Genomic DNA, 57,671 nt, shown 5'->3' on the forward strand with positions numbered 1-57,671 from the left:
AGAAGGACAAATGTATTATATTGGAGAAGATGATTTGTACTTGATTCCTACTGCGGAAGTTCCTGTGACGAATATTTACCGTGATACAATTGTAAAAGCAGAAGATTTACCAATTACGTTGACTGCATATTCACCATGTTTCCGTCGTGAAGCGGGTTCTTATGGAAAAGATGTTAGAGGATTAAATCGTTTACACCAATTTGAGAAAGTTGAGATTGTACGTATCGAAAAACCAGAAAATTCTTACGCTGCTTTAGACGGAATGATTGAGCACGTAAAAGGAATTTTAGAAGATTTAGAATTACCATACCGTATTTTAAGACTTTGTGGTGGTGATACAGGATTTACATCTGCAATTACATACGATTTTGAAGTTTTCTCTGAAGCGCAAGAAAAATGGTTAGAAGTTTCATCTGTATCTAATTTTGAGACTTTCCAAGCGAATCGTTTGAAATTACGTTACAAAGATGAAAACGGAACTCAATTAGCACATAGTTTAAATGGTTCTGCTTTGGCTTTACCACGTATTTTAGCCTCAATTTTAGAGAATCACCAACAAGCTGATGGAACAGTAAAAATTCCGAAAGCGTTGCAACCTTATACTCGTTTTGAGATTTTAGATTAATCAATAATCTGTCAGATAAATAAAAGCTCGAGAATTTCTCGAGCTTTTTTATGTTATTAAAATTGAAACTAAATCAGGTGTTTCAATTCTTTTTTCAAACTATCTTCCCAAGTCGGAATATCAAATTGATAAACTTCTTTTATTTTCGATTTATCCAATAAACTATACGCAGGACGTTTCGCTTTTGTCGGATAAGCTGAAGTTGGAACAGGATTAATTTCGATTGTTGAATTAGACAATTCTTTAATTTTTTGCGCAAATTCAAACCAAGAACATTTTCCTTCATTCGAATAATTAAAAATTCCATAGGTTAAATCATCTTTCAAAATAATCGTTAAGATTACATCAGCCAAATCAATTGCATTTGTTGGCGAACCAATTTGATCTGCTACAACAGAGATCGAATCTTTGTCATTAAACAACCTAAGCATCGTTTTAACGAAATTATTTCCAAATCGAGAATAAACCCAAGCTGTGCGTAAAATAATCGTTTTAGAATTGTTTTCTAATGCTAAATTTTCGCCATCTAATTTTGTTTGACCATACACCCCTATAGGATTTGTTTGATCTGTTTCTAGACGAGGTTGAGCTTCAGTTCCATCAAATACATAATCTGTCGAAACGTGAATAAAAGGAATTCCTTTTTGATTCGTGATTTTTGCTAAAAATTCTGTTGCTTTTGCGTTTACTAAATAAGCATTCTCTTGATCATCTTCAGCTTTATCAACCGCTGTATAAGCTGCACAATTGACAACAAAATCGAATGATTTATCTTCGAAATAATGATTAATTAATTCTTCATTCGTAATATCTAATTCATTTCGAGTGACAAAAAAACATTCAATTTCCTTGTAGTTTTTTGATTGCTCTAAAATCGATTGACCTAACTGACCATTCGCTCCGGTAACTAAAATTCTTTTCATATATAAAAAAAGCCACTAAAATAGTGGCTTGAAGGTATTATTAATATCTTAAAATTATAATCCTAATTCTTTTTTAACGTCATTTAATAAGTCGTATCCTCCAGCTTTGTAAACTAAAACACCTGCAGGTAAAACATATTTAACTCCTTTTTTTGCAGCAGCAGCATTAATTGCATCCATTACTCTTTTCTCGATTGGATCCATTAAAGCTTTCTCTTTTGCTTGCATTTCATCTTGAGCAGCTTTTGCATACGTTTCGTATTTCTTTTGCATTTCTTGCTCTTTCTCTTGGTATTTGTTCGCTGCAATTAATTTTTGAGCCTCTTCTTGAGATTTACCAGCTAAATCTTTTTGAGCAGTTTCCATAAAAGTTTTATAGTCTGCTTGTAATTTTGCGATAGCATCTTCGTGTTTTTTACCTAATGCTTGTAAATCAGCCTCTGCTTTTTTGTAAGCTGGCATTGATTCAATTACTGCTTGCGTATCAATATGTGCAATTTCTTGAGCGAAAGATAAAACGCTTCCGAAAACCATCATTGTAAATACTGCTATCAATCTAATTTGTTTCATTTCTAGTCTAATTTGTTTTTTAAAATTTATTTTCTTGTTTTATTGCTACTATTACTAGTTTTATTATTTCCAGAAGTTGATGTTTTTGAATTATTTGGTTTCAACTCTGGTCTTAAAGTCATTAATACTTCTCTACTTATGTCAAACTTTGGATCTGTATAAATCATGATTAAATCACTTCCTTTATCAAATACAAAACCATATCCTCTTTTATCTGCAACTTCTTTTGTCGCATTATAAATTTGATCTTGTAAAGGCTTTACCATTGATCTTCTCAGATTAACTAAATCACCATTTGGTCCATAACGTTTATCTTGCAAAATTCTTACAGCCGCTACTTCATCAGCTAGCTTTTTCTCTTGCTCTTTCACCTGTTCTGCCGTTAATAAAATCTTTTCGGCTTCGAATTCGGCTTGTAATTTAGCTAAATTTTCTTGTTTTTGCTCAATTTCTTTTTGCCAAGACTCTGTTTGAGATTTTAATTTGTTTTGAGACGATGTATATTCTGGTAAATTTTCTAAAATATACTGACTGTCTACATAACAAAATCTTTGCGCAAAAGAGAAACTTGCTAATCCAAAGAACAACGCTATAAAACTAATCCATTTTTTCATATTTGTGGTGTGTTAATTCTAAAATTATGCCAAAATGTTCTAAGCAAATTTATTCAATTTATTAGAATTGTTGTCCAATAATAAAGTGAGTTTGCCATCCTGAGCGTTCTGTTTGTCCAAATCCTTTATCAAATCCATATCCGAAATCGAATCCTAATAAACCAAATGCTGGCATGTAAATACGAACACCTGCCCCTGCAGAACGTTTTAATTCAAACGGTTTAAATTCACTTGTATTGTTCCAAACGTTACCTCCTTCCGCAAAAGTTAATGCATAAATTTTAGCTGTTTGGCTCATTGTGATTGGATAACGCAATTCTAATGAATATTTATTATAAATCGTACCACCTCCTTCTGGCGTAATATCTCCTGTTTGTCCACCAGAATTTGTTGCATCTTCGTAACCTCTTAATGAAATAATCTCACGTCCATCGAAACGATTTTGTGTAAGACCTGTTCCTCCTAAGTAAAAACGTTCGAAAGGAATTGTTCCAATTTTACGGTTATATGTTCCTAAAACTCCAAACTCTCCACCGGCTTTTAAAACTAATTTACCAGTTAATTCTTTGTAGAAATATGCTTTAGCTTTGAATTTATAATATTCTAACCATTTGAATTTTTCTACATCAGACATGTTTGTATAGTCTTTGTTATTAAAAGCTGAATAAGGAAATGTTGTCGTAAACGATAAACTAATTTCTGATCCTGATTGTGGGAAAATAGGATCTGGCCCAGCTGAATTACGTGTTAAACCTAATGTATAGTTCAAGTTGTTTGACGAACCATTCTCATAGTTCAAATTACCAACAGTCATCGCATAATTATCGAAGTTATATAACTGATAAGAAATTGAGTTTGATAAACGGAAATAATCATCTGGCCAAGTTAATAACTTTGTTAAACCAACTGATGCTCCTAAGATATCCAATTTCGATTTTATTCCATAATTATCGCGGTAATCGTATTGTGAATAATAAAAAGATGTTGATAAAGCTGTAGGGCGTTTTCCTCCAATCCAAGGTTCAACAAATGATAAACTATAATTTTTATATCCGTTACCAGCTTGTGCTCTTAATGATAATTGTTGTCCATCTCCCATTGGAATCGGTTTCCAAGCTTTTTTATTGAAAAAATTCTTCAATGAGAAATTCCCGAAAGTTAATCCTAATGTACCAATGAAAGTACCTGCACCATATCCTCCTTGTAATTCTACTTGAGAAGATGATTTTGGCGCAACTTTCCACTCTACATCAACTGTATTATTATCTTGATTTGGTTGAATGTCTGGAACAATTTGCGTTGGCTCTAAATATCCTAAAGAAGCTAACTCCATCATCGTACGTTTAATGTCCGATTTAGAGAATAAATCTCCTGGTTTAGTTCTTAACTCACGGTATAAAATATGATCGTGTGCTTCTGTATTACCGTTAATCGTTACTTTATTAAGTGTAGCTTGAGTTCCTTCAAAAATTTTGATTTCCAGGTCAATCGTATCATTTTTCACACTTTTTTCAACAGGAATAGCACGTGCAAATAAATACCCTCTGTCCATGTATAACGTTGAAATATCATCATCTTTTTCTGATCCCGAAATCTTTTTATTGATTCCGACAGCATCATAACGATCTCCGGTTTTATATCCAAAAATTCGTTGCAACTGCTCAGAAGTATAAATTGAGTTTCCAGAAAACGTTACATCTCCTAAGAAATATGGTTTTCCTTCGTTAACCTTAATTTTTACCAATAAGTTTTTATCATCAACTTTTTCGATATTGTATGACTCAACTTTAGCATCTCTAAAACCAACAGATTTGTATTCTTCAACCAATGTTTTTAAATCTTCCTGGAATTTTTCAGGAATCATTTTAGATGACTTGAAGATATTGATAGATTTCTGTTTGGTATTTTTCATCCCTTTTTTACGTAAACGAGCAGCAGTTAAGTTTTCATTTCCTTCGAAAATGATTTTCTTAATCTTTACACGCTCTCCACGATTCACATTTAATGTAATGTTTTCTTCGTCTTCTTTACCAACAATTGGCTGACGTTCTACATTAATTGTTGTGTTAGGATAACCTTTTCCAGTATAATAATCTTTAATTTTATTATTTGTCGTATTGATTAAACTTTGTGTAATCTTAACACCTGGATTTAATTTATTTTGTTTGATTAAATCTTCGCGTTGCGATTTTTTCACGCCGTTAATCTTAATTTCTCCTAAACTAGGAACTGAAACCAAGGCAAGCTCTAATGTTACTTCGTTACCTTCTATTTTATCTACATACAAGTCGATGTCAGAGAAAATATTAGATCTCCATAATTTTTTTACAGCATTATTTACCTTCGTACCTGGTAATTCTATCTCTTCACCGATAGCAAAACCTGCATAACGGATAATTTGATTCTTAGAATATTTAGAGTCACCTGTTACAACGATATCTTTCAATTTGAAAGTTCGTGCATTGGTATAATCTAAGACAAAATTATCTTGTTGTGTTGAATCAATGGTTTTCGTAGAATCTACGACTTGCGCTTGTGCCATGTAAGCTCCAAGCATACACATTGTCCAAAAAATTTTCTTCATAATCCTCTATTTCAGTTCGATTAGTTCGTTAGTTGCTCGCTTATCTTACCAAATCTACGTTCTCGATTTTGGTAATTTAAAATTGCTTTATAAAATTCTTCCTCGTTAAAATCAGGCCACAAAACCTCTGTAAAATATAATTCTGCGTAAGCAATTTGCCACAACAAGAAATTACTAATTCTGGTTTCGCCACTTGTTCTAATCATAAGATCTACCATAGGTAAATCGTGTGTATATAAGTTTTGATGAACTAATTCTTCATTAAAATCATTGTCGGATATTTCTCCGTCTTTGTATTTTTGGGCAATAGATTTCATCGCGTGTAATAGTTCTTCTTTCGAACCATAACTTAATGCTAATGTCAAAACACAATCTGTGTTGTCTTTCGTTTTTTCCATTGCTTGAGTCAAATCTTTGAATGCTTTTTTTGGTAATTTTGATAAATCTCCAATCACATTCAAGCGAACTCCATTTTTGTGTAATTCATTTATTTCGTCCTTAATTGCAGAACTTAATAAAGTCATTAAAACATTGACTTCTAATTTTGGACGATTCCAGTTTTCTGTAGAAAATGCGTAAAGTGTAAGATGTTTTATTCCTAATCTACGACATGTCTCTATAGAAGATCGAACAGCTCCTAAAGCACTTTTATGTCCAAAAGTTCTTTCTTTACCGTTCTTCTTGGCCCATCTTCCGTTACCATCCATAATGATTGCAACGTGATTAGGTATATTATTTTTATCTATTTGTTCTACTAAACTAGTTTCCATTCTTTTTTTAATCACAATAACAAGCAGGTCGACCAAAACTATATGTCAACGAAATTCCTGTTATAACATACCAATCTTTGTTAGATAGATTTCCGTAAACTACTTCATTATCATAAGGAAAATTTGGGAAAATATTTTTATATTCCTCACTAAATTTGCCTGTATTATAATCGATATAATCCACATTTGTATATCGAACACCTGTCTCAAAAGATAAAATCCAATTGTAATTGAATCTTACTTTATATCCAACTCCAAAAGGAATTGTTAAATCGGTATTATATTTTGTTTTTTCGATAATTACGTTGTTTGTTCCATCGTAATCATATTCTTTTCCTTTTGCAGAAAAAGCTCCAACTCCTACAAAAATATAAGGTGATTGCGCTTTTTCTTGATCATCATTGATGTTAAAGAAATTATACTCAAACATCAAAGATCCTTCTACAATATTATTTCGAAAATTTTTATTTCTTTCTAATTTGTAATACTCTTTCGAGCGGTGATCACTTGCTCCAACTTTTGAATAAGATATATTTGCTCTAAAACCCATTTGCGGATTTATATTAAAACGATACAACCCTCCAATCGAAACAGGCAGGAAAATTTTTCCATCAGGTTCAGTTTTAGTAGGAAATGGATTGATATAACTGGCTTTACCAATATCTCCAATCACATTTGCTCCACCAGCAAAAATTCCGAGTTCATGTCTTTGCGCAAAAGTTAATTGCGAAATACATAGTATAAAAACAAACAAAAATAATCTCCTCATAAGTTGTGTTATTTTTTCGGCTTTTGCTTTTTATCTTCTTTTAAATTCGAACAAATATAAACAAAAGTCAATTCAACGTAACTGATTTAACAAAAATTAAGAAGTTTTATTGTAAATTTTAATTCCTTTTATCTGAACCCCAAAGCATTTTTTCTCTCAAAGTTGTGAAATAAGTCGCGTCAATAGCTTCAACGATTAAGATTTTGAAGTCAGCTTTTTGTATCGTCAATTCGACGTCAGTTGTTAAAGGAAAGTTACGAGAATCTAACGAAAGGAAGTATTCATTAGCTCTACTACGTATTTTCAAGTCAATTTTTTCGTTTTCTGATACAATTAATGGACGCACATTAAGATTATGTGGCGCAACAGGTGTAATAACAAAATTTTGATTGGACGGATGAACAATTGGTCCACCACAACTCAACGAATATCCTGTAGAGCCTGTTGGCGTAGAAATAATCAATCCATCAGACCAAAAAGAATTTAGAAATTCATTGTTCAAATAAGCATCAACTGTAATCATACTAGTTGTTTCACGGCGAACTACAGTTACTTCGTTTATCGCAAAATTATTTTCAATTTCTACACCATCACTTCTTTTCACTGTTAATAAAGTTCGTGGAATAATGTTATAATCATCATTGAAAAAACTATCCATTTGCTCCAACAATACACTTTTATTAATTGTTGCTAAAAAGCCTAAACGTCCCGTATTTACGCCAATAATTGGAATATTAGAATCCTTAACAATTGTAGTTGCCGATAAGATTGTTCCGTCTCCACCAAAACTGAATAAAAACTTGACCGATTTGTCTAAATCATCATGAGAAGTATAGGTTTCTACATTATCAGTATCAAAATCAGTTGTTTCTTTTAAGATTTGAAGAAAATTTTGCTCAACACAAAAAGCAATTTCGTTCTGAACTAAATAATTAATAAATGGTGGAATAATATCCGTTAAAGACGTACTTGTTTTTTGTCCAAAAAGTGCAACTTTTATCATTAGGTATTCATGTATTTTAACAATTGTGCATAACGACTTTGCAGAAGTTCTTGTTTTTCGTCATTATAAAATTTTTGAATCACTTGATATCCATAACGTTCAAATGTCTCACCAATTGTCAACAAGTTCGATGAACTAAATTTCAGCAAAACATAAACGCTATCCTCCTTATTCCCAACAATCATCATTCCCAAAATTTTTCCGTTATTCACTTCAATAATATTAGAAATCGCGGTCATCGACAAATCTTTTTCCGCAATCGAAACTAACATCGAAACGCCTTGTGCAGCGACAAAAGGGAAATTTGCAAACGTGTTGATAATATCCGTTTCCGTAATAAAACCAACATAACGCGATTGTTCATTAATAATCGGTAAGATATTCGCCTGATTCGTATACATCATCTGAATTGCATCTAAAAGCGTACTCGATTCAGAAAGATAAAAACTCTCCAAATACGAAGTATAATCTACTTTTTCATCATCAATTGATAATTCAATCAAATCTTCTTCCGAGATATTTCCAACAAAATCCAACCCTTTAAACAAAGGTAAATGCGTCAATTTATTCTCTTGCACAACTTCTAAAAGCTGACTTGGAGAAGAATTAACTTTCCCTGGTTTTATCTCATTCGATAGATATTCGGTGATATACATGGCACAAATTTATATATTTTAATACATTAATTCTCTATTTTTAATGCTAATTCGGTTAAAATCATTGATTATTAATTGAAATTTAACCAATTTATTCTAAATTATTTAGTCAAAATATATTCCAAAAACTACTATTAATCAAAAAATAATGTGATTTACAATTTTTTAAAACAAAACTCTTCCTCAAATTAAAAAAAGAATGGCTTAAATTTTGTAACTTTGCAGTACCAATTTTAGCATTGAATGAAGAACCCATTATTTTATGCCAAAATCTTACTTTTTGGCGAATATGGAATTATTGAAAACTCGAAAGGATTAACAATTCCTTATAATTTTTACCAAGGTGCATTAAAATTTGAGCCTTCTGAAATTGCAGAAGAGTCAAATGCTCACTTGAAAAATTATGCGAAATTTTTAGAAGAGAATTTTGCAGATACTTTTGATACAAAATCTTTTTCGGAAGATGTTGCAAACGGAATGTACTTCGATTCTAACATTCCTCAAGGATATGGTGTAGGTAGTTCTGGCGCTTTGGTTGCAGCTATTTATGACAAATATGCCTTGAATAAAATTGATATCAATCAAAATCTAAACAAAGAAAAAATTAGCAAATTAAAAGCTCTTTTCGGAAATTTAGAATCTCATTTTCATGGAAAAAGTTCTGGAATTGATCCTTTGATTTGTTACATGAATATTCCTTTATTAATTCAATCAAAAGATGATATCTCGACAATTGGTTTACCTTCTGCAAACGTAGACGGAAAAGGAGCTGTTTTCTTAATCAATTCGGGTACACCAGGAGAAACGGCGCCAATGATTCATATTTTCTTCGAAAAAATGAAAAAAGAGGGTTTTCGTAAAACATTGAAAGAAGAATTTATTAAATACAACAACGCATGTATCGAAAACTTTGTGAAAGGTGAATACAATCCACTTTTTTCAAATCTTCAAAAATTGTCAGCTTGGGGTTATGAGCATTTCAGACCAATGATTCCTCAAAAACTGGTGAATGCATGGAAAACTGGAATTGATACAGATACGTATTACCTAAAACTTTGTGGTTCTGGCGGAGGCGGTTATGTTCTTGGTTTTACACAAGATTATGACAAAGCGAAAAGCTACTTAAAAGACTTCCAGACCGAAGTTATTTACAAATTCTAAAAAATAATTTATAAAAATATAATCAATGAACGTTCAGAAAATAATCTTAAAAGTTTTTGCATTATTTTCTGTTGTTCGTGGCTATAATTTAATTGTGTTAATATTGGCACAATACCTTGCTGCACTTTTTATTTTTGCGCCAGAAGTTGGTCATCGTCAATTGTTGACAAATCCAAAGTTGGACGGGCTTATTCTTTGTTCGATACTTTGTGTGGCCGCGGGATATATCATCAATAATTTTTACGATTTAGAAAAAGACGAACTCAAACGTCCTTTACAAGTTTATCTTCAGAAACAAGTTTCGCAAGGTTTCAAACTAACTGTTTACATTGTTCTGAATGCTTTAGCATTGATTATTGCAGCCTTAATTTCGTGGAAGGTTTTCATTTTCTTTTTGATTTATCAATTTCTAGTTTGGTTTTATAGCCACAAAATCAATCGATTTGCATTGATCAAAAACTTTTATTTGGTTATTATTCGTGTCATGCCATTTTTCGCCTTATTGGTTTATTTTGATCATTTCACGTTCAATTTGGCTTTACATGCTACTTTTTTGAGTATTTTATTATTGATTACTGATATTGTAAAAGATTTGAGTTCTCAAAAAGCAGATTTGATTTATAATTATGATTCAATTCCAATCAAATATGGAATAGATTTTACAAAAGTTTTGATTTCATGTTTAATTATTACAGAATTAATCATTGGAATTATTATCATTATGAAAAATGATGTTGGCGCGATGAAGTACTTTTTTATTGCTGCGAATATCGCTTTCACAGTGATTTTATTTATCATTTGGAGAATAAAATCGACACAAGCATATAAGATTTTACATTATTTTTTTAAGGGAATGATTGTTGCGGGTGTATTTAGTATCGTATTAATCGAAATAAATCCCTTAACTTTGCAAACTATTGCGCAAAATTTTAATCAGCGCATAAATTAATCAAATTCAGATGAATAACAGACGAAATCAATCCAACGACAGAAATTCCCAAGGCGGGAACAATCGTGGAAAAGGTGGAGCAAGAGGAAATTCTTCTTCTAAACCATCTTCAGGGAAAGGAAAACCAACTTTTGGTGGAAAACCATCAGAAGAAGGAAAGAAAAGTTTTGGACCAAAGAAACCGTTTAACAAACCAGGTGAAAAACCATTTGTTAAAAGACTGAAAAAAGCACCAGTTGATGACGGGACTATTCGTTTAAATAAATATGTAGCGAATGCAGGGATTGCATCCAGAAGAGAGGCCGACGAGTTGATCAAAACTGGAATCGTTACAGTGAATGGTCAAGTGATTACTGAAATGGGTTATAAAGTACAACCCGATGATGAAGTTCGTTTCGATGGTCGTAAAATCTCTTCAGAGAAAAATGTATATTTTGTGTTGAATAAACCAAAAGGTTTTATTTCAACATCAAATGATGAAAAAGGACGTAAAACTGTGATGGACTTAATGTCTACAGCAACTACAGCGAGAATTTTCCCAGTAGGACGCTTGGATAGACAAACAACAGGAGTTTTATTGTTTACAAATGATGGTTATTTAACTAAGAAATTAACACATCCAAGTCATGATATCAAAAAAATATATCACGTTACATTGGACAAAAAGTTAACAGCAAATGATTTGGCTGACATCAAAAAAGGTGTTCGTTTAATTCCTGAAGGAATTGCAGTTGTTGACGAAATTTCTTTTATTGAAGGTAGACCGAAAAATGAAGTTGGTGTAGAATTACATATTGGTTGGAACCGCGTTGTACGTCGTATTTTCGAAACAAAAGGATACGAAGTAGAAGCGTTAGACCGCGTTTCTTTTGCAGGACTTACAAAGAAAACTTTACAAAGAGGTGATTTTAGAAGATTAACGGAATTAGAAGTTAACTTCTTGAAAATGTTATAATACCTCAGCTATAAAATTTAAAAACCACTTCTAAAGAAGTGGTTTTTTTATGTTTTAATCTTTCGAAACCTTGTTATTATAAGCTTCCATCATCTTTTTATTTGCTTCTTTCACAAAATCATCTTTCTCAATTTGTGTCATTTTCTGACCTTTTGATGGAATTTTAATCACTTCGTTTTTAGATGCTTCTTTTATATTAATTGCTCTGAAAATCGTTTCATAACTTTCGTCTTTCATTGTTGTTACAGCTTTCAATTCTAAAATTAAACCTGGTAACCCATTGAAAAATATTGGTCCTCCTTTTGGTTGTAAAGTTGGCGCAAACCAAACTTCTATCTTAGAATCTTTGTATTCGGTTATTGCTTTTTTTACTTTAATTCCCAAAATTTCTTTTGATTCTCTACTAATTGTCCAAGTGTATTTAGGCAAATTATCTATTATTAAAATATTCTTGTTCACATAATTTCCTTCAATCTTATATTGTGAAGTTTTATAATCGATGTAAATATTATCATCAATTGTACTCATCGACATAGATGATTGATTTTGACTATTATCAATTCTTACAATTTCAGAAAAAAACGACTGATTTTCATTAAAAAGTAATTGATAGTATTTTGGTGTAGAATTGTTTTTATCTAATTCTGCCTTAAAAACAGGATCTTTTTCGTCAAAAAACATTTTATCATAGGTTTCATATTCTACTTTCCACAAATTTTGAGCAAATAGAAATGGAGAAAAAATCATTAGAAAGAAGAGTAAAGCTTTTAATTTCATAGTTGATTAATTATGAACTAAATATAATAATTATTTACAATAAAAAAGCGATTCAAAATTGAATCGCTTTTCTTATATTGAGAATTATTTCTTTTCAGAATTTTTTCCTTTGTTTTTCACATATTTCTCTAACCATTGATCTTGTTCCCACAACATGTGAAGAATATTTTCTCTGGCTGCATATCCGTGAGATTCTTTTGGTAATAAAACCAAACGAGTTGTCGCTCCCAAACCTTTCAATGCATTGAAATAGCGCTCAGATTGCATCGGGAAAGTTCCTGTATTATTATCTGCTTCACCATGAATTAACAACAATGGTGTTTTCATTTTATCTGCATTTTGGAAAGGCGCCATTGTGTTGTAAACATCTGGAGCTTCCCAATAATTACGTTGTTCAGATTGAAATCCAAAAGGCGTCAATGTACGGTTATAAGCACCTGAACGTGCGATACCTGCCGCAAATAAATTAGAATGTGTTAATAAATTCGCTGTCATAAACGCACCATAAGAATGTCCACCAACCGCAACTCTTTCACGATCAATATAACCTAATTTATCTACCGCATCAATCGCTGCTTTTGCATTGGCAACCAATTGAGGAACGAAGGTATCATTTGGCTCTTCTTTTCCTTCTCCAATAATCGGGAAAGCCGCATCATCTAAAACCGCATATCCTCTCAATGCCCAATAAATAGGACCTCCGTAAGAAGGAGAAGTAAATTTATTTTCAGAAGTTGTTACCTGACCAGCCGTAGATGCATCTTTGAACTCGCGAGGATAAGCCCACATTAACATTGGTAACTTTTCCTTTTTCGTTTTATCATAATTTGGTGGCAAGTATAAAGTTCCTGATAATTCTACACCATCAGCTCGTTTGTACGTAATTAACTCTTTCGAAACTTTGTTCATTGCTTCAAAAGGATTTTTTGTAAACGTTACTTGTTTTGGCTTTCCTCCTTTCTGAAAAATATTACGAACATATAAATTTGGATAATCTGATTTCGATTGAATTTGTTCTAAAATGATCCCTTTCTTCGGATCGATAACACGAGCAATCGCTTCTAATTTATCTGATTTCTGCGCTCTCCATAAACGAGAAGTTTTTTGCGTTTTGATATCAAAATCATCAACAAAAGGTAAAATTCCTTCCGCAGAAACTCCTTCTCCAACTAACATCAATTTTCCTTTGTTAATAGCTAAAACATTGTAACCATAATCATTCATTTCAGTTACGAAATTTCCAGGATTATTGTAAGCATCTTGCGAATTTCTACTGAAAAAACGGATTGGTTCTTGAGTTGGATTTGACGGATTGAACAAATAACTACTTTCGTTACGCGTGTTATACCAAGCATCTCTCACAATCGCAACCTCATCATTCCCCCAAGTCACTCCTCTGTAACGATCTTTTACTTTTACCAACAACTCTTTGTTCGCAGTAAAAGGCGCGGCAACTTGATAAAGCGCATCGCGATATTCCGCAGGCTTATTTGCATCACCACCATCTAAAGCCTCAACCCAATACAATGTATTTGGTTTATCTGCTCTCCAATACAAATTTCTTTTTCCCATAATCGTCGAAGAAAATCCTTTCGGAACAACTTCTTGTAACTCTTTATGATCAACTTCTTTTACTAATTTTCCATTGATATCATACACAATATCAGTTGAAGGGAAACTATTGTAAGTTACTAAATATGAAAAAGGCTTTTTGATTTCGTTCACCAAAACATATTGCCCATCTGGAGAAGTCGAAATATCCGTGTACATCGCAGCATCTTTCCATTTTGATTTTGCTCCTGTTTCGATATTAACTTTTACTAATTCAGAAATTGCTAATTGTTCGAAGTTAAACTCATCATTTTTATTTTGCAATAAATCTTGATAGGTTCTGTTTTGCGCTTCTTTTCCGTCAGCAACAGAAACTGTAGGTCCAGTCGCAATAGCATCTTTCGTATCAATCAATGCTTTTTTAGAAGCTGGAATTACATTCACAATTAATTCTGTATCTGAAATCCAATTGAAAGGACGACCTAAGTTTGCGTTTAATTTATCTTCATAAACTTTTATTGCAGCTTGCGTTTTTACATCAACAATCCACAATTCCACACCTTTATTTGTTGTATTTGTAATGGCAAATTTCGATTGAGAAGTATTCCAAGATTGATTAGAAAAACGGCCTTTTACAGGTAAACCAGCTATGGTTTTTTCTTTTGAAGTTTTCAGATCAAAATAAGTAATTTTCTCACTGAATGTTTCACGCGAATTAATATTTGTCACTGGATTAATTCGTAATCCTGCTAAACGTAATTCTTTTTCTGACAATTCATTAATCGTTTTGTATCGACTTCTGTAAGACAAAAATGCATTTTCTGCCTTTCGATCTGTACTAATTGATGGTGGCATATCCGCGTCTGCCAATTGTAAAATTTCTTGCGGAGGCAATTGATAAGTAACATTTTCTTGCGCTTTTACCGACGCTCCAAAAGTCATCGCTATAAAAAGCAACGAGTAAACAATTTTCTTCATGTGTTTTTAAGATTTTACTTTATAAAGATATTGAATCTTTAGTAAAATGATATGATAGAAGTTAGTTTTGACCAAAATGTATAAAAAAAGACGAAAAATATTCGTCTTTTGATTTTATCTTCTTTTACCAAATTTACCTCCTTTCGTATTTGTAGGTGGTTTACTTTTTCCTACTCTGGCTTGAGTTGTTGATTTTTTTACTGGCTTTTTAATTGATTTTCCTTTCGAATCTTTAAAATCTGGAGAAATTTCTTTTGTTTTTTTCGCTGATGATTTTTTTGATTTTGAAGCTGGTTTCTTTTCTTCGTGTTTTTCCGAATCTTTCGTCAAGCGATTGATTTCTGCTAATTCTTCTGCCGTTAAATCTCGATGTTGACCAATTCCTACATTCAACGTTAAATTCATAATCCGAACACGTTCTAATTTTTTTACACCATATCCAAAATATTCGCACATACGACGAATCTGTCTATTCAAACCTTGAATCAATGTAATTTTGAAAACATTTGTACTTATTTTTTCGATCTTACATTTCTTCGTAACCTGATTAAGAATCGGAACACCTTTCGACATTCGTTCGCAAAATTCATCCGTAATTGGTTTATCAACGGTTACAATGTATTCTTTTTCGTGATTATTTCCAGCACGTAAAATCTTATTCACAATATCACCATCGCTTGTCAATAAAATCAATCCTTGCGAATCTTTATCTAAACGACCAATCGGAAAAATTCGTTCTCCAAACGAAAGAAAATCGATAATATTATCTGGATCTGTAGGATCTGTTGTACACGTAACGCCCACAGGTTTATTCAGCATAATATAAACCGCATGCTCCTTTTCGCGCGGTTCTATTTCGACACCTTTTACAATCACCACATCATTTGGTCCTACAAATTGCCCAATTTTAGCAACTCGTCCATTAATTTGTACCAAACGATTTTCGATGTATTGATCTGCTTCGCGACGCGAACAAAAACCACTATCGCTAATATATTTGTTTAAACGCAAAAAATTAGTTTCTTCCATACTTGCAAAGATAGTTTTTTATCGATTTGAAATATATTTTGACAAAATTCTTTATCATTCTGCAAAACGATGAAACTTATTTATCTTTACAAAACCAAAGATTTTGAGAAATGAAAAAAGTATTTTTTTTGAAAACTTGCGATACGTGCAAACGTATTATGAAAGAGTTTGATTTTACAAGTTTTGATTTGCATGAAATAAAATCGACTGCGATAACAGCAGAAGAATTAGAAGAAATGAAGAATTTAGCTGGCAACTACGAAGCTTTATTTTCGCGACGTGCACAGAATTACAAAAAATTAGGATTGAAAGATCAACAGCTTTCTGAAGATGATATCAAAAATTATATTTTATCAGATTATACTTTCCTAAAACGTCCTGTCGTGGTAGATGGAGACAAAATTTTTATTGGAAACGAAAAGAAAAACTTAGAAGCCCTTGGGCAATATTTGAAATAGAAATCACACATGAAAAAAACAATTTTATTGAGTACACTTTTGATGAGCGCGAGTTTACTTGCTCAGAAAAAGAACATCACAATGGAGGATGCTGTACTTGGATTATCGACAAATTTACGTATCGAGAATCTAAATCAAGTACAATGGATTCCGAATCAAAATGCGTACACGCAAAATGTAAAAACATCATACGGAGAAGCTTTAATCAAGAAAGAAGTTCCATCTCTTAAAACTGATACAATTTTTAGAAGTTCTCAATTTGAGAATAAAAGAATTCCTTCTTTGAATTGGATCAATGATAAGCAAGCTTATTTTTCTACAAAAACAGGTTACAAAACAATTACAACTGCTGGTCAACAAAACGATTGGTTGAAATTACCTGAAAATGCAGAAAATATAGAATTCGACGCGACGAATAATCAAGTTGGATATGTAATTGACAACAATTTATTTTTTGTTGATAAATCTGGAAAAACACATCAAATTACCAAAGACGGAAAATATGAAATTGTGAATGGAAAATCGGTTCATCAAAATGAATTTGGGATTCACAAAGGAATTTTCATTTCTCCAAAAGGGAATTTAGTTGCATTTTATAGAATGGATCAAACAGCGGTTACAGATTATCCAATTATCGATTGGTCTGTACAACCTGCGGTGAACAAAAACATCAAATATCCATTTGCTGGAACAAAAAATCATACCGTTACGTTAGGTGTTTATAATCCAACCACTCAAAAAACGACTTTCTTAGAAATTCATCCAGAAGTTGATCATTATTTAACTTCGGTTACGTGGTCGCCAGACGAAAAACATATTTATATCGCGTTACTTTCTCGTAATCAAAAACACATGGAATTGAATCAATATGATGCTGTTTCAGGGAAATTGATTAAAACATTATTCAAAGAAGATGATGCAAAATATGTAGAACCTCAAAATGAATTACATTTTATTCCAGGAAAAAATAACGAATTTGTTTGGTGGTCGCAACGTGATGGTTTTATGCATTTGTATCGTTTCAATACTGATGGAAAATTATTAAACCAAATCACAAAAGGAGATTGGATTGTAACGGATCTTGTTGGCGAAAATGCGAAGAAAAAAGAATTCTTAATTATAACAACAAAAGATTCTCCGAAAGATCGTCATTTATATGCGGTGAATTGGGAGAATGGAAAGTTGCGTAAAATAACGACAGATGCAGGAACGCACAATGTATCGGTTTCAACGAACGGAGAATATGCAATTGATAATTGGAGTAATGACAACACGCCGCGTAAAATTGATGTGTTGGATGCAAATGGAAAATTCAAACAAAATATCTTAACTGCTCAAAATCCTTTGGCAAATTACAACACAGCGAAAGTTGAAAATGTAACGTTAAAAGCGGATGATGGAACAGATTTGTATGGAAAATTAATCTATCCAACAAACTTTGATTCTTCGAAAAAATATCCAGTTATCGTTTATTTATACAATGGTCCTCACGCTCAATTAATCACAAATCGTTTTCCTGCAACAGGAAATCTTTGGTATGATCATTTAGCGGAAAAAGGTTATGTTGTCTTTACAATGGACGGACGCGGATCGGCGAATAGAGGTCTTAAATTTGAACAAGCGATTCACGGAAATGTGGCAACTACAGAAATGAATGACCAAATGAAAGGTGTTGATTTCTTGAAAACTTTACCTTTCGTAGATGCGGAACGTATGGGAATTCATGGTTGGTCTTATGGTGGATTTATGACAACATCATTCATGTTGCGTAAACCTGACGTTTTCAAAGTTGGAGTTGCTGGTGGACCAGTTTTAGATTGGACGCAATACGAAATTATGTATACAGAACGCTACATGGAATCGCCTCAAGATAATCCTGAAGGTTTCAAAAACACGAATTTAATTAACCGTGTAAAAGACTTAAAAGGTAAATTATTGATGATTCACGGAGCGCAAGATAATGTGGTTGTTTGGCAACATTCGATTGATTTTATTCGCGAAGCAGTGAAAAATGGTGTTCAAATGGATTACTTTGTTTATCCTGGACATGAGCACAATGTTCGTGGAAAAGACCGCGTTCATTTGATGCAAAAAATTACAGATTACTTCGATTTATATCTTAAACCAGAAGGTACATCTCAAAAATAATAATCAACAAAAAACCACTTCTTACGAAGTGGTTTTTTATATTTTATGATGTGATGCTAAAACGGGTTCAGTATGAAAATTTAGAACAAATTTACTTCTTTGTAAACTCAAACTTTTGTCCAGCTTCTTCTACAGAAAATGTCTTTTTATCTTTTGCAAAAGTCAATTCCAAACCGCCTTGTTCATTCACAAATTTACCATCACCTTGATAATCTAATGGAATAGTTTGTCCACCAAAAACTAAATTCAATTTATCGTTTTCAGCTTTCAACACAAATTCTGAATTAATTTGTTTATTCGTAAATGTACCTTCGTATTCTTTTGGATTAATCTTTTCAACAGGTTTTACATCCGCCATATTGAATGTATTATTCTTCAAATCAATATCTGGTAAAGCTCCATTTGGATCCAATTTAATCATCGAAACTTCTTTTGTTGAAGGCACTTTGAATGTCCATTCTGTATTACGTTTCCAAACTTCAATCGGTAATTTAACTTCTTGAGAAGTCCCATCTTTAAAGTTCACTTGAACAGTAGTTGGCATTGGTAATTGTCCAAAATTTTCAACTTTCAAAATCAAGCCTTTTTTGTAATCTCCATCTACATATTTTGCACTGTTAATTCCTTGATCAATTGTCCATTTATTCAAAAACCAACCTCTCCAAAACCACGATAATTCTTCTCCTGAAACATTTTCCATCGTGCGGAAAAAATCTTCTGGCGTTGGATGTTTATATGCCCAATATTTGATGTATCGACGCAATGCTTTATCGAATTTTTCTTCACCCAAAATTGTTTCACGCAAAACTTTCATTCCTGCACCTGGCTTATAATACAACAATGCACCGATATTTCTTTCGCGCATATTATCTGGTTGAGTCGTTACAGGCTCAAGATTATCGCTGAATAAATAACCCGCCATTCGTTGTGCAGATTGCTTTTTGTAATATTCGCCATTGTTGAAATTCTTCGTCGAAATATCATTGATAAACGTATTAAAACCTTCGTCCATCCAACCATGAACACGCTCATTAGAACCAACAATCATCGGGAACCAAATATGTCCAAATTCGTGATCTGTAACACCCCAAAGTCCTTCACCTTTCGAAGTCATATGACAAAAAACAATCCCAGGATATTCCATTCCACCCTCATTTCCTGCCACATTTGTCGCCGCTGGATAAGGATACTCTAACCATTGTTTCGAGTAATGCTCAATAGAAGCTTTTGTATATTCTGTCGATCTTCCCCAAGCTTCTTTTCCATCACTTTCGACTGGATAAGCCGAAATTGCCAAAGATTTTTTACCACTTGGAAGATTAATTCGTGCTGCATCTAAAATAAATGCTGAAGAAGATGCCCAAGCAAAATCTCTTGTATTTTGAATTTTAAATTTCCATGTTTTAGTTCCATTTGAAGTTTTAACAGAATTATTTACCTCATCTGCTGAACGAATAACCACTGTTTTTTCACTGTTTTTAGCAGTATCCCAACGTTTTATTTGTTCTTTAGAATACACTTCATTCTGATTCAATAATTCGCCCGAACCAACTACATAATGATTTGCTGGAACAGTGATGTTTGCCGTAATATCTCCGTATTCTAAGTAAAATTCACCCGCTCCTAAATATGGTAATGTATTCCATCCCATAACGTCATCATAAACTGCCATTCTCGGAAACCATTGTGCCAACGTAAAAATCTTTCCATTTTTAGTTGGCTCAACTCCCATTCTATCTGCTCCATAATTTGGCGAAACAAACGAATATTCAATCTTGATTTTTGTTTTTCCTCCACGCGCTTTCAAATGATTAATCAAATCAATTTGCATTCTTGTATCGGAAATAGTATAATGCGCATCTTTTCCATCAATTTTGACTGATTTGATTTTATAACCTCCTTCAAATTGTGAATTAGAATCGCCATAACGACTTCCTGTCATTGGTAATAAAGCGCTTCCACGAGATTCTTTTTTGAATAAATTTTGATCCAATTGTAGCCACAAAAAGTCTAAATCATCAAAACTATTGTTGGTATATGTAATTTCAGATGTTCCCGAAATTTCATTTTTTTCTTCATTCAAACTAACATTCAGATTATAATCCGCACGATTTTGCCAATAATTATGACCTGGTTTTCCGCTCGCCGAACGAGTTTCTGTTGCATTATTCTGATAAAAAAATGGTTTGAAAGCTTCTTGATAATCATATTTTGGTCTTTCTTGTTGACCAAAAACCGAAATCGAAAATAAACTTATTCCTAAAAGTAAGGGTTTGAAATAATTTTTCTTCATGTGTGAAATTTTACAGTAATTATAAAATTACCTCATATTTTTCAATACGAGGTAATTTCAACTTTATAATTATTCTAAAATTTTAGTTTGAAGTTTTTAAATTCTTCTGGTGATGATTTTTTTGGTTGATTAATTTGTGGAAGTTTGGCAAGCTGCGATTTGTTATCGCCCATATGCGAAATACTTTGGTGTGCCACATGTTTAGCATACCAATCTAATCCACGCGAAGCGGCACTTGTAGACGAAGCAGAGATATAAAGTTTATCTTTTTTTGTTTCGATGACAAAGACATCTTCGTCATTTTCTTTTGGAATCTCTTTGAGTACAACTTTATTCTTCAACCACGGAAATTGTCGCGTAGCCAAATCTTTTACTGCAGCATATTGTGCATACAGTTGTGTACCCAAAATAAATAAGGTAAAGCAAGTAATAAATTTCAGTTTTTTCATTCTAATGTTTTGATTAGATGAAATTAAGGCTTTATTTATAATAAAAAAACTCATCCAAAAAAGATGAGTTTTCTATATTTTATTAATTTTTCTGAAAATTATTTCTTGTTTGCATAAAGAACTGGATTCAAATCCTCGTCATTATACATTTTCATTTGTTTATACACTTTCATGTATTTTTTACCTGCTTCAAAATCAGCCAACAATTCTTCAATCGCTGTTGATAAATCTTGATGTTGTTGATTCAAAACATCTAATTTCACTTGACAAGCTGCTTTATGCTCCGGTGTTGCATCTTCACGTTCTACCTCTTGTTTCATGTGATAAACCTTAAGCGATAAAATAGAAAAACGGTCTACAGCCCACGCAGGAGATTCTGTATTGTATGTTGCATCTGCTTTTACATCAACATTTGCATATTGTTGTAAAAACCAGCTATCCACATATTCTACCATATCTGTACGTTCTTGGTTTGATTTATCAATCCAACGTTTTAAACTTAGCGCTTCAACAGGATCAATTTGTGGATCACGAATAATATCTTCTAAATGCCATTGAACTGTATCAATCCAATTTTTTTTGTACAATAAATGAGCGATTAAATCTTCTTCGCTATATGGATTTTCGATTTGACGATTTACATCATCATATTTGTGATAATCATTGATACTTTGATTAAAAATAGACCAAGCTTTATCTGTGAATTTCATGTTTTGTTTTAGTTTATAAAATAAAAGCATTGTAATTGTATACGCAACTACAATGCTCTATTATCTAATTAAAAATATATTTTAATTTTCTTTTTTGTCAGAAGTACTTTCAGTAGCTTCTGATTTGTTATCATCTTTTGTTGCTTTCTTGAATTCGTTTAATCCAGAACCTAATCCTTTCATTAATTCAGGAATTTTCTTTCCTCCGAATAATAATAACACAACAAGTACGATTACGATCCATTCTTTACCTCCTAATCCCATACTGAATTGATTTTAATGCAAATATATAATTAATTTATTACATTCCCGCTACCCAAGAAGCAGGATTTTGTTTTGTTGTTCCGCTCCAAACTTGGAAATTCATGATTGTTTCTCCATCTCCACTTGTATAGATAATTCCTAAAGACTGACCACGTTTTACATCATCACCTTTCGAAACACTTACACTTGATAAGTTTGTATAAACTGAATAATACGAACCATGTCTTACCAATACAGACTTACCATTTCCAGATACACTCATTACAGCTTGAACAGTTCCTTCGTAAACAGCACGTGCATGTGCTCCACGATAAGTTGAAATATCAACACCACTATTTTGCGTTGTAATATTAGATAAAACTGGGTGAGAATTAGCTCCAAATCTACTTACAACCGTTCCTTTATCAACAGGCCAAGGTAGACGACCTTTGTTTGATGAGAATTCTCCCGAAATACCTTCAGAATCTGGACGTTCTGCAAAAGTCTCAGCCGGTTTTACTGCATCTACTTTTACAACACGTTCTTTTTCTGGCACTTTTACAACAACTTTCTGCTCAGCTTCTATCTTCGCTTTACGCTCAGCTTCAGCTTTAGCTGCTGCAATTTTACGAGCATCTTCTTCTTTTTGAGCTTTTAGACGAGCATCTTCTTCTGCTTTACGTTGTGCAATGATGCGTTGACGTTCAGCTTCTGCTTCGCGTTCTAATTGTTCAAATTTAGCAACTTCTGTTTTTGCTGTAGATACGAAACTTCCTGTTGGATGATGATTCAAATAAGATTGATACGCTTGTTTTGTATGCGCTGAACGTGCAATATTCCATGCTTTGGCATCATTCTCAATTCTTAAAATAACTGTACGAGCAGATTTCGCATAATCTCCTTTTGGGTTATCTCTTAAATACTCATTATAAGATGCAATTGTATTTCCTCGTTTAGCTTCGTTCCAATCTTTTAAATCTTTTTCTGCACGAATCTTTGCTTGTCGAATCTCTTCTTCAATAATTGCTTTAATCTGTGCATCAATTTGACGTTGTTGTGCTTCTTTCGCATTGATTTCTGCAGCAATAACACCTTCATTTTTACGGAATTCTTCGACCGCTTTCTCTTTTGTTAATCTTTCTTTTTCAAGATTTTGACTAAATAAAGTTTGCTGAGAAAGTACTTTTTCTTTTTCGTCTTTCGCTTTTTCTTTTTTTGCTTTTTTCGTCTGAATATCAGTTTGTTTACCAATTATTTCATTTGCTTGTCCTAATTGAAAAGCCGAATATTTTTCTAAATATTTGATACGACGATATGCTTCTCCCAAACTTTTAGAAGAAAGAACAAAAAGTAATTTATTTTCAACAGATTTGTTCTTATATGCTCGAACCAAAACCTGTTTGTAGTCTTTTTTTAGCTCAACCAACTCGCGCGAAAGTTTATTAATCTCTAATTGAGTTAAATAAATTTCATCCTCGATAAAGCGTTTTTCTTTCGATAAGTTGTTAACTAATTTTGTTTGTACCTGAATTTTTTTCGTCAAATTCTGCACAAAATCAACATTTAACTTCGAATTTTGCTTATTAACCTCGAGTTGTTTGTTTAAGTTTATAATCTCTTTTTTAAGCTGAGCATTCTGTTTTTGTAAGTTCGCTTTATTGTAAGGAACCTGCGCAAACACTGATAATGACAACGTTAAAAGTACAGTTGATAAAACAAACTTCATTATTTTATTTCTTTTTTCTTATACCCATTTGGAATTGAGAACGGTGTGTTCGTTTCCTGAAACGTAAAACTATTATATTCCAAGTCTATTTGACGCGTTTTTTTCTCTTTTATAATAATTTTAACATTTTTCGGAAATTCCTCTGCTCCAGCTTTTATCCAATTGTCATAAGCCAAATCAACTTCCATTTTTCGTTTTGGATCTTTCAGATGTGCTTCTTTCAATCGAAAACCGTTATCAAAAACATATGTTTGTATGTATTCGCCTTCTTTTGGAGAAGTCGCAATTGCTTGATTTTTATTATATGTAATCGTATATTGATTATTTGTAAAAGTAGCTGTATAATCTGTTGGATTAAGATCAACGAAAACTTTTCCTAGCATCAAATTTTGTAATTTTTGATAATCGATAAAATCAACTTTCAATAATTTATTTGCAATAGAAAAATCTCCTTCATAATATGTTCCACCGATTTTTTCGAAAGCAGAAAAACCATCAGGCGTAATCAATGCACGTGCACCTGTAAGTCCAAATTTCGTTGCATTAACCCATATCTTTTGCCCATTTTTCACAGCAATTGTAGCATTTGCATCTCCCAAATCTGCTGAAACTTTTGCCTTAATCGTCAAATCTTTGAATAATGATTTTTTTGATAAGGTTTGCTGAATAATTTTCGAAGAAGCTGAAACAACTTCTGTATTATCTTTATCTACTTTTGCTACTTTCTGAGTGTTACAAGCTGTTGCAAGAACTCCTAAACAAAAGATATACGTTAATTTTTTGATCATAATTTTTTTATGCTTCGTGAGATTTGAAATCCAATTCTGAGTAATCTCCTAAACTGATACTTCGCGAAACACCATAATATTTAGCATTATTTCCGATCATTGTATCTGTAAGATTTGCATTACTGATGATTGAATTTTCTTGAATCAAACTGTTATCAATATTCGAGTTTTCAACAACCGTTCCATTTCCTAATGAAACAAAAGGTCCAATTTTCGAATTTTTAATCACAACATTTTCTCCAATAAAACATGGCTCGATAATTAATGAATTGTCAATTTTTGCAGAAGACGAAATCGTTTTGAAATCTTCTTTATCTAAATTCAACACACGTGTATTAGTATCAACCGTAACCGCTTTGTTACCACAATCCATCCATTCGTCCACTTTTCCAAGCGTAAATTTATCACCCGCCGCACGCATATTTTCTAATGCATCCGTCAATTGATATTCACCACCTTTTTGAATATCATTTTCTAATAAATATTCAATTTCTTTATATAGCTTTTGTCCATCACGGAAAAAGTAAATCCCGATAATCGCCAAATCCGAAACAAATTCTTTTGGTTTTTCAACGAAATCTGTAATAACGCTATTATCATCCAATTTCACTACACCAAAAGCCGAAGGATTATCAACTTGTTTTACCCAAACAACACCATCCGACTCCATATCTAATTTGAAATCAGCACGGAATAATGTGTCTGCATACGCCACAACCGTTGGTCCGTGCAAAGCTTCTTTCGCCATCCAAATAGAATGCGCTGTTCCAAGCGGCTCCAATTGATGACAAATTGTTCCTTTTGCTCCTAATTTTTCTGCAATTGCAATTAAATCAGCTTCAACTTCAGCTCCAAAATCACCAATTACAAAAGCAATTTCGTCAATTTTTTCTGAACAAACTTTTGCAATATCTTCTACCAAACGATGTACGATTGGTTTTCCAGCAATAGGGATTAATGGTTTTGGTGTTGTTAATGTATGAGGGCGTAAACGAGAACCTCGTCCTGCCATTGGGATAATAATTTTCATTTTATTTCTAAAAATATTTTTTGTTAGATTGATATTTTATAATTGAATTAATTCCTTTTTAGATTCTTCGACAAGTTCAGAATGACAAAAAAAATATTTATTGTTTTCCTGTACTTCCGAAACCTCCAGCTCCGCGTTCAGTTTCATTTAAAGAGTTTGATTCTTCCCACTCAACCGTTTCATGTTTTGCGATTACTAATTGTGCAATTCGCTCACCATCGTTGATTATAACTGCTTCGTTAGAAACATTTGCTAAAATAACACCGATTTCTCCACGATAATCTGCGTCGATTGTACCAGGAGAATTCAAACAAGTTAAACCATATTTTAACGCCATTCCACTACGAGGACGAACTTGTGCTTCGTAACCTGCTGGTAGTTCAATGCTCAATCCTGTTGGAATTAATCGTCTTTCCAAAGGTTTTAATTCGATTGGTGCATCAATGTTAGCTATTAAATCCATTCCAGCCGATAAAGCTGTTTTATATTCTGGTAAAGCGTGTTTCGAGATGTTGATAACTTTTACTTTCATCTTTATTTTCTTAGTTTTTTAAGTGTATTTTTTTCCGCAAACGCAATAAACGCAATGTACACGATAAGAATCAGATTACCAATAATCAAATTAGAATCGAGAATGTAATAATTTGTACATGCTAAAGCAATTGCAATTCCCATGTAAAGTACAATTTTATTGACTTTATACGGAATCGGATAAACTTTCTGACCCCAAATGTACGAAATCACCATCATTACACCATACGCCAATAAAGTTGTCCAGGCAGAAACCATAAAACCATATTTTGGCAATAAAAAAACATTCAAAATAATAGTAATCGCACCACCAACCAATGAAATTATAGTTCCGATACTTGTTCTATCCGTTACTTTGTACCATGTTGAAAGGTTATAATAAATTCCGAAAAATAAATTCGCAATTAAAATAATTGGGACAATATCTAAAGCATTCCAATACGTTGAATTTGGAACAAATATTTTCTTAATCCAGTCAATATTTGCTAAAATTCCAAGAATTACAATATTACAAATGATACTGAAAAAGAACAAAATATTCGCGTATGTCTGTTTTGCATCTCCTTTTTTGGCAACTTTAAAGAAAAATGGTTCTATTCCCATTCGATAAGCTGTTACGAAAAGCGTCATTAATGTTGCTAATTTGTAACAAGCGCCATAAGAACCCGCTGCTGCTGGATCTATTAATTGTCGTTGAACTAATTTATCGAAATTTTCATTTAAAATATACCCCAAACCAGCAATCATAATCGGATAACCGTACAAAAACATTTGTTTGAAAAGTGATTGATCAAATTTGAATTGAACATGACGTACAACGCCTATTAATAATACAAATCCTAAAATACTCGCTAATAAATTCGCTATAAAAGGATAGGAAATCGCATTATCAAAACCTAAACCTAGCATAAAATCTTTCGAAACATAATACAACAAACCAATTGTCAAAACTGCTTGAAAAACATTCTGAATTACGCGAATTGTTGTATATAATATTGGTCGATTTTTAAAACGTAGAACTGCAAAAGGGATCACACAAATTGCATCAAAAAAAGCAATCCACGCAAACCACAAAATATATTCTGGGTGATCGCTATAATTTGCAGAATCTGCCAGAGGTTGTAAAAAAAGAAAAACTAAAACGAGCATTGCAGTAGAACTCATCACCATAAACCAAAAAGCTGTATTCAAAACTTTTTGATACATTCCTTCTTCTGTTGCGTAGCGGAAAAAAGCTGTTTCGAAACCAAATGTTAAAATGACATTCAGGAAAGAAACCGCAGAATATAATTGAGAAAACATTGCAAAATCTGAATTATCAACTTGCTTGATAATAAAAAAATTCAATGCTAAAATAATTACCCTCGGCAATATAGAGCCAATACCGTAGATAATGGTCTCACTAAAAAGCTTTTTATACAAAGTCGTTAAAATTTTTACAAAATTGAGTTTCTTTTCGTAAAATTCAAAATACCTAAGCTACAAATTAATTAACTTTGTCTGTTCAATACATATATTATGATAGAGTTATCTAATCGTAAAGTTGGATTAATAGGGAACGGAAGCTGGGCAACTGCGATTGCAAAAATGCTGAATAAAAACCTTGAAACTTTCAACTGGTGGGTAAAAGATGAATACGTAAAAGGATATTTAGAGCGAAATAGACACAATCCAAATTATTTAACTGATGTCGAATTTAAGTCAGAAAAGCTTAAAATTTCAACGGATATCAACGAAGTTGTCATGAATTCGGATATCATCTTTTTGGTTGTGCCATCTATTTACGTTGTCGATTGTTTGAGTAAATTAACTGTTCCGTTGACAGATAAATTTGTAGTGACATCAATCAAAGGAATTATTCCAGATCATTATCAATTGGTTGGACAATATTTGTTTGATAAATTCGACGTAAAAGAAGAACAATTAGGAATTGTAAGTGGACCTTGTCACGCTGAAGAAGTAGCTTTGGAGCGTCTTTCATATTTGACAATTGCGGCGCAAGACGAAAACAAAGCACAAATTGCTGCGGATTGTTTGGCTTGTGATTTTATCAAAACAAAACTTTCAAACGATATTTACGGAACTGAATTTGGCGCGGTATTGAAAAATATTTACGCGATTGCAGCAGGTATAGCGCATGGTTTGGGTTATGGAGATAATTTCCAAGCAGTTTTGATGAGTAATGCGATTCGAGAAATGAATCATATTTTAAAAACTGCAAGTCCTATGAAGCGTAAAATTAACGATTCGGCTTATTTAGGCGATTTGTTGGTAACAGGATATTCGTTCTTTTCACGAAATCGAATGTTCGGAAATATGATTGGAAAAGGTTACACCGTAAAATCTGCTATTTTGGAGATGAATATGGTTGCCGAAGGTTACTATGCGACAAAAGGTGTGGCAATTATGAACGAGCAATACCAAATAAAAGCGCCAATTATCAACGCTGTTCATAAGATTTTATACGAAGATAAAAACGCAAAAAAAACTTTCGAAAAGTTGTCTAAAAAATTAGATTAAGATGATTAAACAAGATTTTATTTCAAAATATATTCAAGAATTAAACAAAAAATTGGCTCGAATCATTTCGTTAGAAGTTGGAAATGCTGATGAAGGTTTTTTGATTATTTTCAATCAAATGTTACAATCGTATTACAAAATTGATGACAATAATTTGTCGACTTTATTGGAAGCAAACGAAGAACGCGATCAGTTTTTGTTGGCAGATGAATTGAAAAAGAAAAATATTTTGACGTTTATGAAAGCTATTCGTATTTATCTAAATCGAGAAGATATCACAAAAGCAAAAGCTTCTTTCGAAGTCTTGACACGCATTGAAAGTATCAATTCTGGAATTTTTCAATTTCCGACAGAAGAAGATCATTTGATTGCACAAGAACGAAAAGTTGTAGAAGAAAAAATGAGTAATTTGTAATAAAATCAAACTTTATAAAATTTCAAAAAAGCTGTTAGAAAACTAACAGCTTTTTTTTGTATCTTAACACAACCTAAATCAATCTATTATGGATAACATTCTCTCATTACTATCATCATTACTTTGTTGTTTTTTACCATTTGCCTTAATTTTTGGAATAACTTTTTGGTCAAGTAAATCACGCGAAAAGAAACAAAATGCTTTGTTAACACAAGTTCCTCCAAATGTAGAATTTAAAGCAGTTTTGCGTTATAACTTTGGAAATCTACAATCAAAATTCTTAAAAATGAAAGCGTTTCAAGGAAGTGGTGTTTTATATGTTTTGGACGACAAAACACATTATATCACCACAAATAATCCGAATGATAATTTTATTTTCGATCTGAAAACTTCACAAATCAATTGGATTGGTGTTAATCTTACAAATGGTTTGTTGGAATGGTTTCAATTGAAAAATGGAGAAAAAGATTATTATTTCAATGTCGAAACTGGCATGTTTATTTTTAATATAAATTCTAAAAAAAATGAACACAACACAAGTTTTTAATTACTTAAAAGAATCGCAGAAAAAATATCAATAATGCTAAAAACACTTCACAACGAAGTGGTTTTTCTATTTAATCAGAAAATCATCAACTCAAAACTTAATGATTTATTTTCCAATTTGTCCGTATCTTTGCGCAAACACAACAAAACAATGCAAATTTTAGACGGTATTAAACTGGCAAAAGAGATCAAACAAGAGATCAAGGAGCTGGTGCAGAATTACAAGGACCAAGGAGTTCGTGTACCACATTTGGGTGCAATTTTAGTAGGAAGTAATGGTGCTTCTCAGACCTATGTTGACAATAAAATCAAGGATTGTCATTTTGTAGGTTTCGAGTCATCAGAATTACGTTTGCCTGATACAATTTCTCAAGAAGATTTGATTGCTGAAATTGAAAAATGGAACAATGATGATACATTGGACGGGTTTATCGTGCAATTGCCATTACCAAAACACATCGATCAAGAAGCGGTTATCAATGCAATTGATCCTAAAAAAGATGTAGATGGTTTTCATCCGATGAATTTTGGGAAAATGGCGTTAGAAATGGAAACATTTTTACCTGCTACACCTTACGGAATTATGGAAATGTTAGAGCGTTATAACATTGATACAGCTGGTAAACATACAGTTGTGATTGGTCGTTCTCGCATCGTTGGTCGCCCAATGAGTATTTTGATGAGTAAAAACGGAAATCCTGGAAACAGTACAGTTACATTAACTCATTCGAAAACTCAAAATTTAGAACAATTTACAAAAGAAGCTGATATTGTGATCACTGCATTAGGTGTTCCAGGTTTCTTAAAAGCTGATATGGTAAAAGATGGAGCGGTTATCGTTGACGTAGGAATTACACGCGTTGATGACGAAACTAATCCACGAGGATTTAGATTAGCTGGTGATGTAGATTTTGATAATGTAAAAGAAAAAGCATCATGGATAACGCCAGTTCCAGGAGGAGTTGGACCTATGACACGCGCTATGTTATTAAAAAACACATTGTTGGCATACAACAACAAAAAATAAAATTATGATACACATTGCATCAACAACTGCAGAAGAACAACAATTGATACAAGAAGGGAAATTATTGCCTGTTATGGAGCATTTTTACACAATTCAAGGTGAAGGAATGTACACAGGTGTGGCTTCTTATTTTATTCGATTAGGAGGTTGTGATGTAGGTTGCCATTGGTGCGATGTAAAAGATAGTTGGGATGCTGAAAAGCATCCCTTAACTAATGTTGATGAATTGGTGGATTTGGCAACTTCTCAAGCCAAAACAATCATTATTACAGGAGGAGAACCTTTGATGTGGGATTTGACTTATTTGACAAAAAAACTACACGAAAAAGGTGCAAGAATCCATATTGAAACTTCGGGTGCTTATCCGTTGAGTGGAGAAATTGATTGGGTTTGTCTTTCTCCTAAAAAATTAATGTTGCCGTTAGACGAAGTTTGCGAAGCTGCAAATGAATTGAAATGTATTGTGTTCAATAATCACGATTTTCAGTTTGCTGAAGAACAAGCTGCTCGTGTTGGAAAAGATTGTACACTTTTCTTACAAACAGAATGGAGCAAACGCGACAAAAATCTTCCATTGATTGTGGAATATGTAAAAGAAAATCCGAAATGGCGTTATTCTTTACAAACACACAAATATTTGGATATTCCTTAGATATTTATCTGTTTAAAATCAGTTCTATTTAGACTGAGTAAACTTTTTTAAGTTACTGGATTTCATTATTTTTATATCAAACAAAAAATTGAAATAATGAAAAAAATAGTTTTGATGAGTTTCGCGGCAATTTTGATGATGAGCTGCGGAGGTTCTAAGAAAGATGAAACAACTCAACCAGAAATAGATTATAGTACAGCTCCATCAGAAGATGCTGAAACTTCTACAGCTACGCCTGCTACAAACAATCATATTGTTTTGAAAGCGAGTGATGATATGCGCTACGATAAAACTGAATTTACAGTAAAAGCTGGTGAAGAAGTAACTTTAATCTTAATGAATGCTGGTGAAATGTCAAAAGAAGCAATGGGACATAATTTTATTTTGTTAAAACCAGGTTCTGATGCTTCTGCTTTTGCAAATACAGCGGCTTCTGCTAAGGCGACAGATTATATTCCGACAGAATTACAATCAGAAATTATTGCGCACACAAAATTGTTAGGTGGTAAAGAAAATGATCAAATCAAATTTACCTTAGAAGAAGGTACTTATGATTTTTTATGCTCTTTCCCAGGACATTTTGCAACAATGAATGGAAAAATAAAAGCGGTTAAATAAATTAAATATTTAATATGTCAAATATAATATTGGCACAAATATTGAATTATATTAATCGTATAAGATTTAGTAGAGTAAATTTTGTCCTCATGTGTTAATTTTAAGCCTGTTTCTTAACAGGCTTTTTTATTTTACAAAAATTTATTGTTCAAATATTTAACACTTATTCCAAATATTTTCATTCTATAATTTCATAACTTGTTAGTCACAATCAAAAAAATACTTTATTATGGGAAAGAATGTAGCACATCAAATTGTAGAATTACTAGAAAAAGCGAATATAAAACGTGTTTATGCAGTAACTGGTGATAGTCTCAATTTTTTTAATATTGCAGTTAAACAAAGTGACAAAATTGATTGGGTTCATGTAAGACATGAAGAAGCTGGAGCAATAGCTGCTACTGCCGAATCAGAATTGAATGGGATTGGATGTTGCGCTGGAAGTTCTGGTCCTGGTCATGTACATTTGATTAACGGAGTTTATGAAGCGCATAAATCAAGAACTCCTTTAGTTGTAATTGCCTCTACTCTGCCTACAATAGAATTTGGTACAGATTATTTTCAGGAAACGAATACTATTAAACTTTTTGATGATTGTAGTTGTTATAATCAAATTATTACTCGAGCAGAACAAGTTCCTAGAATGGTACAAACAGCAATACAACATGCTATTTCAAAAAAAGATGTTGCAATTATTGGACTTCCAGGAGATATTGCAGAAATGGAAGCCGTTGAAAGTAATTATACCTCGAATTTCTATTTCAATCAACCTATTATTACTCCAAATAAAACTGAATTAAGAGAAGCTGCTTCTATTATAAATGATGCTAATAATATTACCTTATTCTGTGGAATTGGCGCATCTCAAGCAAATGAAGAAGTTATAAAACTTTCTCGTCATTTGCATGCTCCAGTTGGATATTCGTTCAAAGGAAAAATGAGTATTCAACCCAATAATCCAAATGAAATAGGAATGACAGGATTACTTGGTCAACCATCTGCTTATCATGCTATGCACAAAGCTGATTTAATTATTTTGATTGGTACCGATTTTCCTTATAAAGATTTTATTCCAACAGATAAAAAAATCATTCAAATTGATTCAGATGGCTCTAAACTTGGACGAAGAGCTAAAATTGATTTAGGATTAGTCGGAAATGCAAAAGAAACAATTAACGAATTAATTGAGTTATTAGAACCTAAGCAAGACAAAGATTTTTTGGATAGTCAATTAGAAATGTACAAGAAAGTTCTTGAAAGCAAAATGACATTTGTTCATGAAAAAGGTAAAGAAAATGCCATTCAACCCGAATATGCAGCTTATTTATTAGATGAGTTAGCTACAAAAGATGCTATTTTTACAGTTGATACAGGAATGTGTTGTGTTTGGGGAGCACGTTATATAACGGGTACGGGGGAAAGGAAAATGTTAGGATCTTTTAATCATGGTTCTATGGCAAATGCAATGCCTCAAGCGATTGGTGCACAAATGGCATATCCTGACAGACAAATTATTGCGATGTGTGGTGATGGTGGAATTTCAATGTTATTAGGAGATTTAGCAACCATCAAACAATATAATCTACCTGTTAAACTTATTATTTTTAATAATAGAACATTAGGAATGGTTAAATTGGAAATGGAAGTTGCTGGTTTAACTGACAATGAAACAGATATGGAAAATCCTGACTTTACTTTGATTGGAAAAGCAATGGGAATAGAAAGCGAATCGGTTAAAAATCCTGATGATTTACCTGATGCAATCGGAAGAGCTTTTGCTCATAATGGACCGTATTTATTAAATGTATTTACAAATCCAAACGCTTTAGCAATGCCTCCAAAAGTAGATCTTGATCAAATGATTGGAATGACAAAATCTATGGCAAAACTAATGTTAGGTGGAAAAATGGATGAGGTAATGGAAACGATTAAATCCAATTATAAACATTTAAAAGATTTATAATGAATCAATCATCATCTATCACACAATCAAGTAAAAAACTTTTCATCATTGCATGGGTTTTAGGCTTAATCTTCTATTTCATTGATTACGCAACCCGTTCTGCGCCTTCATTAATGATTACAGATTTGGCTCAGAATTACAACATTTCTAAAGAAAATTTAGTTTCTCTCATTGGAACATATTATTACACTTATTCGATATTCGCTTTAATTGCTGGAATATGTTTAGACAAATTTGGCGCAAGATATTCGATGTTTGCAGGGTGTTTTATACTCGGAATAGGATGCATTTTATTTATCGCTTCCTCCCAATTCGCTGGAACAACAGGCAGATTATTACAAGGAGCGGGTAGCGCATTTGCTTTTCCTGGTTGTGTCTATTTAGCAACCAAAGGATTCTCTTCAAAATCTTTAGCAACAGCAATAGGCTTCTCTCAATGTATAGGAATGCTTGGTGGAGCGGCAGGTCAATTTGTGGTTGCGCCATTATTAGAAAATGGTTTTGGATATAAAACATTTTGGATAATTGCTGGAGTTTTATGTATAATTCCAGCTGTAGCAATGCTGTTCATAACTCCAAAATCGTCTGAAGAAGAGATCGAAAAAAGTAAACAAACCTCTTTTATAGAACCTTTCAAAATTATTTTCAGCAATCCAAATTCGTGGTTAACTGGTATTATTTCTGGATTATTATTTATACCGACAACAATTTTTGCTATGACTTGGGCTGTTCCTTTTTTCAAATTAGACTTAGGTTTTGATGCTCACACTGCTGCTATGACTGCTGCTATGGCGTCACTAGGCTGGGTAGTTGGATGTCCATTAATGGGTTATATAACGGATAAAATAGGAAAAAGAAAACCTGTTATTCTTTTTGGTTGTATCGGAATGATCCTGATGTTTTTACAACTCATTTATCTTTCAGATTTAATTCCAATAAAAGTTACATTTTTCATTTTTGGGCTTTTCTCTGGAGTCGCAATGATCCCATATTCGGTTATCAAAGAAGCTAATCCAGATTATGTAAAAGGCTCTGCAACTGGAGTTCAAAACTTTTTGACATTTGGTGTAACTTCTCTAGTTAATCCTGTTTTTGCTAAATTATATGGAAACGAAATTGTAAATGTTACAGATAAAACTGTACATTATCATCAAGCAATTTGGTTTTGGATCATTGGAATATTTATTGCCATTATTCTAACCTTATTTTTAAAAGAAACTGGTCACAAAAATTCATAAAAAAATCCGCTCAACACGCGGATTTTTTAGTAATTATATTGATAAATTATTTTCTCCAATATTTATAAGCATTGATTAATCCATTTGTAGAAGCATCATGAGAAGTAACTTGCTCATCATTTTCTAACTCTGGTAAAATCACATTTGCTAATTGTTTTCCTAACTCTACTCCCCATTGATCAAAAGAGAAAATATTCCAAATAACTCCTTGCACAAAAATTTTGTGTTCGTACATGGCAATTAAATTTCCTAAAACTTTTGGTGTCAATACTTCATATAAAATTGAGTTTGTAGGACGATTTCCTTCAAATATTTTAAAAGCTGTTAAGAAATCAATTTCTTCTTTCGATTTCCCTGCTTTTTCTAATTCAGCAACAACCGTTTCTTCATCTTTTCCAAAAGCTAAAGCTTCTGTTTGTGCAAAGAAATTTGATAACAATTTTGCGTGATGATCGCCTAAAACATTCAACGAATTAGCACCTGCAATAAAATCAGCTGGAATTAATTTTGTTCCTTGATGAATTAATTGATAAAAAGCATGTTGTCCATTTGTTCCTGGTTCTCCCCAAATAATTGGTCCCGTTTCATAATCCACTTTTTTTCCATCACGACCAACATATTTACCATTCGACTCCATGTCTCCTTGCTGAAAATAAGCTGCAAAACGCGATAAATATTGCTCGTAAGGTAACAAAGCAACCGAATCAGCTCCAAAGAAATTGTTATACCAAATTCCTAAAAGCGCTAATACAACTGGAATATTTTGATCTAAAGTTTCTGTTTTGAAATGTAAATCCATTTCGTGAGCTCCTTCTAATAATTCTTCGAAATGATCAAAACCAACTGCCAAAGCAATGCTCAAACCAATTGCACTCCACAATGAATAACGACCACCAACCCAATCCCAAAACTGGAACATATTTGCCGTATCAATTCCAAAATTTGCAACACCTTCTGCATTTGTTGATAATGCCACAAAATGTTTCGCAACATCAGCTTCTTGTGCATCAGAATTCAAAAACCATTCTTTTGCAGAAAACGCATTTGTCATCGTTTCTTGCGTTGTAAATGTTTTTGAAGCAACAATAAATAAGGTTGTTTCAGGATTTATTTCTTTAAAAGTTTCTGCTAAATGCGTTCCATCAATATTCGAAACAAAATGAATATTTAAACGAGTTTTATAATGTTTCAACGCTTCTGTCACCATCACAGGTCCAAGATCCGAACCACCAATTCCGATGTTGACAACATCTGTAATTTCTTTCCCTGAAAAACCTTTCCATTCACCCGAAATTACTTTTTCCGAAAAAGATTTCATCTGATCTAACACCTCATTAATTTGAGGCATCACATCTTTTCCGTCAACCAAAACTTCTTCATTAGAGCGATTGCGTAAAGCTGTATGCAGAACAGCTCGTTTTTCTGTTACGTTGATGACATCTCCTTCAAACATTTGCTGAATTGCAGTATCAACATCCATTTCTTTCGCCAAATCAACCAAAAGTTGAATCGTTTCTGCATTGATTCTATTTTTCGAATAATCCACTAATAATGAAGGATATTGAATCGAAAATTCTTCAAAACGATTTGAATTTTGAGCAAATAGTTCTTTGATTGATGTATGCTGAATCGTTTGAAAATGTTTCTCTAACGCATTCCAAGCCTTTGTAGTTGTTGGATTGATTGTATTTAAAGCCATAATATTTTTAGTATTCTTTCCTTAACAAATTTAATCATTTCAAATTCATCTCAAAATCAATATTATTGCGATAACGTTGTAGCAGAAAAATTTTAAGAAATAATTATCTATCTTGTCATGTAACCTTTTTAAAAACAATTCGTCTTATAAACAAAAACAATAAAATATGCGCAACTATTTTTTTATATTAATCGTAACAATTTGTACAATTCTTCAAGCTCAAATTCAATTGAAAGGAAGTGTAAAAGACAGTAATAATTTAGCTATACCTTATTGTTCGATTGGAATAAAAAATTCAGAAGTTGGAGCTATTACAGATGAAAATGGTCTATTTTCAATCGAAATTCCAGAAAATTTCACACAAAGTCATTTAATTTTTGATGCAGCTGGTTATAAAGAAGTTTCGAAATCTATTGAAGAAATTCAACAAAACTCAGTTATAATTTTAAAGGAAAAAGAAGTTTCATTAGCTGAAGTTATTGTTAAATCTGAAAAAATGAAAGAAAAAATAATTGGTCAAAAAACTCGTCCAATGCTTACTTTTTCTAAAATGTTTGATGAAAATGTACCTACAATTGAACAAGGAAATATTTTTGAAATTTACCAAAATACAAAACTAAATGCATTTAACTTTCATATTATTCCAAGTTCAAAATTTGAAGAAATTACGCTGAAAGTTAATATTTATTCAGTCAAAAATGGATTACCCGTAGAATCTATTTTAGATGAGAATATTATTTATAAAACTTCTACAACTGCATGGCAAAAAATTGATTTAACTCCTTATAAATTTCGATTCAAAAATGTAGAGCAAATTGCTGTAACATTACAATTAGTTCGTTATAAAAAACTTGATCAAGAAGATTTTGTTTTTGGTATTTCTGCTAAGAAATCTTTAGGAAAAGACTTGTTGTTTAGGTATCAAAGTCAAGGAAATTGGGAAGCTTCTGCAGGAGTTTTTATCGCTAACTTAGAAGTTTTATACTCAAAAGATAAATTAACTATAAATGAAGAAAAGTCTGAAGAAATTGATACAAAAACACAAGAATTGATTTCATACTATCAGCATAAAGAGAAAGCTAAAAGGTCGATTTACGGAAAAAATAAGTCAGGAAAATATGTTGATATAAACGATGCGAAGATTTATTATGAAGAATATGGAGAAGGTGAGCCTTTGATATTTTTGCACGGAAATAATGGAAGTATTGAGGATTTTTATCAACAAATTCCATTTTTTGCGAAGCATTATCGAGTAATTGTTCTTGATACGCGCGGACAAGGTAGAAGTACCGATTTGACACATACACCTTACACTTACGAAGAATTTGCAAACGATTTACTTCAAATCATTCAAAAATTTAATCTAAAGAAAGTCAATCTTATTGGCTGGAGTGATGGTGGAAATACAGCTTTAATTTTTAATTCTAAATATCCTGAATTAGTTAATAAAATTGTAACTATTGGAGCAGTTCTTAATCCAAATGGAGTAAGCGAAGAACTGATTGGGAGTTTGAAAAGTTTAGCAAATAAGCCTTCCGAAAATACCAATTTACGTTTAATCAACTTAATGTTAAATGAACCAAATATCACAAAAAATGAATTAAATAAAATTCAAAATCCTGTATTGGTTATTGCTGGTGAAAAAGATGAAGTAAAAGAGAGTCATACAAAAGAAATTCAACAAAATATTTCAAAATCAGAGTTATTGATTATTCCAAATTCGACACATTATGTTCCTTTCGAACAGCCAAAAGTGTTGAATGAAGCTATTTTGAGGTTTTTGAAAGATTAATAAAAAAGTTATCATACAATTCAAATTGAGTATCACAAGGATAACCGATAAGTTCGAAATTTCTTTTATCTTGATTTAGGACTTCTATTTCTTTACAACTATGACACAAAGTTATATCTTCTATCAAATAATCATTTTCGTCTAAAAATAAAATAGAACTATCAGGTTGAAAACCACAACCTGTTTTACTAACAGAAAAATTTTTACCTTTCATATTTTCCTGATAATTCACCATAATCGTTTTCAATTCATTTATCTGATTTTCTGAAAGCTGAATTGGGTTTTTATAAAGAGTTGAATCAAAAGATATTCTTTTTCGCATAAAGTCATAAAATTTTGAACGTTTTTCTGCAAAAATCTTCCATTTATTTTGAGCAATAGTGTCATTTTTATCTTTTGGTTCAAAAGCCAAAATTCCATAATTATATTCTACAAAAACAATTTTCTTCGTCTTGTTGAATGGATATTCATTATACATTTGAGGTATAAAATTGTAATCGCGAATTTTACAGGTATAATCATAATTATAGATTTGTTGAGCACACAACAAACTTGACGATAAAATGATTAGTATAAAAAGTAAATTATTTCTCATCTTATAAAGATAATAAAAAGACTTGGTTAAAATTCTCCAAACACCTTATCTTTACCCAACTAAACCAACTCAATGAAATACATCACAGGTTTTTTCGTCCTTATTTGGCGCATTTGGATGATTTTATTAGCCTCAATTTATGTCCTAACAATTGGTGTTTTTATCGTGCTACCTTTGGCAAGTTTCGAAAAAACATTCCCATATATTTATCCGTTAATTAGATATTGGGGCAAATTTGTGTTGTATGGAACAGGATTCAGAATAGATTACAAAAAACTTGTTCCACTCGATCCGAAAGAAAATTATGTTTTTATAGCTAATCATACTTCGGTGATGGATATTATGTTGATGTTGACGATTCTAAAACATCATCCTATCGTATTTGTTGGCAAGGCAGAATTGCTTAAAATCCCTATCTTTGGACGAATATTCGAACGAATTTGTATCCCTGTCGACCGAAAAAGTGTACGTAGTAAAGCACTAGTTTATCCAGAAGCAAAGAAAAAGTTAGACAAAAATCTGAGTATTTTTATTTTTCCTGAAGGCGGCGTTACAAACGACAAAGAATTCAAAATTTATTTGGATCCTTTCAAAGATGGAGCGTTTAACATTGCGATTGAAACACAAACACCTTTGGCTGTTTTGGCGATTCACGGTGTTAATAAAATGTTTCCATTCAATTGGTTTCGAGGATATCCAGGGAAAATCAAAGTTCGATTATTGACGACTTTCGAAACGAAAGATTTGAATGTAAAAAACGATAAAGCTGCTTTGAAAGAAGCTGCTTACAACATGATTTTAAAAGATTTAGAACAATGAAAAATTTAGTTTATATCGCATTAGGAACGGCTTTAACGGCGGTTAGTTGCAATAAACAAATCACTTCTAACACAGAAATTGAAGCAAAGGATAATCAAACTTTTTCTGATTTAGATAAAGCTCGCATCAAACATTTGAGTTTAGATATCGAAACTGATTTCGATACGCATCAAATCAAAGGTTCGGCGGCTTATACATTCGAAAATAATCAAGCAAAACAATTGATTTTAGATACCGAAAAGTTAACAATTGATTCAGTTTTATTAGCGAATGGAAAAAAAACAACATACAAACTAGGGGAAAAAGATTCTATTAAAGGTCAAGCCTTAATCATTGATGTTACGCCAAATGATACAATTGTAAAAGTTTTCTACAAAACTTCGCCTGATGCAAATGCTCTACAATGGTTAAATCCGCAACAAACACACGATAAAAAACATCCGTTTTTATTGTCTCAAGGACAAGCAATTTTAACACGTTCTTGGATTCCAATTCAGGATACACCAAGTGTTCGTTTAACGTACGATGCGAAAGTAAAAACACCAAAAGATTTGTTGCCTTTGATGAGTGCAATCAATCCGAAAGAAAAAAATACCGAAGGTGTTTACACCTTCAAAATGCCACAACCAATTGCACCTTATTTGATTGCTTTGGCTGTTGGAGATGTACAATATCAATCAATCGACAACAGAACGGGTGTTTATGCAGAACCTGGTTTGTTAAAAGCTGCTGCGTGGGAATTTTCCGATATGGGAAAAATGGTAACTGCTGCCGAGAAATTGTACGGAAAATATCCTTGGGAACAATTTGATGTATTGGTTTTACCGCCTTCGTTTCCTTTTGGTGGAATGGAAAATCCGCGTTTAACGTTTGCTACGCCAACTGCAATTGTAGGTGATCGTTCGATGACAAATTTGATTGCACACGAATTGGCTCATTCTTGGTCTGGAAATTTAGTAACGAATTCTACGTGGGATGATTTCTGGGTGAACGAAGGATTTACAGTTTATTTTGAGCGTCGAATCATGGAAGAATTAGAAGGAAAAGATTATGCGGATATGATTTCGGTAATCGGTTTTCAAGATTTGGAAACGTCGATGAAAAATATTCCAGAAAAATATACTTCATTAAAAGTGAACATGAAAGGAGCAAATCCTGATGATGCTTTTTCTGATGTTCCATACGATAAAGGTTATTTATTTTTGAAAATGTTAGAAGATAAATATGGACGAGAAAAGTTTGATAAATTCTTGAATCAATATTTTTCTTCGCACGCTTTCCAAACAATGACTACAGAAAAATTTGTCGAATATTTGAAAGCTAATTTGACAAATGGAGACGATTCTTTTGTTCAAGAATGGATTTATAACATAGGTTGGCCAAAAGATTTGAAAAAACCTACTTCAAAATTATTCGATTTAGCAGAAGCACAATTACAGCAAGATATTACAAACGGAAGAAATAAAGTTGCACCAAAAAAAGTGGCGATATCTACGAAATCTACAAACGAATGGGTTCATTTTATTCGTCAAATTGATACGACTAAAAACACAAAAGAAGATTTAGCTTATTTGGATGCTATTTATGATTTTACAAATTCAAAAAATCCAGAAATTGAATGTGCTTGGTTCGAAAAAGCATTTTTAATGCATTACGATAAAGTCAACACAAATGCGAAAGAATTCTTGGTAAATGTTGGTCGTCGTAAATTTTTAGAGCCTTTGTATTTAGCATTGAAAGAGTCTAATCAATTAGATTTAGCGAAGAATATCTATAAAGATGCGCGTCCAAATTATCACTTTGTTGCACGTCAAACAATTGATACAATATTAAATTACAAACCATAAAACATGGCGATTGTAGCATATACAGACGGTTCGTCGTTGGGAAATCCTGGTCCAGGAGGATTTGGTTGTATTTTGTTGGAAACCGAGAAAAAAGTCAAAAAAGAAATTTCTCAAGGTTTTCGACTAACAACCAATAATCGAATGGAATTGCTAGCGGTTATTACGGCTTTGGAAACGCTAAAGTTCACCAACACGGAGATTACTATTGTGACGGATTCTAAATATGTGGTAGATGCTGTGGAAAAACGTTGGGTTTTTGGTTGGGTGCAAAAGAATTTCAAAGGAAAGAAGAATGCTGATTTGTGGAAAAGATTTTTAGAGGTTTATAAAATTCATCGCGTAAAATTTCAATGGATAAAAGGTCATGCTGGACATCATTGGAACGAAGAAGCTGATAAATTGGCGGTTGCGGCAGCAAATAAACCAGAAAATTTTAAGATAGATTCTTACTTCGAAATTCATCAAAACGAAGAATAATTTTCTACTTTTGTGAGGCAGAGAGAAAAATGAAAATGAAGACGTTGTGGAGATTTCTCCCACTAATTTTAATTACAATTTACAGTTGTTCACCTAAAAAAGAAAAAGGTGAACTTGTCTACTTTAGTGGACGAATCGCAAATGCGCAAACAGATAGCATTTACTTATTATTGAATAATCGTGAAAAAGCTTTTGCTTTAGATTTTGATGGAAACTTTTCGGATACAGTTCAGTTAGTTGACGAAGGTTATAAGACACTTTCTATCGAGCGCGAAGAGTTTACAATTTATTTGATTCCAGGTGATAGTTTGATTCTAAATACAGATTTAAAACATTTGGAGAATAATTTCAAATTCTCTGGAATAGGAAAAAATCGAAACAATTATTTGGTTGACAAAAGTTTTAAAACGGATAAATTCTTAACTGAACATACCGAATTATTTAAACTTGCTCCGCCAGATTTCAAAAATCAAATCAAAAAGTTTCATCAAAAAGTTTTCGAAAATTTAGAAAAATTAGAAGTTAATTCTTCGTTCATCAAAACAGAAAAAACGAATTTAAATTACGATTTTATCAATTTGTTGTACATGTACAAGGATTCGTACACATATTACAATCCTGCTTCTCAGCAATTACCTGTTAATTTTTTGACAGAATTAGATGAAATCGATTTAGATAATGACGAGGATTATAGAACGTATCAGAGTTACCGCAATATTGTCTTAACAAACTTACAAGAAAAATTATATCAAGGTCTTTCTGCGGATGCTTTATTGGAAAACATCAAAAGTCAATCGATAAAAAATGGATTTATTAATTCATTAATTTATGAACTTGATCCAAAAGATCCGAATAGCAACGGAATTTATCAAGCAATACAAAAACATTGCAATTATCAACCTTGGTTGGACGAGGCTGCAAAAAGAATGAAAAAGTTTGGTTGATAACTTTAAAAAATGCTTTCAGAATCTGAAAGCATTTTTTAAACATTTTTTATTTAATTGAGACACAGAAGTATACTTGTTAGTTGTGTTTTTTAACTTTTTTACAAGCAACCTTTTTAAGAAATTTGCATCTATATTGTAGAATTAGTAATGAAATTGAAAATGTCTAAACCGAAAAGAATTCACAAAACTTACAAAAAGTCTATATTTAGTAAAATGAAAGTAAAACCAATAAACTTATTGCTTTTTATGGCAATCGTTTGTTTTATTTTTGTCGTATTTTTCTTAAAATAATTACAATTAAGTTCTTTCAAAGAAAAAGAAATAATTCTTCATCGCGTTCGTTTTAAAGTATATTTGTAAGAATCAAATTACACTATTAAGATATGAACGTTTATAAGCTTTTAAAATTAAATTGGTTAATTAAAAATCATCGGATAAAATTTTTAGGAATGTATCTTTTGCATAAAACAAATCAAAGATATATTGCTGTCAATTTTGATCCTGTGATGGCTTGTAATTTACGTTGCAAAATGTGTTATTTTACAGATGAAAATTATGTAAAGAAAACTAAAGGTATTTTTCCAAAAGAAGATTTATCAATTTTAGCTGATAAAATGTTTGGCAGAGCTCTTAAACTGCAAATTGGTTGCGGTACAGAACCTACTTTGTATAAAGATCTAGCGCAAATTGTTTCGTTAGGAAAAGCACATAAGGTTCCTTATATATCGCTTACAACGAATGCAAATTTGTTAACCAAAGAAAAGGTAAAAGAACTTGTGGATAATGGATTGAATGAATTCACTATTTCGTTGCATGGTGTACATCAAGAAGCTTACGAAAACTTTATGGGAAAAGCTTCTTTCGATAAATTTCACGAAGCTTTACAAGCAATTTATGAAGAAAAGAAAAATAATCCGAATCTTATTTTAAGAATCAATTATACGTTCAATAAAGATAATTTCTTGGAATTGATGGATTTCTTTGCGATGTATGGACAATATGAACCAAATATTCTCCAAATTCGTCCAATGAAAAGCATGGGTGATACCGAATATCAAGATACAGATATTTCGAGCCTGAAAGATAGCTATGATTCGGTTTTGAGAGAAATTAAAACTGAATCAAAGAATAGAGAAATGACTTTATTAGCAACTTCAACTTACGATGAATTAGTAAACGCAACAAACGTAGAAAGTTTAGTTTATAATTATACCTATTGTTACATACGACCTGGTTATACGTGGAAAGATGAATTTGATTACAAAAAGGATACTTTTAACGATTTCTCTAAAAAAATAGGTCTATCAAAAGAACTTTTGAAAAATGCTTTTTCGAGTAAAAAACAAATGGATAAACTCAAAACAAAAACTTCTTTAAATTATAATATTATTGAGTAAGATCTTAACTTCGTATTAAACTACGAAGAAATGACTAAATCTGAAGCTAGAAAATATTATCGAACGTTGAGAAAATTATTCACTAAAGAAGAAGTGAATGACTTGAGTGAGCAAATTTTTGAACACATCAAACAGTTAGATTTTTCTACAGATCAGACATTTCATATTTTCTTACCTATCGAAAAAAATAACGAAATCAATACTTATCCAATCATAAATTGGCTATTTCAACAGCAAAAAGATGTGGTTTTGCCTTTGGTTGTTGGCAATGATATGATTAATTGTAAAGTCGAAAAAAGTTTCGAAACGGTATTAAATTCACTTCAAATTCCAGAACCCACTCAGTATTCAGAAATTGATTCTAAAGCTATTGATATTATTTTTATTCCAATGTTTGTTGCCGATAAAAAAGGAAATCGCGTCGGATACGGTGGCGGATATTATGATAAATTTTTGGCAAGATGTAGACCTGATTCAAAAAAAATAGGTCTAACTTATTTTAGACCTATCGAATATATTGAAGACGCTTATTTCGGCGATTTTCCTCTTGATTTTTGTATTACTCCAGATGGAATTGAATCTTTCTGAATCGAGTCTTGTTTCTCATTTAATGTTCTGAAATAGAATTTAAACTCTCGTTGAAATTTGATTGGCTCTTGTTTTAGCACAAATACACCAACATGATTATTGGTTTCGATTAACTTTTTATCTGAATTGAAATAATTAATTGTATACGCAATTCGCTTGATAGAGTCTGGTGTAATCGAATCTTTTGGTAAAATTGCAAATTTAGAAACGGAAGTAAATGTTACTTTTTTCGAACGAAGCTCTCTCAATAACGAAAATATTTCGGTCGTATCTTTTTTAGGAAAATAAGACAACAATTGATCTCTCAACAAGCTATCAACAACCGTATCATTGGTATTAGATGCCAACGCCGAAAGCTCAAAAAACTCACGCAATTTCTGCTTTGCAATAAAATTTACAGCTTCTACAGAATCCATTTTACTACTTACAGTCGATGCCTCGTTTTTGTAACCTTTTATCGCTTCTGGGTTGTAATCTCCTTTATATTTATCGTCTTTGCACGAAAATATCATCCAAACACTCATCAGCAATATCATGCTAAACTGAACTATTTTACTTATCGTTCTCATCTTGTTGGATTTTAAATTTTAATTTCACAATTTTTCCATTTTTCCTTTCCGATTCGATCAAAGAAAAATTCTTTAATGACGTCGTAGGCATTGTAACTAAATTGATATATTGTTGTTTCGAAAGAATCTCTACACCAAAAAAATCATTGTCATACACTTGATAAATCAACGCATCATCCGCAATCATTTGATTTAGCTTAGAAATTCGTTGTTTCAAATCTTTTGCTGAATTCGAATAATAATACAGCATAATCTTATAATCATCTGGCTCTAACAATAGCTTTTCAGGCTGATTATATTGATGCAAATTAACCTTAAACGTATCTTGTTTATAGTAAGGCGAACTCACAAACATCTTGATTGTATCTTTTTGCGATTCAAATTTGATACAACCTGTTTTGGTCGATAAATAAAGTGGTGTAAAACCATCTCTAATAATTGTAACCTCAACAGAATTGGTAATTGCAGCTTGTCTATCCGAATCTACAAAACAAAATTCATATTCTCGCTGACCAAAAATTGAAAAATAAATAGTTGCGCCAATTCCGCTCAACAAAACAACTGCAGCTGCTATTATTGAAATCAATTTTAGCTTAGGTTTTGTTTTAGCAACTTTCTCTTTTACCTGAATTATTTCTTTTTCTGTTGATGGTTTAACATCTACTGGAATCTCTACTTCAGATTCTTCAGGAATTATATGTTGTGATGAAAAATTTTCGTTTTCTGTTGCTTCAATCGTCGATTCTTCAGTCTTATTTGGACCAAAATGTTCGATTTTCTGAACATTAAGAAAGTGTGCCCAATTTTTATATCCACAATATTGCGCCAAAAGATTGAGCATATCAATACGCGGAAGTTTCTTAAAATCTGACTTAAAATACGTATAAAACCATTTTTCACTAACAGTAGATCTGGTTTTATTGAATAAATCGTCTTGAAAAGATGTAATTTCTTGCCCCTTCCAATCGGAGATATTTTCGGATTGAGCAGAATTTTCTTCCAAAAATCGATTTGAAATCGTTTTTTTCAGAATTTCGAAAATTTCTATATCTGTAAATTTGCTCAAAAAATAAAATTTATAAAGTTGGTTTTCAGTATTTTGTAAAATAATTTCGATTTTACAAATTGTCTTTTAATACAACTACAAATAAAATAATTTTTTTGATATGTTGAGTTGTATTTCTTTATTAATGCGTTGTTAAATGATTTCTTTTGTTGTAAAACATTTGTTGAATATTAGATGATTGGATTACAATCATCTTACAACTATTTTGCTTCAAAAAACTTTGATGTCTGCTTAACTTTGGTTCAACAAAATGATTGAAAAAATCAAGAAAAACAAAAAATCAATTAAACATATCAAAAATTAAAGTTATGAAAAAATTAGCATTAAACGTAATCGTATTAGGAGTAATCGGAACTTCATTTGGTCTAACATCTTGTAATTTATTTGGATCGAAAGAAACAAAAACTGAAACAGAAGTAAAAAATGACACGATTACAACAATCGAAGATTCTGTAAAAATTGACTCTGTAGGAAAAGATTCTGTTGTGATCAAAGATTCGGCAGTTGTAAAAGAAACTCCTGTAAAAGTTGAAACAACTAAGACTACAACAACAGAGAAAAAATAATTTGTAGAATAGATTAAACAAAAAAATCAAATGAAAAAATTAGCGTTATTCGCTTTCGCAGCGATTTCTTTCACAGCAATTTCTTGTAAACAAGAACCAACAAGTGTAGGAGAACCAACAACAGTTATTGAAGATTCTGTAAATGTTGAAAAAGCAGAAATTCCTTCGGCAGATTCTGTAGAAGGAGTTACGGTAGATTCTTCGAAAACTGTAAATCCAGCAGGAACAACAAAAGATTCTGTTGCGAAATAGAACTTAAAAACTCAAAAAAAAATCCGCTCGTTAAGCGGATTTTTTTGTTTCTATATCTAAGATTAAGATTCTTTCAATGATTTAATATCAATCACAAAACGGTACTTCACATCAGATTTCATCATTCGCTCGTATGCTTCATTAATATTTTGAATATCGATCATTTCGACATCAGACACAATATTATGTTCTCCACAAAAATCTAACATCTCTTGTGTTTCCTTGATTCCTCCAATTAAAGATCCTGCCAAATTACGACGTTTCATAATCAATAAACCTCCGTGAACAGCATCTAAAGGCTCGATAGCTCCAACCATACACATTGTTTTATCTAATTTTAATAATTGTAAATATGGATTAACATCGTGTTTTACAGGAATTGTATTCAATAAAAAATCAAATGAATTTGCATGCGCTTTCATTTGTGTTGCATCTTTCGAAATCAAAACCTCATCAGCTCCAAGTTTCTTTGCATCCTCACCTTTAGATTCGGATGTTGTAATCATTACAACATGTGCACCCATTGCTTTTGCAAATTTAACGCCCATATGTCCCAAACCTCCAAGACCGATTACACCAACTTTATCGCCCGATTTTACATTCCAGTGACGCAAAGGCGACCACGTTGTAATTCCCGCACACAACAATGGCGCAGCAGCTTTTACATCGATATTTTCGGGTACGTGAAGCACAAAATCTTCTTCTACCACGATGTTTTCTGAATAACCACCGTAAGTGATTCCACCATGTTTCGAGTTTTTAGAATTGTACGTTCCTGTAAAACCATTTTCACAATACTGCTCCAAACCTTCGTCGCAAGAATGACAATGTTGACAAGATTCTACCATACAACCTACTCCAACCAAATCTCCAACTTTAAACTTTGTTACATCAGAACCAATTTCTTTTACTCGACCAATAATTTCGTGCCCTGGAACAACTGGATAATTTGGTTTTCCCCAATCGCCTTTCGCTGTATGAATATCGCTGTGACAAACTCCACAATACTCGATATCTATAAAAATATCTTTCGCATGTAAATGTCGACGTTCTATTGTGTGTGGCGCTAATGGATCAGTTTCATTAAACGCTGCGTATGTTTTTGTGTTCATTATTTTTAAAATTTTTAACCCTATAAAATTAAAAAATCTACCTGAATAATCAGATGGTTTTGAATGAATTAAATTATAATTATTTCAATTTTTTGATTCCCATGTTCCACAAAGTGAAGGCATACTTATCAGCTGTTTCATTGATCACAACTTCTGTCGAACGACCTGCTCCGTGACCAGCTTTCGTTTCAATTCTGATTAAAACTGGATTATCACACGCTTGTTTCGCTTGTAAATTAGCCGCAAACTTGTACGAATGCGCAGGAACGACACGATCATCATGATCTCCTGTTGTGACTAATGTAGCAGGATAACATGTTCCTTCTTTTACATTGTGAACTGGTGAATATCCTTTCAAATACTCGAACATTTCTTTACTATCATCAGCTGTTCCATAATCATAGCCCCAACCTGCACCAGCAGTAAATGTATGATAACGTAACATATCTAAAACACCAACCGCAGGCAATGCTACTTTTGCTATTTTTGGATTAATTGTTTCTGTTGCTCCAACTAATAATCCTCCGTTAGATCCTCCTGATAATGCAGTAAAATCTGGTGAAGTGTAATTGTTTTTCTGTAAATATTCTGCAGCAGCAATGAAATCATTAAAAACATTTAATTTATTGAATTGACGACCTCCATCGTGCCATTTTTTACCGTATTCTCCTCCTCCACGTAGGTTTGGAACAGCGTAAACTCCACCATTTTCAATCCAAGCAGCAGTTGCCGGACTAAATCCTGGCGTTAAACTAATATTGAATCCGCCGTATCCATAAACGATTGTAGGATTTTTACCATTTTTCTTTAATCCTTTTTTATACGTAATAATCATCGGAACTTTTGTCCCATCTTTTGACGTATAAAAAACTTGTTCAGAAATGTAATCATCTGAATTAAATTTCACATTTGGTTTAATGTAAACATCCGAAGAACCTGTTTCTACATTGTATTTGTAGCTTGTAGATGGTGTGATATAATTTGAAAATCCGAAATAGATTTCTTTCTCTGATTTTTTCCCTCCAAATCCTGATGCAGAACCAACTCCAGGCAATGTAATTTGACGAACTTTTGATCCATCATATTTGTATTGCTCTACAACCGAAATTGCATCTTTTAAGTATTTAGCAAATAAATAACCTCCTCCTGTAGAAACAGATAATACATTTTCAGTTTCTGGAATAACTGTTTTCCAAGCAGCTTCGCTCAAATCAGAAATAGCGGCTTTAACTACTTTATTGTTTGGAGCTTTGTTATTTGTAAAAATGTAGAAAGTTTCCCCATCATTATCAATCACAGAAGTATTTGTGTCAAAATTATTCACAATCGTTTTGATTGGACTATTTGCTTGAGACAAATCTTGATAATACAACTCATTTCCAGTTGTTGTATTTGCAGCTGTAATAATTAAGAAACGCTCATCATCCGTCAAATAAGCACCAACATAGCGGCGAGGTGTTTCTGCTCCTCCAAAAATCAATTGATCTTTTTTCTGAGCTGTTCCTAATTTGTGGTAATATAATTTGTGTTGATCTGTTTTCTCAGATAATTCAGATCCTTTTGGTTTATCATAAGACGAATAGTAGAAACCGTCGTTTCCTTTCCAAGCTGTTCCAGAGAATTTAACATCAATCAATGTTTCTCCAACTTGTGTTTTATCTTTTGCATTCAAAACAATTACTTTTCTCCAGTCCGATCCACCTTCTGAAATAGAATAGGCAACTAAGCTTCCATCTTTAGAAAAGCTAACATCAGCCAACGAAACAGAACCATCTTTCGAGAATTTATTTGGATCTAAAAAAACTTCTTCCGTTCCGTTTTCACCTAATTTACGATACAAAACTGAATGTTGTTGTAAACCATCATTTTTGTAGTAATACGTATAATCTCCTTCTTTGAAAGGAGTCGAAATTTTCTCGTAATTCCAGATATCTGTCAACGATTTTTTCAATTGCGTGCGTAAAGGAATCTCATTCAAATAAGCATAAGTTGCTTTATTTTGTTCGATTACCCACTTCTTAGTATCCTCAGACAAATCGTCTTCCAACCAACGATATGGATCTTGTACATTCTCTCCAAAATACGTATCAACATGATCAATTTTTTTTGTATCTGGATACTTTTTCTTATAACTCTGTGCATTCACTCCTACCATAAGGGCAACATTAAATAAAATAAAAGCAGTTTTTTTCATTTCTTCTTAGTATAGCTATTTTGGTAAAGATAATAAAATCAAAAAGATAAATTGGTATTGAAAAAAATGATTTATTTTTGGGCAAAATCCTCTCAGATTTTAATTGAAATGAATACTTACAACTTCGCGGCAACTTAACGTTAAATTCATTTTGATTTAAAAATTTATCAAGTATTTTTAATTTGAAAAACCAAAAAAATGACTGTAGAAAAGTCTTTAACAGCCAAAATTGGGTCTATTTTTTCGTTAATTAAACAATCTTTTTCAAGCGAAAACTTAGATTTAACCGCGTTACCAATCAAAAAATCAGTCTTTCTATTAGCAATTCCGATGATGTTCGAAATGGTGATGGAATCTGTCTTTGCATTGGTCGATTTATATTTTGTAGGACATTTAAAAGAAAGCGCTTTCGCCATACAAACCGTTGGTCTTACAGAATCTTTATTAACAATTGTTTATTCGATTTCAATAGGAATAAGTATGGCTGCAACTGCCATTATTGCACGAAGAATTGGTGAAAAGAAACCCGAAAAAGCTTCGGAAAGTGCTTCGCAAGCAATTTTATTATCGATAATCATTACAATTCTGTTGAGTATTTTCGGATTTATATTCGCAAAAGATTTATTAATATGGATGGGCTCAACCGAACAAGCTGCTGAATACGGAAAGAATTTCACTAAAATAATGATGGCAAGTTGTTTATCAATTGTGTTATTATTCTTGATTAACGGAATTTTTCGTGGTGCTGGAAATGCAGCAATTGCGATGAAAAGTTTGTGGTTAGCTAACGGAATAAATATTATTCTGTGTCCAATTCTTGTTCGCGGATGGTTCTTTTTTCCTGAAATGGGATTAGAAGGAGCAGCCTTAGCTACTGCAATTGGTAGAAGTGGTGGTGTGGTTTATCAATTGTATGGTTTAACGAAAAAAGATTCATTAATTCAAATCAAATGGAGTTATTTCGTTCCAAAATCTAAACTAATTATCAATATTGTAAAAATTGCAGTACCAGCTATTGTACAATACATTATTGCTAGTTGTAGTTGGATTATTCTTGCGCGAATTGTTGCTCAATCTGGTGGAGAAATTGCCTCATCTGGTTATCAAACAGCTTTACGACTGATGATGTTTTTTATGTTACCTGCTTGGGGATTGAGCAATGCTGCGGCAACTTTAGTTGGTCAAAACTTAGGAAATAAAGATCCAGAAAAAGCAGAAAAATCTGTTTTAATGACAATGAAATTCAACATTATTTATATGTTGATTGTAAGTGTTATATTCTATGGATTAAGTAATTATTTAGTTTCGATATTTACAACAGAAGCGCATATCAAACTTGTTGCAAAAGAAGGAATGTACATTTTGGCAACTGGTTTTTTATTATACGGAATTGGAATGGTAATGATGAATGCTTTTAACGGCGCGGGCGATACAATGACACCAACGATAATCAATTTTGTTGGATTTTGGTTATTTCAAATTCCGTTAGCTTATGTACTTTCTTATCATTTCAATTTGAAAGAAGAAGGCGTATTTATTGCAATTCCTGTTTCGGAAACGTTTATTGCAATTTTAGCATTTATTCTCTTTAAACGAGGGAAATGGAAGCAGAAAATAGTATAAAAAATCCGCTCAATGAGCGGATTTTTTTATGTTTTATCCTTTAAAAGTATAATATCTTGCACCTTTCAAATCTGGAATTTCAGTTTCAATGCGATCTAAGGCAAAACCTTTCGAATCATTAATAGATGTTTTCAGATTTTTATTGTGTAGATTTTGGTATTGTTCAAAAGAAATCGCTTCTCTTTTATTTAAATAAGTGAACAAATCCATTTTATTCATCACATTCTTCCAACCTTCACCAATTTGTCCTTGAAAAACTTTCGATTTAGATCCAGAACCATACGCAATAAAACCAACTGTTTTTCCATTTAATTCTTCATTGCTATCTGCGCTTACTTGTAGAGCCGATAAAAATGCTGTAAAAACTGAAGCTGTGTACATATTTCCGATCTCAGAAGAAGCACGTTGAGTTGGTTCTACTTTTTCTTTGATTAAGGCTTTATATTCATCCGATTTTGAAACAACTTTCAAGTTATCATTCGAATTATCTTGATCATTTTCTAATGCAAAAACATCCGAAAACATTCTTTTTCCTTGAAATGCATAAGGCAAGTGAAAAGCAATATATCGCCAACTTTCGTACAATTTACCTTCTATTTTAGCCTCATCTTTAAAGTTGAAATAAGCTTCTCTAACTCTGTTTTTATAACATTCGTTAGAATATTGCCCTTCAAAAACGGGTTCATCAGAAAAGATTTCGATTTCAGATTTTGTTGTTCCTAAAGCATTCAATATCGCTTCATCAGAAGTTGATTGATGTGGTTTAAAGAAATCAAAAACAGATTCCATTCCAATTCCCCAATTGTTATCAAACGCAATCAAATCTGGTTGATTCGAGATTAACATCGCTACTGCACCAGCACCTTGCGTATATTCTCCCGTCGATTCTAAGCCATATTTTGCATAATCGGCTGCAATTACAATTGCTTTTTTAGCTGGATTTACACGAACATAATCGATAGAATTGTGCATCGCATCTACTCCACCCACGCACGCAAACGTCATATCCACAACATCTGTATGTCTAAAAGGTCGTTCACCAAATTGTTTAGCCAAAACAGATTCTACCAATTGTACTGCATAAGTTGCGGTTGGTTTTGCTCCATCTAAAGCGCTTTCTGTTCCTAAATAAATTCGTCCGATTTCAGTTGGATTTATATCAAAATCTGTGATTAATTTCAACAAAGCATTCGCAGCGATAGTTGCTGTATCTTCATGAACATCTAAAACAGACATTTTCTTTAAACCCAAACCAATTTCAAGTTTATCAGGATCAATATTGCGTTGAATTGCTAAATCTTTTATTGGTAAATATATATGCGGAACGTAGATAGAAGCCGCCTCTATTCCATACTTCATTTTCGTTGATTTTTAAGCGAACTTCAAAGTTAAGGGTATTTTAATTTTATTCTGGCATGAAATAAATCCTGAATTTTAAGAAATCTAATTTCATTATAAATTACTCAAAAAAGAATGCTTTTAATTATAAAATTTCTTAAATTTAAGAGCATAATTTAAAATATCAATTTTCAAAATGGCTCGTACTTTTTACAAATCAATCAAAAATTCTGTCAAATATTGGTGGATTTTATTAATCATTGGATTATTATTCGTTGGACTTGGAATTTATACATTCGCATTTCCAACAGCATCGTATGTTGCACTTTCAGTATTTTTTGCTGTATCTTTTTTATTCTCTGGAATTTCGGAAATTGTTTTTTCGATCTCAAATAAAGATGAAATTGACAGTTGGGGCTGGACATTAACGTATGGAATTATCACCACAATTGTTGGATTTATGTTAGTTGTTAATCCTATTTTAAGCTTAGAAGTTTTTGCTTATTATGTTGGGTTCTTAGTGTTATTCCGCTCAATCTCTGGAATTAGTTATGCTTTCGACCTGAAAAATTATGGTGTAAGAGATTGGGGTGTTTCGTTATTTTTGGCAATTGTTGGATTAGTTATTTCGCTTATTTTATTATCATCTCCACAATTAGCAGGTTTAACAGCAGTAGCTTGGCTTGGATTAGCTGTAATTTCATCAGGATTATTTGCTATTTTTATTTCGCTTCAATTGAAGAAAATAAAAGATATCCCGAATAATATTTCAGACGATTTGAGAAGTCGATATGAAGAAATTAGAAAAGAAATCGAAGATTTTAAAAATCAATAAAAAACAAAAACCTCTACTTTAATTGATGTGGAGGTTTTTGTTTTATTTTCCTAAGATTCCTTCTAAAAATCCAGTTTTAAAAGATTCAATCATAACATCTGGTTGATCTATAAAATTTAGGAAACCATATGCAAGAACTGCACCTATAGCAATTTTTCCAATTGTTAATAAAGATAGCTTTTTCATATTACCTTGATCTAAAATCGAATGTAATAAATATTTACAATATCGGTGCTAACAATCTACAAATTGATGCAAATGCACGGTAATACCAAGGTCTATTTTCCCATTTTTCTAGCGTTAATAATTCTGAATCCTCTTTATCTATATCAAATTGAGCACTCATTTGTTTTAATAAAGTCTCATTTTCAATTACAGAAGTAATTTCAAAATTAATCATAAAACTGCGGTAATCTAAGTTTACTGTTCCAATAAAAGCCAATTTATCATCAACCGTTATTGTTTTGGCGTGAATAAATCCTTTTTCGTATAAATAAACTTTTACACCCCGCTTCATCAAAGGTTTTAGGAATGATAATGACGCTTGTTGCACTACAATAGAATCGCCTTTTTTAGGTATAATCAACTCCACTTCTACTCCGCTCGAAACAGCAATCATCATCGCTGTCTTAAATTCGTCACTTGGTATAAAATATGGCGTGCACAATTGCACTTTCTTTTTCGCCAAAGTAATTGCCAGAACCATCGCTTCCATTGCCGAATGTAAATCACTACCAGGCGAAGAAAGTCCAAAACTAACAGTTGCAGCATCTTCAAAAATCTTACTTTGAGAATTGTAAAAATAATTTGAATCAGAAATATTATACTTTTTGCCTTCGGTCATCATCCAATTTAAGTAAAAATGCAATTGCAAACTATTGATAGAATCGCCTTCAATCATCACAGAAGTATCACGCCAATAAATCTTATTATTTGGACTTATTACACCATTTTGATTGATGTATTTATCACTAATGTTAATTCCTCCTAAAAATGCTTTTTTACCATCAACAATCAAAATTTTACGGTGATTACGGTAATTAGAATTCGCTAAAGACGAAAATCGAACAGGTAAAAATGTCTGAAACTCCACACCTGTTCCATCAAATCTTGAGTGATGTTTATTCAGTTTTGATGATCCAAAATCATCCGCAGTTACACGAACTTCTACACCATTTTTAGCTTTTTCAATCAGAATATCAATGATTTCATTTCCAATATGATCTTCATCAAAAATGTAATATTCAAGATGAATATGATCTTTCGCTTCTCGTAAAGCTTCTAAAAAAAGAGGGAATTTATCTTCTCCATTTGTCAACAACTTTACTTTATTATTTGTTGCAGGATAAGCAACTCTTGCATTATTTAAATATCGATAAACCTGTGACAACGAACCTATTCTTGTATTTACTTTATCTAAATCATCTTGAACAAATTGATCCATTTCAGTCCATTTTTCATTGATGATTTTTTGATGATTCTTATCTATACGTTTAAAAAATTCATCTTTTTTAAATTTCTGTCCAAAGAAAAAATATAAGATTATTCCAATAAACGGTAGAAAAACAATCACCAGTATCCATGCAATTGTTTTAGTAGGGTTTCGATTTTCGATCAAAATAGTAACAATCACCATTATATAAAGGACGGTAAGCGGAACCCAATACCATTCTTTGATAAAATTCCAGATGTGCAAAAGTGTGATTGACCATTCCATTTGTTACCAATTCGTAATTTTTTATAAAAATAAATGAATAAAAATCAACTGCTTAAAAAATTAACAGAAAATATTTAAAAATAATTTTGGAAATGATAAACAAACCTTCTTATATTTGCAATCCAAAATGACGGTGCCTTAGCTCAGTTGGTAGAGCAAAGGACTGAAAATCCTTGTGTCCCTGGTTCGATTCCTGGAGGCACCACCACATTTATAAAACCTCAAGCATGTGTTTGAGGTTTTTTTTTTGAATGAACATAACAATTTATTCATCGAGTATTTTAGAGTTGCATCTAAATATTCCGTAAATTGCGTAAAACATGGAAATAGGAAATAGACCTTGGGGTTCTTACTATGTATTAGAGGACACCGATATATATAAATTGAAGAGAATAGAAGTGAATGTTGGCGGGCGTTTGTCTTACCAATACCACAATCATCGTGCAGAAGTTTGGACAATTGTTCAGGGTACTGCAATGGTAACACTTGATGATAAAGAATATGAATACAAAGCAGGTGAAGTCGTTATTATTCCATTAAAAGCAAAACATCGTATTCAGAACATAGGTAATGAGACTCTAATTTTTATCGAAGTTCAACATGGTACGTATTTTGGTGAGGAAGACATCATTCGCATTGAAGATGATTACAACCGATCATCTGAAGATTAATAAAAACTAATTATAAAAGACTAAACTGATTGACTATGAAAATCGGAATTACATTTAGTGCTTTTGATTTGCTTCATGCGGGACATATCAAAATGCTAGAAGACGCAAAACAACATTGCGATTATTTGATTGTAGGTTTACAAACAGATCCAACATTAGATCGACCAGAAAAAAACAAACCGACACAAACTGTTGTAGAGCGTTACATTCAGCTCAAAGGTTGCAAATTCGTCGATGAAATTGTGCCTTATGCAACAGAACAGGATTTAGAAGATGTTTTGAGATCTTTCAAAATTGA

56 protein-coding genes and 1 tRNA gene (1 of these 57 running past the window's edge) are annotated in these 57,671 nt (G+C 32.2%); 28 read left to right on the forward strand and 29 right to left on the reverse strand.

Annotation, left to right across the window (positions count from 1 at the left end):
• Positions 1-625 (forward strand): aminoacyl--tRNA ligase-related protein (locus B3R94_RS05560; protein WP_349680738.1); only part of this gene is annotated, 625 nt, incomplete at its 5' end.
• A gap of 68 nt (positions 626-693) precedes the next feature.
• On the opposite strand, the gene rfbD is transcribed toward B3R94_RS05560, so the two are convergent.
• From rfbD to B3R94_RS05600, 8 genes are all read right to left on the reverse strand, one after another.
• Complete coding sequence (gene rfbD / locus B3R94_RS05565) at positions 694-1,548, reverse strand: dTDP-4-dehydrorhamnose reductase (protein ID WP_038334743.1); 855 nt, start codon at positions 1,546-1,548, stop codon at positions 694-696.
• 54 nt (positions 1,549-1,602) lie between these two features.
• Complete coding sequence (locus B3R94_RS05570; protein WP_114998374.1) at positions 1,603-2,118, reverse strand: OmpH family outer membrane protein; 516 nt, start codon at positions 2,116-2,118, stop codon at positions 1,603-1,605.
• A 26-nt stretch (positions 2,119-2,144) separates the two neighbouring features.
• A complete protein-coding gene (locus tag B3R94_RS05575) occupies positions 2,145-2,732 on the reverse strand; it encodes an OmpH family outer membrane protein (protein WP_286495463.1) in 588 nt (195 codons plus the stop codon).
• Positions 2,733-2,793: 61 nt separating this feature from the next.
• Positions 2,794-5,316 carry an outer membrane protein assembly factor BamA gene (bamA, locus tag B3R94_RS05580; RefSeq protein WP_291099202.1) on the reverse strand — a complete coding sequence of 841 codons (2,523 nt, stop codon included), beginning with the start codon at positions 5,314-5,316 and terminating at the stop codon, positions 2,794-2,796.
• Between the two features lie 20 nt (positions 5,317-5,336).
• The gene (locus B3R94_RS05585; protein ID WP_291099205.1) at positions 5,337-6,086 is read right to left on the reverse strand and encodes an isoprenyl transferase; all 750 of its coding nucleotides are present in this window, start codon (positions 6,084-6,086) and stop codon (positions 5,337-5,339) included.
• A 7-nt stretch (positions 6,087-6,093) separates the two neighbouring features.
• Positions 6,094-6,855 (reverse strand): DUF6089 family protein, encoded by a 762-nt coding sequence (locus B3R94_RS05590; protein WP_291099208.1) that lies wholly within the window; start codon positions 6,853-6,855, stop codon positions 6,094-6,096.
• 118 nt (positions 6,856-6,973) lie between these two features.
• Positions 6,974-7,858: an NAD kinase gene (locus B3R94_RS05595; protein ID WP_280062626.1), complete on the reverse strand. Its 885-nt coding sequence runs from the start codon at positions 7,856-7,858 to the stop codon at positions 6,974-6,976.
• Positions 7,858-8,514: an HPP family protein gene (locus B3R94_RS05600; protein WP_114998381.1), complete on the reverse strand. Its 657-nt coding sequence runs from the start codon at positions 8,512-8,514 to the stop codon at positions 7,858-7,860. Before B3R94_RS05600 ends, B3R94_RS05595 begins: the two co-directional genes overlap by 1 nt.
• 243 nt (positions 8,515-8,757) lie before the next feature.
• On the opposite strand from B3R94_RS05600, the gene B3R94_RS05605 reads away from it, so the two are divergent.
• The 3 genes from B3R94_RS05605 to B3R94_RS05615 are packed head-to-tail and all read left to right on the forward strand — an operon-like array spanning position 8,758 to position 11,579.
• On the forward strand, positions 8,758-9,675 hold the full coding sequence (locus tag B3R94_RS05605; protein ID WP_280049240.1) for a mevalonate kinase family protein: 918 nt from the start codon (positions 8,758-8,760) through the stop codon (positions 9,673-9,675).
• Positions 9,676-9,700: 25 nt separating this feature from the next.
• The gene (locus B3R94_RS05610) at positions 9,701-10,624 is read left to right on the forward strand and encodes a UbiA family prenyltransferase (RefSeq protein WP_114998383.1); all 924 of its coding nucleotides are present in this window, start codon (positions 9,701-9,703) and stop codon (positions 10,622-10,624) included.
• A 10-nt stretch (positions 10,625-10,634) separates the two neighbouring features.
• On the forward strand, positions 10,635-11,579 hold the full coding sequence (locus B3R94_RS05615; protein WP_038334708.1) for a pseudouridine synthase: 945 nt from the start codon (positions 10,635-10,637) through the stop codon (positions 11,577-11,579).
• Positions 11,580-11,633: 54 nt separating this feature from the next.
• Here the strand turns inward: B3R94_RS05615 and B3R94_RS05620 are convergent, their stop codons facing one another.
• The 3 genes from B3R94_RS05620 to rluF all read right to left on the reverse strand — a co-directional run bounded on the left by B3R94_RS05620 (position 11,634) and on the right by rluF (position 15,914).
• Positions 11,634-12,356, reverse strand: coding sequence for a GLPGLI family protein (locus B3R94_RS05620; protein WP_114998385.1), 723 nt, complete (start codon positions 12,354-12,356; stop codon positions 11,634-11,636).
• An 84-nt stretch (positions 12,357-12,440) separates the two neighbouring features.
• On the reverse strand, positions 12,441-14,885 hold the full coding sequence (locus B3R94_RS05625; RefSeq protein WP_291099211.1) for an alpha/beta hydrolase family protein: 2,445 nt from the start codon (positions 14,883-14,885) through the stop codon (positions 12,441-12,443).
• Between the two features lie 114 nt (positions 14,886-14,999).
• Positions 15,000-15,914, reverse strand: a complete 915-nt coding sequence (gene rluF / locus B3R94_RS05630) for a 23S rRNA pseudouridine(2604) synthase RluF (RefSeq protein WP_291099214.1) — start codon at positions 15,912-15,914, stop codon at positions 15,000-15,002.
• 110 nt (positions 15,915-16,024) lie between these two features.
• Here rluF and B3R94_RS05635 point away from each other — a divergent pair, with 110 nt between their 5' ends.
• A complete protein-coding gene (locus tag B3R94_RS05635; protein ID WP_181816258.1) occupies positions 16,025-16,372 on the forward strand; it encodes an arsenate reductase family protein in 348 nt (115 codons plus the stop codon).
• Positions 16,373-16,381: 9 nt separating this feature from the next.
• A complete protein-coding gene (locus B3R94_RS05640) occupies positions 16,382-18,520 on the forward strand; it encodes a S9 family peptidase (protein ID WP_114998391.1) in 2,139 nt (712 codons plus the stop codon).
• Between the two features lie 91 nt (positions 18,521-18,611).
• Here B3R94_RS05640 and B3R94_RS05645 read toward each other — a convergent pair whose 3' ends face one another.
• The 9 genes from B3R94_RS05645 to B3R94_RS05685 all read right to left on the reverse strand — a co-directional run bounded on the left by B3R94_RS05645 (position 18,612) and on the right by B3R94_RS05685 (position 27,712).
• Positions 18,612-20,813 (reverse strand): M1 family metallopeptidase, encoded by a 2,202-nt coding sequence (locus B3R94_RS05645; RefSeq protein ID WP_291099221.1) that lies wholly within the window; start codon positions 20,811-20,813, stop codon positions 18,612-18,614.
• A 74-nt stretch (positions 20,814-20,887) separates the two neighbouring features.
• Positions 20,888-21,262, reverse strand: a complete 375-nt coding sequence (locus B3R94_RS05650; RefSeq protein WP_291099224.1) for an alpha-N-acetylglucosaminidase N-terminal domain-containing protein — start codon at positions 21,260-21,262, stop codon at positions 20,888-20,890.
• A 98-nt stretch (positions 21,263-21,360) separates the two neighbouring features.
• Positions 21,361-21,972, reverse strand: a complete 612-nt coding sequence (locus B3R94_RS05655) for a DUF4254 domain-containing protein (RefSeq protein WP_291099227.1) — start codon at positions 21,970-21,972, stop codon at positions 21,361-21,363.
• An 81-nt stretch (positions 21,973-22,053) separates the two neighbouring features.
• Complete coding sequence (gene tatA, locus B3R94_RS05660) at positions 22,054-22,236, reverse strand: twin-arginine translocase TatA/TatE family subunit (RefSeq protein ID WP_038336575.1); 183 nt, start codon at positions 22,234-22,236, stop codon at positions 22,054-22,056.
• 37 nt (positions 22,237-22,273) lie between these two features.
• Positions 22,274-23,941 (reverse strand): murein hydrolase activator EnvC family protein, encoded by a 1,668-nt coding sequence (locus B3R94_RS05665; protein WP_291099231.1) that lies wholly within the window; start codon positions 23,939-23,941, stop codon positions 22,274-22,276.
• Positions 23,941-24,729, reverse strand: coding sequence for a DUF4292 domain-containing protein (locus B3R94_RS05670; protein WP_291099234.1), 789 nt, complete (start codon positions 24,727-24,729; stop codon positions 23,941-23,943). The genes B3R94_RS05665 and B3R94_RS05670 overlap by 1 nt, the downstream gene beginning before the upstream one ends.
• Positions 24,730-24,736: 7 nt before the next feature.
• Positions 24,737-25,759, reverse strand: coding sequence for a sugar phosphate nucleotidyltransferase (locus tag B3R94_RS05675; protein WP_291099237.1), 1,023 nt, complete (start codon positions 25,757-25,759; stop codon positions 24,737-24,739).
• Between the two features lie 97 nt (positions 25,760-25,856).
• Positions 25,857-26,291, reverse strand: coding sequence for a dUTP diphosphatase (dut, locus tag B3R94_RS05680; protein WP_291099240.1), 435 nt, complete (start codon positions 26,289-26,291; stop codon positions 25,857-25,859).
• A 2-nt stretch (positions 26,292-26,293) separates the two neighbouring features.
• Positions 26,294-27,712, reverse strand: a complete 1,419-nt coding sequence (locus B3R94_RS05685; protein WP_125349197.1) for a lipopolysaccharide biosynthesis protein — start codon at positions 27,710-27,712, stop codon at positions 26,294-26,296.
• A gap of 96 nt (positions 27,713-27,808) precedes the next feature.
• On the opposite strand from B3R94_RS05685, the gene B3R94_RS05690 reads away from it, so the two are divergent.
• The 8 genes from B3R94_RS05690 (at position 27,809) to B3R94_RS05725 (ending at position 35,269) form a co-directional block, all read left to right on the forward strand.
• Positions 27,809-28,810: an NAD(P)H-dependent glycerol-3-phosphate dehydrogenase gene (locus B3R94_RS05690; RefSeq protein ID WP_180905634.1), complete on the forward strand. Its 1,002-nt coding sequence runs from the start codon at positions 27,809-27,811 to the stop codon at positions 28,808-28,810.
• A 1-nt stretch (position 28,811) separates the two neighbouring features.
• Complete coding sequence (locus tag B3R94_RS05695; RefSeq protein WP_291099244.1) at positions 28,812-29,225, forward strand: hypothetical protein; 414 nt, start codon at positions 28,812-28,814, stop codon at positions 29,223-29,225.
• Between the two features lie 88 nt (positions 29,226-29,313).
• Positions 29,314-29,772: a hypothetical protein gene (locus B3R94_RS05700; protein ID WP_291074720.1), complete on the forward strand. Its 459-nt coding sequence runs from the start codon at positions 29,314-29,316 to the stop codon at positions 29,770-29,772.
• A gap of 150 nt (positions 29,773-29,922) precedes the next feature.
• Positions 29,923-30,798: a bifunctional 5,10-methylenetetrahydrofolate dehydrogenase/5,10-methenyltetrahydrofolate cyclohydrolase gene (locus B3R94_RS05705; RefSeq protein WP_038336522.1), complete on the forward strand. Its 876-nt coding sequence runs from the start codon at positions 29,923-29,925 to the stop codon at positions 30,796-30,798.
• A gap of 4 nt (positions 30,799-30,802) precedes the next feature.
• Positions 30,803-31,450, forward strand: a complete 648-nt coding sequence (locus B3R94_RS05710) for a 7-carboxy-7-deazaguanine synthase QueE (RefSeq protein ID WP_052217917.1) — start codon at positions 30,803-30,805, stop codon at positions 31,448-31,450.
• 96 nt (positions 31,451-31,546) lie between these two features.
• Entirely contained in the window at positions 31,547-32,068 is a 522-nt protein-coding gene (locus B3R94_RS05715; RefSeq protein WP_114998433.1) for a plastocyanin/azurin family copper-binding protein, read from the forward strand.
• A gap of 229 nt (positions 32,069-32,297) precedes the next feature.
• Positions 32,298-34,031: a thiamine pyrophosphate-dependent enzyme gene (locus B3R94_RS05720; RefSeq protein WP_291099247.1), complete on the forward strand. Its 1,734-nt coding sequence runs from the start codon at positions 32,298-32,300 to the stop codon at positions 34,029-34,031.
• Complete coding sequence (locus B3R94_RS05725) at positions 34,031-35,269, forward strand: MFS transporter (RefSeq protein ID WP_280035183.1); 1,239 nt, start codon at positions 34,031-34,033, stop codon at positions 35,267-35,269. Before B3R94_RS05720 ends, B3R94_RS05725 begins: the two co-directional genes overlap by 1 nt.
• 46 nt (positions 35,270-35,315) lie before the next feature.
• Here B3R94_RS05725 and pgi read toward each other — a convergent pair whose 3' ends face one another.
• Positions 35,316-36,968, reverse strand: a complete 1,653-nt coding sequence (gene pgi / locus B3R94_RS05730; RefSeq protein WP_291099253.1) for a glucose-6-phosphate isomerase — start codon at positions 36,966-36,968, stop codon at positions 35,316-35,318.
• A gap of 166 nt (positions 36,969-37,134) precedes the next feature.
• Here pgi and B3R94_RS05735 point away from each other — a divergent pair, with 166 nt between their 5' ends.
• On the forward strand, positions 37,135-38,760 hold the full coding sequence (locus tag B3R94_RS05735) for an alpha/beta fold hydrolase (protein WP_291099256.1): 1,626 nt from the start codon (positions 37,135-37,137) through the stop codon (positions 38,758-38,760).
• Here B3R94_RS05735 and B3R94_RS05740 read toward each other — a convergent pair.
• Complete coding sequence (locus B3R94_RS05740) at positions 38,735-39,355, reverse strand: hypothetical protein (protein ID WP_291099259.1); 621 nt, start codon at positions 39,353-39,355, stop codon at positions 38,735-38,737. The genes B3R94_RS05735 and B3R94_RS05740 overlap by 26 nt on opposite strands.
• 72 nt (positions 39,356-39,427) lie before the next feature.
• Between B3R94_RS05740 and B3R94_RS05745 the strand changes: the two genes are divergently transcribed.
• The 6 genes from B3R94_RS05745 to B3R94_RS05770 all read left to right on the forward strand — a co-directional run bounded on the left by B3R94_RS05745 (position 39,428) and on the right by B3R94_RS05770 (position 45,430).
• Positions 39,428-40,174, forward strand: coding sequence for a lysophospholipid acyltransferase family protein (locus tag B3R94_RS05745; RefSeq protein ID WP_291099262.1), 747 nt, complete (start codon positions 39,428-39,430; stop codon positions 40,172-40,174).
• The gene (locus B3R94_RS05750; protein WP_291099265.1) at positions 40,171-42,021 is read left to right on the forward strand and encodes a M1 family metallopeptidase; all 1,851 of its coding nucleotides are present in this window, start codon (positions 40,171-40,173) and stop codon (positions 42,019-42,021) included. Before B3R94_RS05745 ends, B3R94_RS05750 begins: the two co-directional genes overlap by 4 nt.
• Positions 42,022-42,024: 3 nt before the next feature.
• Positions 42,025-42,498: a ribonuclease HI gene (gene rnhA / locus B3R94_RS05755; RefSeq protein WP_038336544.1), complete on the forward strand. Its 474-nt coding sequence runs from the start codon at positions 42,025-42,027 to the stop codon at positions 42,496-42,498.
• A 29-nt stretch (positions 42,499-42,527) separates the two neighbouring features.
• Positions 42,528-43,442, forward strand: a complete 915-nt coding sequence (locus B3R94_RS05760; RefSeq protein ID WP_291099268.1) for a hypothetical protein — start codon at positions 42,528-42,530, stop codon at positions 43,440-43,442.
• 386 nt (positions 43,443-43,828) lie between these two features.
• Entirely contained in the window at positions 43,829-44,842 is a 1,014-nt protein-coding gene (locus B3R94_RS05765; protein ID WP_038336547.1) for a radical SAM protein, read from the forward strand.
• 30 nt (positions 44,843-44,872) lie between these two features.
• Positions 44,873-45,430, forward strand: coding sequence for a 5-formyltetrahydrofolate cyclo-ligase (locus B3R94_RS05770; protein ID WP_114998413.1), 558 nt, complete (start codon positions 44,873-44,875; stop codon positions 45,428-45,430).
• Here B3R94_RS05770 and B3R94_RS05775 read toward each other — a convergent pair.
• Together B3R94_RS05775 and B3R94_RS05780 are read right to left on the reverse strand one after the other, a co-directional pair.
• On the reverse strand, positions 45,370-45,999 hold the full coding sequence (locus B3R94_RS05775; RefSeq protein WP_125349181.1) for a hypothetical protein: 630 nt from the start codon (positions 45,997-45,999) through the stop codon (positions 45,370-45,372). The genes B3R94_RS05770 and B3R94_RS05775 overlap by 61 nt on opposite strands.
• A complete protein-coding gene (locus B3R94_RS05780; RefSeq protein WP_291099272.1) occupies positions 45,983-47,065 on the reverse strand; it encodes a hypothetical protein in 1,083 nt (360 codons plus the stop codon). The genes B3R94_RS05775 and B3R94_RS05780 overlap by 17 nt, the downstream gene beginning before the upstream one ends.
• A gap of 308 nt (positions 47,066-47,373) precedes the next feature.
• Between B3R94_RS05780 and B3R94_RS05785 the strand changes: the two genes are divergently transcribed.
• Together B3R94_RS05785 and B3R94_RS05790 are read left to right on the forward strand one after the other, a co-directional pair.
• The gene (locus B3R94_RS05785) at positions 47,374-47,631 is read left to right on the forward strand and encodes a hypothetical protein (protein WP_125349180.1); all 258 of its coding nucleotides are present in this window, start codon (positions 47,374-47,376) and stop codon (positions 47,629-47,631) included.
• 30 nt (positions 47,632-47,661) lie between these two features.
• The gene (locus B3R94_RS05790; protein WP_125349179.1) at positions 47,662-47,883 is read left to right on the forward strand and encodes a hypothetical protein; all 222 of its coding nucleotides are present in this window, start codon (positions 47,662-47,664) and stop codon (positions 47,881-47,883) included.
• Positions 47,884-47,945: 62 nt separating this feature from the next.
• Here B3R94_RS05790 and B3R94_RS05795 read toward each other — a convergent pair whose 3' ends face one another.
• Both B3R94_RS05795 and B3R94_RS05800 read right to left on the reverse strand, forming a co-directional pair.
• The gene (locus tag B3R94_RS05795) at positions 47,946-48,995 is read right to left on the reverse strand and encodes an NAD(P)-dependent alcohol dehydrogenase (RefSeq protein WP_291066269.1); all 1,050 of its coding nucleotides are present in this window, start codon (positions 48,993-48,995) and stop codon (positions 47,946-47,948) included.
• 79 nt (positions 48,996-49,074) lie between these two features.
• The gene (locus tag B3R94_RS05800) at positions 49,075-51,189 is read right to left on the reverse strand and encodes a prolyl oligopeptidase family serine peptidase (protein ID WP_291068818.1); all 2,115 of its coding nucleotides are present in this window, start codon (positions 51,187-51,189) and stop codon (positions 49,075-49,077) included.
• A gap of 198 nt (positions 51,190-51,387) precedes the next feature.
• On the opposite strand from B3R94_RS05800, the gene B3R94_RS05805 reads away from it, so the two are divergent.
• Positions 51,388-52,812, forward strand: a complete 1,425-nt coding sequence (locus B3R94_RS05805; RefSeq protein ID WP_291099275.1) for an MATE family efflux transporter — start codon at positions 51,388-51,390, stop codon at positions 52,810-52,812.
• 33 nt (positions 52,813-52,845) lie between these two features.
• On the opposite strand, the gene B3R94_RS05810 is transcribed toward B3R94_RS05805, so the two are convergent.
• Entirely contained in the window at positions 52,846-54,171 is a 1,326-nt protein-coding gene (locus B3R94_RS05810) for a hydroxymethylglutaryl-CoA synthase family protein (RefSeq protein WP_291099278.1), read from the reverse strand.
• A gap of 175 nt (positions 54,172-54,346) precedes the next feature.
• Here B3R94_RS05810 and B3R94_RS05815 point away from each other — a divergent pair, with 175 nt between their 5' ends.
• Positions 54,347-54,985 (forward strand): HdeD family acid-resistance protein, encoded by a 639-nt coding sequence (locus B3R94_RS05815; RefSeq protein WP_291099281.1) that lies wholly within the window; start codon positions 54,347-54,349, stop codon positions 54,983-54,985.
• Positions 54,986-55,027: 42 nt separating this feature from the next.
• Here the strand turns inward: B3R94_RS05815 and B3R94_RS05820 are convergent, their stop codons facing one another.
• Together B3R94_RS05820 and cls are read right to left on the reverse strand one after the other, a co-directional pair.
• A complete protein-coding gene (locus tag B3R94_RS05820) occupies positions 55,028-55,171 on the reverse strand; it encodes a hypothetical protein (RefSeq protein ID WP_181816261.1) in 144 nt (47 codons plus the stop codon).
• A 34-nt stretch (positions 55,172-55,205) separates the two neighbouring features.
• The gene (cls, locus tag B3R94_RS05825; RefSeq protein WP_291099284.1) at positions 55,206-56,702 is read right to left on the reverse strand and encodes a cardiolipin synthase; all 1,497 of its coding nucleotides are present in this window, start codon (positions 56,700-56,702) and stop codon (positions 55,206-55,208) included.
• Between the two features lie 132 nt (positions 56,703-56,834).
• Here cls and B3R94_RS05830 point away from each other — a divergent pair.
• The 3 genes from B3R94_RS05830 to B3R94_RS05840 form a co-directional block, all read left to right on the forward strand.
• Positions 56,835-56,910, forward strand: a tRNA-Phe gene (locus B3R94_RS05830).
• A gap of 112 nt (positions 56,911-57,022) precedes the next feature.
• Positions 57,023-57,373 (forward strand): phosphomannose isomerase type II C-terminal cupin domain, encoded by a 351-nt coding sequence (locus B3R94_RS05835; protein WP_038336510.1) that lies wholly within the window; start codon positions 57,023-57,025, stop codon positions 57,371-57,373.
• Positions 57,374-57,408: 35 nt separating this feature from the next.
• Positions 57,409-57,671 carry the 5' portion of an adenylyltransferase/cytidyltransferase family protein gene (locus B3R94_RS05840; RefSeq protein ID WP_038336508.1) on the forward strand. It continues 166 nt past the right edge of the window, so 263 of the gene's 429 nt are visible here — the first part of the coding sequence; the start codon lies at positions 57,409-57,411; its stop codon lies off the right edge, out of view.

Origin of the sequence: Empedobacter sp. UBA7611 (genome assembly GCF_002484365.1) — a bacterium.
Taxonomy (GTDB): domain Bacteria; phylum Bacteroidota; class Bacteroidia; order Flavobacteriales; family Weeksellaceae; genus Empedobacter; species Empedobacter falsenii_B.

What these genes read in the sequence shown, in the direction of transcription:
- rfbD (WP_038334743.1), bottom strand. Translation starts at nt 1,548, where the DNA reads ATGAAAAGAATTTTAGTTACCGGAGCGAATGGTCAGTTAGGTCAATCG.
- B3R94_RS05570 (WP_114998374.1), bottom strand. Translation starts at nt 2,118, where the DNA reads ATGAAACAAATTAGATTGATAGCAGTATTTACAATGATGGTTTTCGGA.
- B3R94_RS05575 (WP_286495463.1), bottom strand. Translation starts at nt 2,732, where the DNA reads ATGAAAAAATGGATTAGTTTTATAGCGTTGTTCTTTGGATTAGCAAGT.
- bamA (WP_291099202.1), bottom strand. Translation starts at nt 5,316, where the DNA reads ATGAAGAAAATTTTTTGGACAATGTGTATGCTTGGAGCTTACATGGCA.
- B3R94_RS05585 (WP_291099205.1), bottom strand. Translation starts at nt 6,086, where the DNA reads ATGGAAACTAGTTTAGTAGAACAAATAGATAAAAATAATATACCTAAT.
- B3R94_RS05590 (WP_291099208.1), bottom strand. Translation starts at nt 6,855, where the DNA reads ATGAGGAGATTATTTTTGTTTGTTTTTATACTATGTATTTCGCAATTA.
- B3R94_RS05595 (WP_280062626.1), bottom strand. Translation starts at nt 7,858, where the DNA reads ATGATAAAAGTTGCACTTTTTGGACAAAAAACAAGTACGTCTTTAACG.
- B3R94_RS05600 (WP_114998381.1), bottom strand. Translation starts at nt 8,514, where the DNA reads ATGTATATCACCGAATATCTATCGAATGAGATAAAACCAGGGAAAGTT.
- B3R94_RS05605 (WP_280049240.1), top strand. Translation starts at nt 8,758, where the DNA reads ATGAAGAACCCATTATTTTATGCCAAAATCTTACTTTTTGGCGAATAT.
- B3R94_RS05610 (WP_114998383.1), top strand. Translation starts at nt 9,701, where the DNA reads ATGAACGTTCAGAAAATAATCTTAAAAGTTTTTGCATTATTTTCTGTT.
- B3R94_RS05615 (WP_038334708.1), top strand. Translation starts at nt 10,635, where the DNA reads ATGAATAACAGACGAAATCAATCCAACGACAGAAATTCCCAAGGCGGG.
- B3R94_RS05620 (WP_114998385.1), bottom strand. Translation starts at nt 12,356, where the DNA reads ATGAAATTAAAAGCTTTACTCTTCTTTCTAATGATTTTTTCTCCATTT.
- B3R94_RS05625 (WP_291099211.1), bottom strand. Translation starts at nt 14,885, where the DNA reads ATGAAGAAAATTGTTTACTCGTTGCTTTTTATAGCGATGACTTTTGGA.
- rluF (WP_291099214.1), bottom strand. Translation starts at nt 15,914, where the DNA reads ATGGAAGAAACTAATTTTTTGCGTTTAAACAAATATATTAGCGATAGT.
- B3R94_RS05635 (WP_181816258.1), top strand. Translation starts at nt 16,025, where the DNA reads ATGAAAAAAGTATTTTTTTTGAAAACTTGCGATACGTGCAAACGTATT.
- B3R94_RS05640 (WP_114998391.1), top strand. Translation starts at nt 16,382, where the DNA reads ATGAAAAAAACAATTTTATTGAGTACACTTTTGATGAGCGCGAGTTTA.
- B3R94_RS05645 (WP_291099221.1), bottom strand. Translation starts at nt 20,813, where the DNA reads ATGAAGAAAAATTATTTCAAACCCTTACTTTTAGGAATAAGTTTATTT.
- B3R94_RS05650 (WP_291099224.1), bottom strand. Translation starts at nt 21,262, where the DNA reads ATGAAAAAACTGAAATTTATTACTTGCTTTACCTTATTTATTTTGGGT.
- B3R94_RS05655 (WP_291099227.1), bottom strand. Translation starts at nt 21,972, where the DNA reads ATGAAATTCACAGATAAAGCTTGGTCTATTTTTAATCAAAGTATCAAT.
- tatA (WP_038336575.1), bottom strand. Translation starts at nt 22,236, where the DNA reads ATGGGATTAGGAGGTAAAGAATGGATCGTAATCGTACTTGTTGTGTTA.
- B3R94_RS05665 (WP_291099231.1), bottom strand. Translation starts at nt 23,941, where the DNA reads ATGAAGTTTGTTTTATCAACTGTACTTTTAACGTTGTCATTATCAGTG.
- B3R94_RS05670 (WP_291099234.1), bottom strand. Translation starts at nt 24,729, where the DNA reads ATGATCAAAAAATTAACGTATATCTTTTGTTTAGGAGTTCTTGCAACA.
- B3R94_RS05675 (WP_291099237.1), bottom strand. Translation starts at nt 25,759, where the DNA reads ATGAAAATTATTATCCCAATGGCAGGACGAGGTTCTCGTTTACGCCCT.
- dut (WP_291099240.1), bottom strand. Translation starts at nt 26,291, where the DNA reads ATGAAAGTAAAAGTTATCAACATCTCGAAACACGCTTTACCAGAATAT.
- B3R94_RS05690 (WP_180905634.1), top strand. Translation starts at nt 27,809, where the DNA reads ATGATAGAGTTATCTAATCGTAAAGTTGGATTAATAGGGAACGGAAGC.
- B3R94_RS05695 (WP_291099244.1), top strand. Translation starts at nt 28,812, where the DNA reads ATGATTAAACAAGATTTTATTTCAAAATATATTCAAGAATTAAACAAA.
- B3R94_RS05700 (WP_291074720.1), top strand. Translation starts at nt 29,314, where the DNA reads ATGGATAACATTCTCTCATTACTATCATCATTACTTTGTTGTTTTTTA.
- B3R94_RS05705 (WP_038336522.1), top strand. Translation starts at nt 29,923, where the DNA reads ATGCAAATTTTAGACGGTATTAAACTGGCAAAAGAGATCAAACAAGAG.
- B3R94_RS05710 (WP_052217917.1), top strand. Translation starts at nt 30,803, where the DNA reads ATGATACACATTGCATCAACAACTGCAGAAGAACAACAATTGATACAA.
- B3R94_RS05715 (WP_114998433.1), top strand. Translation starts at nt 31,547, where the DNA reads ATGAAAAAAATAGTTTTGATGAGTTTCGCGGCAATTTTGATGATGAGC.
- B3R94_RS05720 (WP_291099247.1), top strand. Translation starts at nt 32,298, where the DNA reads ATGGGAAAGAATGTAGCACATCAAATTGTAGAATTACTAGAAAAAGCG.
- B3R94_RS05725 (WP_280035183.1), top strand. Translation starts at nt 34,031, where the DNA reads ATGAATCAATCATCATCTATCACACAATCAAGTAAAAAACTTTTCATC.
- pgi (WP_291099253.1), bottom strand. Translation starts at nt 36,968, where the DNA reads ATGGCTTTAAATACAATCAATCCAACAACTACAAAGGCTTGGAATGCG.
- B3R94_RS05735 (WP_291099256.1), top strand. Translation starts at nt 37,135, where the DNA reads ATGCGCAACTATTTTTTTATATTAATCGTAACAATTTGTACAATTCTT.
- B3R94_RS05740 (WP_291099259.1), bottom strand. Translation starts at nt 39,355, where the DNA reads ATGAGAAATAATTTACTTTTTATACTAATCATTTTATCGTCAAGTTTG.
- B3R94_RS05745 (WP_291099262.1), top strand. Translation starts at nt 39,428, where the DNA reads ATGAAATACATCACAGGTTTTTTCGTCCTTATTTGGCGCATTTGGATG.
- B3R94_RS05750 (WP_291099265.1), top strand. Translation starts at nt 40,171, where the DNA reads ATGAAAAATTTAGTTTATATCGCATTAGGAACGGCTTTAACGGCGGTT.
- rnhA (WP_038336544.1), top strand. Translation starts at nt 42,025, where the DNA reads ATGGCGATTGTAGCATATACAGACGGTTCGTCGTTGGGAAATCCTGGT.
- B3R94_RS05760 (WP_291099268.1), top strand. Translation starts at nt 42,528, where the DNA reads ATGAAAATGAAGACGTTGTGGAGATTTCTCCCACTAATTTTAATTACA.
- B3R94_RS05765 (WP_038336547.1), top strand. Translation starts at nt 43,829, where the DNA reads ATGAACGTTTATAAGCTTTTAAAATTAAATTGGTTAATTAAAAATCAT.
- B3R94_RS05770 (WP_114998413.1), top strand. Translation starts at nt 44,873, where the DNA reads ATGACTAAATCTGAAGCTAGAAAATATTATCGAACGTTGAGAAAATTA.
- B3R94_RS05775 (WP_125349181.1), bottom strand. Translation starts at nt 45,999, where the DNA reads ATGAGAACGATAAGTAAAATAGTTCAGTTTAGCATGATATTGCTGATG.
- B3R94_RS05785 (WP_125349180.1), top strand. Translation starts at nt 47,374, where the DNA reads ATGAAAAAATTAGCATTAAACGTAATCGTATTAGGAGTAATCGGAACT.
- B3R94_RS05790 (WP_125349179.1), top strand. Translation starts at nt 47,662, where the DNA reads ATGAAAAAATTAGCGTTATTCGCTTTCGCAGCGATTTCTTTCACAGCA.
- B3R94_RS05795 (WP_291066269.1), bottom strand. Translation starts at nt 48,995, where the DNA reads ATGAACACAAAAACATACGCAGCGTTTAATGAAACTGATCCATTAGCG.
- B3R94_RS05800 (WP_291068818.1), bottom strand. Translation starts at nt 51,189, where the DNA reads ATGAAAAAAACTGCTTTTATTTTATTTAATGTTGCCCTTATGGTAGGA.
- B3R94_RS05805 (WP_291099275.1), top strand. Translation starts at nt 51,388, where the DNA reads ATGACTGTAGAAAAGTCTTTAACAGCCAAAATTGGGTCTATTTTTTCG.
- B3R94_RS05810 (WP_291099278.1), bottom strand. Translation starts at nt 54,171, where the DNA reads ATGAAGTATGGAATAGAGGCGGCTTCTATCTACGTTCCGCATATATAT.
- B3R94_RS05815 (WP_291099281.1), top strand. Translation starts at nt 54,347, where the DNA reads ATGGCTCGTACTTTTTACAAATCAATCAAAAATTCTGTCAAATATTGG.
- B3R94_RS05820 (WP_181816261.1), bottom strand. Translation starts at nt 55,171, where the DNA reads ATGAAAAAGCTATCTTTATTAACAATTGGAAAAATTGCTATAGGTGCA.
- cls (WP_291099284.1), bottom strand. Translation starts at nt 56,702, where the DNA reads ATGGAATGGTCAATCACACTTTTGCACATCTGGAATTTTATCAAAGAA.
- B3R94_RS05835 (WP_038336510.1), top strand. Translation starts at nt 57,023, where the DNA reads ATGGAAATAGGAAATAGACCTTGGGGTTCTTACTATGTATTAGAGGAC.